Origin of the sequence: Rhizobium grahamii (assembly GCF_009498215.1) — a bacterium.
Lineage (GTDB): Bacteria > Pseudomonadota > Alphaproteobacteria > Rhizobiales > Rhizobiaceae > Rhizobium > Rhizobium grahamii_A.
The window spans coordinates 1190001-1247671 of the sequence record NZ_CP043499.1; the positions used below are offsets into that span (position 1 = coordinate 1190001).

At 60.5% G+C, this 57671-nt stretch carries 51 protein-coding genes and 1 riboswitch (2 of these 52 cut by a window edge); of the genes, 22 read left to right on the forward strand and 29 right to left on the reverse strand.

The genetic code is table 11. The annotated features are described in order from the left end of the window. Positions 1 to 28, forward strand: a riboswitch (Fluoride riboswitch); it begins 49 nt to the left of the window's first position. Between the two features lie 161 nt (positions 29 to 189). The 5 genes from FZ934_RS24350 (at position 190) to FZ934_RS24370 (ending at position 7730) form a co-directional block, all read left to right on the forward strand. Further along, the gene (locus FZ934_RS24350) at positions 190 to 1464 is read left to right on the forward strand and encodes a voltage-gated chloride channel family protein (RefSeq protein ID WP_153273388.1); all 1275 of its coding nucleotides are present in this window, start codon (positions 190 to 192) and stop codon (positions 1462 to 1464) included. 123 nt (positions 1465 to 1587) lie between these two features. Further along, positions 1588 to 1821, forward strand: a complete 234-nt coding sequence (locus FZ934_RS24355; protein WP_153273389.1) for a hypothetical protein — start codon at positions 1588 to 1590, stop codon at positions 1819 to 1821. A 189-nt stretch (positions 1822 to 2010) separates the two neighbouring features. After that, positions 2011 to 3147 carry a calcium:proton antiporter gene (locus tag FZ934_RS24360; protein ID WP_153273390.1) on the forward strand — a complete coding sequence of 379 codons (1137 nt, stop codon included), beginning with the start codon at positions 2011 to 2013 and terminating at the stop codon, positions 3145 to 3147. Positions 3148 to 3315: 168 nt separating this feature from the next. Next, complete coding sequence (locus FZ934_RS24365; protein WP_153273391.1) at positions 3316 to 4515, forward strand: efflux RND transporter periplasmic adaptor subunit; 1200 nt, start codon at positions 3316 to 3318, stop codon at positions 4513 to 4515. A gap of 41 nt (positions 4516 to 4556) precedes the next feature. Next, entirely contained in the window at positions 4557 to 7730 is a 3174-nt protein-coding gene (locus FZ934_RS24370) for an efflux RND transporter permease subunit (protein ID WP_153273392.1), read from the forward strand. 4 nt (positions 7731 to 7734) lie between these two features. Here FZ934_RS24370 and FZ934_RS24375 read toward each other — a convergent pair whose 3' ends face one another. From FZ934_RS24375 to FZ934_RS28325, 3 genes are all read right to left on the reverse strand, one after another. Then, the gene (locus FZ934_RS24375) at positions 7735 to 8064 is read right to left on the reverse strand and encodes a hypothetical protein (protein WP_153273393.1); all 330 of its coding nucleotides are present in this window, start codon (positions 8062 to 8064) and stop codon (positions 7735 to 7737) included. After that, a complete protein-coding gene (locus FZ934_RS24380; protein WP_153273394.1) occupies positions 8061 to 8843 on the reverse strand; it encodes a DUF2092 domain-containing protein in 783 nt (260 codons plus the stop codon). The genes FZ934_RS24375 and FZ934_RS24380 overlap by 4 nt, the downstream gene beginning before the upstream one ends. Positions 8844 to 8931: 88 nt before the next feature. After that, positions 8932 to 9720: a hypothetical protein gene (locus FZ934_RS28325; RefSeq protein ID WP_432443628.1), complete on the reverse strand. Its 789-nt coding sequence runs from the start codon at positions 9718 to 9720 to the stop codon at positions 8932 to 8934. Between the two features lie 265 nt (positions 9721 to 9985). Between FZ934_RS28325 and glgX the strand changes: the two genes are divergently transcribed. From glgX to treY, 6 genes are all read left to right on the forward strand, one after another. Then, positions 9986 to 12067: a glycogen debranching protein GlgX gene (gene glgX, locus FZ934_RS24390; protein WP_153273395.1), complete on the forward strand. Its 2082-nt coding sequence runs from the start codon at positions 9986 to 9988 to the stop codon at positions 12065 to 12067. A 104-nt stretch (positions 12068 to 12171) separates the two neighbouring features. Next, positions 12172 to 12384 carry a hypothetical protein gene (locus tag FZ934_RS24395; protein ID WP_153273396.1) on the forward strand — a complete coding sequence of 71 codons (213 nt, stop codon included), beginning with the start codon at positions 12172 to 12174 and terminating at the stop codon, positions 12382 to 12384. Positions 12385 to 12439: 55 nt separating this feature from the next. Continuing rightward, entirely contained in the window at positions 12440 to 12688 is a 249-nt protein-coding gene (locus FZ934_RS24400) for a DUF982 domain-containing protein (protein ID WP_153273397.1), read from the forward strand. 97 nt (positions 12689 to 12785) lie between these two features. After that, complete coding sequence (locus tag FZ934_RS24405; protein ID WP_056821590.1) at positions 12786 to 13049, forward strand: glycine zipper domain-containing protein; 264 nt, start codon at positions 12786 to 12788, stop codon at positions 13047 to 13049. Between the two features lie 62 nt (positions 13050 to 13111). Beyond that, on the forward strand, positions 13112 to 13438 hold the full coding sequence (locus FZ934_RS24410) for a hypothetical protein (RefSeq protein ID WP_153273398.1): 327 nt from the start codon (positions 13112 to 13114) through the stop codon (positions 13436 to 13438). Positions 13439 to 13554: 116 nt separating this feature from the next. After that, positions 13555 to 16053 (forward strand): malto-oligosyltrehalose synthase, encoded by a 2499-nt coding sequence (gene treY, locus FZ934_RS24415; protein ID WP_153273399.1) that lies wholly within the window; start codon positions 13555 to 13557, stop codon positions 16051 to 16053. A gap of 18 nt (positions 16054 to 16071) precedes the next feature. On the opposite strand, the gene treZ is transcribed toward treY, so the two are convergent. After that, on the reverse strand, positions 16072 to 17841 hold the full coding sequence (gene treZ, locus FZ934_RS24420) for a malto-oligosyltrehalose trehalohydrolase (RefSeq protein ID WP_153273400.1): 1770 nt from the start codon (positions 17839 to 17841) through the stop codon (positions 16072 to 16074). 178 nt (positions 17842 to 18019) lie between these two features. Between treZ and FZ934_RS24425 the strand changes: the two genes are divergently transcribed. Further along, complete coding sequence (locus FZ934_RS24425; protein ID WP_153274022.1) at positions 18020 to 19084, forward strand: DNA topoisomerase IB; 1065 nt, start codon at positions 18020 to 18022, stop codon at positions 19082 to 19084. 52 nt (positions 19085 to 19136) lie between these two features. Here the strand turns inward: FZ934_RS24425 and FZ934_RS28330 are convergent, their stop codons facing one another. Continuing rightward, positions 19137 to 19652, reverse strand: coding sequence for a DUF2934 domain-containing protein (locus FZ934_RS28330; RefSeq protein ID WP_246737932.1), 516 nt, complete (start codon positions 19650 to 19652; stop codon positions 19137 to 19139). On the opposite strand from FZ934_RS28330, the gene FZ934_RS24435 reads away from it, so the two are divergent. Beyond that, entirely contained in the window at positions 19620 to 21188 is a 1569-nt protein-coding gene (locus FZ934_RS24435; protein WP_153273401.1) for a phospholipase D-like domain-containing protein, read from the forward strand. The two genes, FZ934_RS28330 and FZ934_RS24435, sit on opposite strands and share 33 nt — an antisense overlap. On the opposite strand, the gene FZ934_RS24440 is transcribed toward FZ934_RS24435, so the two are convergent. Further along, positions 21090 to 22052: a lysylphosphatidylglycerol synthase domain-containing protein gene (locus tag FZ934_RS24440; RefSeq protein ID WP_153273402.1), complete on the reverse strand. Its 963-nt coding sequence runs from the start codon at positions 22050 to 22052 to the stop codon at positions 21090 to 21092. The two genes, FZ934_RS24435 and FZ934_RS24440, sit on opposite strands and share 99 nt — an antisense overlap. An 88-nt stretch (positions 22053 to 22140) precedes the next feature. On the opposite strand from FZ934_RS24440, the gene FZ934_RS24445 reads away from it, so the two are divergent. Then, complete coding sequence (locus FZ934_RS24445) at positions 22141 to 22869, forward strand: endonuclease/exonuclease/phosphatase family protein (protein ID WP_153273403.1); 729 nt, start codon at positions 22141 to 22143, stop codon at positions 22867 to 22869. 28 nt (positions 22870 to 22897) lie between these two features. On the opposite strand, the gene FZ934_RS24450 is transcribed toward FZ934_RS24445, so the two are convergent. The 11 genes from FZ934_RS24450 to FZ934_RS24500 form a co-directional block, all read right to left on the reverse strand. Beyond that, positions 22898 to 23923, reverse strand: a complete 1026-nt coding sequence (locus FZ934_RS24450; protein ID WP_153273404.1) for a hydroxyacid dehydrogenase — start codon at positions 23921 to 23923, stop codon at positions 22898 to 22900. 118 nt (positions 23924 to 24041) lie between these two features. Then, positions 24042 to 25022 carry an alpha/beta fold hydrolase gene (locus tag FZ934_RS24455; RefSeq protein WP_153273405.1) on the reverse strand — a complete coding sequence of 327 codons (981 nt, stop codon included), beginning with the start codon at positions 25020 to 25022 and terminating at the stop codon, positions 24042 to 24044. Between the two features lie 120 nt (positions 25023 to 25142). After that, the gene (locus FZ934_RS24460; protein ID WP_153273406.1) at positions 25143 to 26021 is read right to left on the reverse strand and encodes a glyoxalase; all 879 of its coding nucleotides are present in this window, start codon (positions 26019 to 26021) and stop codon (positions 25143 to 25145) included. Between the two features lie 193 nt (positions 26022 to 26214). Beyond that, complete coding sequence (locus FZ934_RS24465) at positions 26215 to 26733, reverse strand: Dps family protein (RefSeq protein WP_153273407.1); 519 nt, start codon at positions 26731 to 26733, stop codon at positions 26215 to 26217. Between the two features lie 141 nt (positions 26734 to 26874). Continuing rightward, the gene (cysG, locus tag FZ934_RS24470) at positions 26875 to 28356 is read right to left on the reverse strand and encodes a siroheme synthase CysG (protein ID WP_153273408.1); all 1482 of its coding nucleotides are present in this window, start codon (positions 28354 to 28356) and stop codon (positions 26875 to 26877) included. Next, positions 28328 to 30985, reverse strand: coding sequence for a nitrate reductase (locus FZ934_RS24475; protein WP_153274024.1), 2658 nt, complete (start codon positions 30983 to 30985; stop codon positions 28328 to 28330). The genes cysG and FZ934_RS24475 overlap by 29 nt, the downstream gene beginning before the upstream one ends. Further along, entirely contained in the window at positions 30985 to 31320 is a 336-nt protein-coding gene (gene nirD, locus FZ934_RS24480; RefSeq protein WP_153273409.1) for a nitrite reductase small subunit NirD, read from the reverse strand. The genes FZ934_RS24475 and nirD overlap by 1 nt, the downstream gene beginning before the upstream one ends. A 4-nt stretch (positions 31321 to 31324) precedes the next feature. Beyond that, entirely contained in the window at positions 31325 to 33775 is a 2451-nt protein-coding gene (gene nirB, locus FZ934_RS24485; RefSeq protein WP_153273410.1) for a nitrite reductase large subunit NirB, read from the reverse strand. Positions 33776 to 33793: 18 nt separating this feature from the next. Then, on the reverse strand, positions 33794 to 35056 hold the full coding sequence (locus FZ934_RS24490) for an MFS transporter (RefSeq protein WP_153273411.1): 1263 nt from the start codon (positions 35054 to 35056) through the stop codon (positions 33794 to 33796). A 316-nt stretch (positions 35057 to 35372) separates the two neighbouring features. Next, positions 35373 to 36584 carry a CmpA/NrtA family ABC transporter substrate-binding protein gene (locus FZ934_RS24495; RefSeq protein ID WP_153273412.1) on the reverse strand — a complete coding sequence of 404 codons (1212 nt, stop codon included), beginning with the start codon at positions 36582 to 36584 and terminating at the stop codon, positions 35373 to 35375. After that, entirely contained in the window at positions 36581 to 37183 is a 603-nt protein-coding gene (locus FZ934_RS24500) for an ANTAR domain-containing response regulator (protein ID WP_153273413.1), read from the reverse strand. The genes FZ934_RS24495 and FZ934_RS24500 overlap by 4 nt, the downstream gene beginning before the upstream one ends. Before the next feature lie 270 nt (positions 37184 to 37453). Between FZ934_RS24500 and FZ934_RS24505 the strand changes: the two genes are divergently transcribed. Continuing rightward, positions 37454 to 38347 carry a helix-turn-helix domain-containing protein gene (locus FZ934_RS24505; RefSeq protein ID WP_246737933.1) on the forward strand — a complete coding sequence of 298 codons (894 nt, stop codon included), beginning with the start codon at positions 37454 to 37456 and terminating at the stop codon, positions 38345 to 38347. A gap of 2 nt (positions 38348 to 38349) precedes the next feature. Here the strand turns inward: FZ934_RS24505 and FZ934_RS24510 are convergent, their stop codons facing one another. From FZ934_RS24510 to FZ934_RS24565, 12 genes are all read right to left on the reverse strand, one after another. Next, complete coding sequence (locus FZ934_RS24510) at positions 38350 to 39030, reverse strand: YoaK family protein (protein ID WP_153273415.1); 681 nt, start codon at positions 39028 to 39030, stop codon at positions 38350 to 38352. Positions 39031 to 39099: 69 nt separating this feature from the next. After that, entirely contained in the window at positions 39100 to 39534 is a 435-nt protein-coding gene (locus FZ934_RS24515; RefSeq protein WP_153273416.1) for a DoxX family protein, read from the reverse strand. A gap of 151 nt (positions 39535 to 39685) precedes the next feature. Beyond that, complete coding sequence (locus FZ934_RS24520) at positions 39686 to 40585, reverse strand: helix-turn-helix domain-containing protein (protein ID WP_153273417.1); 900 nt, start codon at positions 40583 to 40585, stop codon at positions 39686 to 39688. A gap of 94 nt (positions 40586 to 40679) precedes the next feature. Further along, entirely contained in the window at positions 40680 to 41486 is an 807-nt protein-coding gene (locus FZ934_RS24525; protein ID WP_246737934.1) for a helix-turn-helix domain-containing protein, read from the reverse strand. Between the two features lie 328 nt (positions 41487 to 41814). After that, positions 41815 to 42243, reverse strand: coding sequence for a sulfocyanin-like copper-binding protein (locus FZ934_RS24530; RefSeq protein ID WP_153273419.1), 429 nt, complete (start codon positions 42241 to 42243; stop codon positions 41815 to 41817). A gap of 135 nt (positions 42244 to 42378) precedes the next feature. After that, the gene (locus FZ934_RS24535) at positions 42379 to 43149 is read right to left on the reverse strand and encodes a FadR/GntR family transcriptional regulator (RefSeq protein WP_056821624.1); all 771 of its coding nucleotides are present in this window, start codon (positions 43147 to 43149) and stop codon (positions 42379 to 42381) included. 18 nt (positions 43150 to 43167) lie between these two features. Beyond that, positions 43168 to 44229: a four-carbon acid sugar kinase family protein gene (locus FZ934_RS24540; protein WP_153273420.1), complete on the reverse strand. Its 1062-nt coding sequence runs from the start codon at positions 44227 to 44229 to the stop codon at positions 43168 to 43170. After that, complete coding sequence (locus FZ934_RS24545) at positions 44226 to 45218, reverse strand: ABC transporter ATP-binding protein (RefSeq protein ID WP_153273421.1); 993 nt, start codon at positions 45216 to 45218, stop codon at positions 44226 to 44228. Before FZ934_RS24545 ends, FZ934_RS24540 begins: the two co-directional genes overlap by 4 nt. Beyond that, positions 45218 to 46225 (reverse strand): ABC transporter ATP-binding protein, encoded by a 1008-nt coding sequence (locus FZ934_RS24550; RefSeq protein ID WP_153273422.1) that lies wholly within the window; start codon positions 46223 to 46225, stop codon positions 45218 to 45220. The genes FZ934_RS24545 and FZ934_RS24550 overlap by 1 nt, the downstream gene beginning before the upstream one ends. Beyond that, complete coding sequence (locus tag FZ934_RS24555; protein WP_153273423.1) at positions 46225 to 47187, reverse strand: ABC transporter permease; 963 nt, start codon at positions 47185 to 47187, stop codon at positions 46225 to 46227. Before FZ934_RS24555 ends, FZ934_RS24550 begins: the two co-directional genes overlap by 1 nt. Positions 47188 to 47189: 2 nt before the next feature. Further along, positions 47190 to 48146 (reverse strand): ABC transporter permease, encoded by a 957-nt coding sequence (locus FZ934_RS24560; RefSeq protein ID WP_153273424.1) that lies wholly within the window; start codon positions 48144 to 48146, stop codon positions 47190 to 47192. Positions 48147 to 48286: 140 nt separating this feature from the next. Next, a complete protein-coding gene (locus FZ934_RS24565; RefSeq protein WP_153273425.1) occupies positions 48287 to 49936 on the reverse strand; it encodes an ABC transporter substrate-binding protein in 1650 nt (549 codons plus the stop codon). A 306-nt stretch (positions 49937 to 50242) separates the two neighbouring features. On the opposite strand from FZ934_RS24565, the gene FZ934_RS24570 reads away from it, so the two are divergent. The 7 genes from FZ934_RS24570 to FZ934_RS24600 all read left to right on the forward strand — a co-directional run. Beyond that, positions 50243 to 51148: a dihydrodipicolinate synthase family protein gene (locus FZ934_RS24570; RefSeq protein WP_153273426.1), complete on the forward strand. Its 906-nt coding sequence runs from the start codon at positions 50243 to 50245 to the stop codon at positions 51146 to 51148. 11 nt (positions 51149 to 51159) lie between these two features. Further along, a complete protein-coding gene (locus tag FZ934_RS24575) occupies positions 51160 to 52347 on the forward strand; it encodes a sialidase family protein (protein ID WP_153273427.1) in 1188 nt (395 codons plus the stop codon). Between the two features lie 332 nt (positions 52348 to 52679). Continuing rightward, the gene (locus FZ934_RS24580; protein WP_153273428.1) at positions 52680 to 53813 is read left to right on the forward strand and encodes an iron-containing alcohol dehydrogenase; all 1134 of its coding nucleotides are present in this window, start codon (positions 52680 to 52682) and stop codon (positions 53811 to 53813) included. A 33-nt stretch (positions 53814 to 53846) separates the two neighbouring features. Next, positions 53847 to 54836 (forward strand): 4-hydroxythreonine-4-phosphate dehydrogenase PdxA, encoded by a 990-nt coding sequence (gene pdxA / locus FZ934_RS24585; protein WP_153274025.1) that lies wholly within the window; start codon positions 53847 to 53849, stop codon positions 54834 to 54836. 77 nt (positions 54837 to 54913) lie between these two features. Beyond that, a complete protein-coding gene (locus tag FZ934_RS24590; protein ID WP_153273429.1) occupies positions 54914 to 55879 on the forward strand; it encodes a hydroxyacid dehydrogenase in 966 nt (321 codons plus the stop codon). A 34-nt stretch (positions 55880 to 55913) separates the two neighbouring features. Further along, on the forward strand, positions 55914 to 56972 hold the full coding sequence (locus tag FZ934_RS24595) for an Ldh family oxidoreductase (RefSeq protein ID WP_153273430.1): 1059 nt from the start codon (positions 55914 to 55916) through the stop codon (positions 56970 to 56972). An 88-nt stretch (positions 56973 to 57060) separates the two neighbouring features. Then, positions 57061 to 57671, forward strand: partial view of an ROK family transcriptional regulator gene (locus FZ934_RS24600; protein WP_153273431.1) — the 5' portion only. The gene runs 586 nt beyond the window's last position; the window shows 611 of its 1197 coding nt (coding positions 1-611); its start codon is at positions 57061 to 57063; its stop codon lies off the right edge, out of view.

The following is a 57671-nucleotide window of genomic DNA, read 5'->3' on the forward strand; positions in this document are numbered from 1 at the left end:
CTTGCAGGCTGATGACTCCTACTCGACAAAGCGCCTGGCAAGGCGTCAAGGAGTAGGACTGTGCGTAAATTTCATCTCGTTTCCAGAATATCGTGGTTCCGCCTGGGATCTATCCTTTCGGCGGTTCTCAACCGTCCCGAGGTCAGACAAGTTCTCCGCCTTACAAGGTGGGTTGGCTTGACCGTGCCGATGGCTGTAGTCATCGGATCTCTCGTCGCCCTCTTCCTGTGGTCGCTCGATGAAGCGACGGCGTTGCGCTTTGCATTTCCCTGGTCGATCTATCTGATGCCGGCGGCGGGCTTTGCGATGGTCTATTTGTACCAGCGCTTCGGTGGAGCGGCCGACGGGGGAAACAATCTGATCGTCGACCAGATCCACGAGCCTGGCGGTGGTGTTCCGCTTCGCATGGCGCCCTTCATCCTCGTCGCAACCGTTTTGACACATCTGGTCGGCGGATCCGCCGGCCGGGAAGGAACAGCCGTACAGATCGGTGGCAGTCTGGCGGGCGCTTTCGCGCGCTTCTTCGGTCTCAGGGCGGGTGACGTGCGGATACTGCTGATGACGGGAATTGCCGCCGGTTTCGGCGCAGTGTTCGGTACCCCGATCGCCGGAGCGATCTTCGCCCTCGAGGTGCTGACGATCGGCCGCATCCAGTATGAGGCGCTCGTGCCCGCGTTAATGGCTGCGATTACCGCCGACTGGGTTTGTCAGGCCTGGGGGATCACCCATACCTCATATGTGATCAGCTATGCCGGTGCCGTGATGGAAGGGGCTTCCGCTCATCTCCAGCCCCTGCTGCTGCTCAAGGTCGCGATCGCCGGCGCGATCTTCGGCCTCACCGCCTATATGTTTGCCGAGACATCGCATCGCCTGTCCTCGTTCTGGAAGGCTATCCTGCCCTATCCGCCATTGCGACCCGTTGTCGCCGCGATGATCCTGCTGGCGCTCACCGCTTTTGTCGGCACCCAGTATCTCGGCCTTGGCGTCTGGTCTGCGAACCCCGGCGACGCGACGATTGCAGGCTTCTTTCGTCCCGATCACGCCGATTACACCAGCTGGTTCTGGAAAGCACTGTTCACCATCCTGACGCTGAGTGCGGGATTCAAGGGTGGCGAGGTCACGCCGCTGTTCTTCATCGGGGCGGCACTCGGCAATGCTCTCGCGAATATCCTCGGGGCACCGGTGGACCTTTTCGCCGGCCTTGGCTTCGTGGCCGTCTTCGCGGGCGCCACCAACACTCCGCTTGCCTGCATGTTCATGGGTATAGAACTCTTCGGCGCGACGAACGCGCTCTACATCGCTGCAGCGTGTTTCGTCGCATATCTCTGCAGCGGCCACTCCGGCATCTATCTCTCCCAACGCGTCGGCGTGCCGAAATCCGCCGCCTCTCGGATCCCCTCCGGCACGGCATTGCGCCATGTTCGCGAGTTGCAGAAAGAACCGGTCGCCGATCACTCGCAGTAGCGGTCCCTTCCGCGTTTCGGGTCAAACTATTGCGCCCACGGATCGTTGGGGACAAACCGCGCGGCGCTATTGATCGCCGCGCGGAGGTCGAACACACTCTGCTAAAATGAGGAGCACTCAGATATGCAGCAGGGCTTGGCGACGATCACCATATCGGACGAGGGACTGAGCGAGCATGTGGCATTTGAAATCAAGGATCGGACAGGGCTCCTGTTTGCCCGGCAAGAGCTCCTACTCCGCGCCAAGAATGCGAAGAACGTGCGTTTGTCGCTTCTGACTGCCCGTTGCGAGCATTTGATACGCATCGGCAATATCGATTTCAGCTGCGCGAATTTCTCGATTATCCGCGATCTCTGACGGCGGGGTGTGTTGACGCCCGTTTGACGCGTTCGTCGAAGCTAGAGCGTCCTATCGATATGGCTTGCGAGCCGCGCGGACTGCGGGCAATCTGAAGCGAACAACGCCGGGGAGGCCTGCGGGACGGGGCATGAACAGGATGTCTTTTGCGATCGCGTTGTCGCCATTCACCAACGAGCGACTTTCAGGATGAGCGGCGACTCCATCCTGTCGGAAGAGACGGGGTTTGCGGCTCTCCTGCGCCGCGAATGGCTGCTGCCGGTGTCCGTAGCCACGGCGGCGATCTTTTTCCTGTTCGGCGATACGCTGTTCGAGCATCTCTCCAGTCCGGTCGGGTTCGCTGCGATCTTCATCGGCCTCTTCAGCGTCGTTCTGGCGTCGGCGCTTTCGGTCGTCCGCCACGCCGATCGCCTCGCCGAACGGCTGAAGGAACCCTACGGCACGCTGATCCTGACCCTGACGATCACATCAATCGAGGTCATGGCGATCTCCGCGGTCATGACGCATGGTGAGAACAACCCGACGCTCGCACGCGACACACTCTTTGCCGTCGTGATGATCATTCTGAACGGTATGGTCGGGCTCTCGCTTCTGCTGGGCGCCTGGAGACGTCCCGAGCAACAGCACAATCTGCAGGGCGCGAATGCCTATCTCGGGCTGATCGTTCCGATGGCGACCTTGAGCCTTGTCATGCCAACCTTTCTTGCAGGGCCGGACGGGCAGCACCCGGCAGCGCCCCGTCAACTGATCCTCGGCATCATATCCGTCGGGCTCTACGTCACCTTCCTGCTGCTTCAGGCCGGCCGCCACCGTCATTTCTTCGCCGAAGAAGGCGAGGCTGCCGCACAGCACTCGATCGAGCCTCGGCCGCGCGGAGAAGTCTTCCCGCACACCATCCTGCTCTTTGCCTACATGGCACCGGTCGTCTTTCTCGTGGAGCAGCTCGCCCACCCGATCGACTACGTCATCGAGACGCTGAACGCGCCGACCGCGTTCGGCGGTGTCGTGATGGCTGTGCTGGTGGCGACGCCCGAAGCCATCAGTGCGGTGCGCGCCTCGGTGGCCAATCACCTTCAGCGGGCAATCAACATCTTTCTCGGCTCGGTGCTGTCGACCATTGGGCTGACCGTTCCGGCGATGCTGGCGATCAGCCATATTATCGGCAACCCTGTGACGCTCGGGCTCGAGCATGAAAACCTGGTCATGCTGCTGCTAACCTTGGCGGTCAGCATCATCACCTTTTCGAGCGGCCGGACCCATTTGCTGCAGGGTGCCGTGCACCTCGTGCTGTTTCTCGCGTACGTGCTCCTGCTTTTCCAACAATGATCCCCGCGAACGCTTCCGTTTGCGGGCAGCTTAATTGCTTACTCACGAGCTATTGCATTTTCTGGCGAGGGCGCGGCATAGTAGCACATGCCTTGAGCTATCGCGGACCGGGGTCAGTGCCGGGGCGCGCATGAAGACTGGTACTCGTGAACCGCCGAGGTAGCAGCAATGCGTGTGAGTCTACATCAAGGTCCGCTGCTTTTTCTGGCGCTCCTTCTTACGGCCGGGCTCCTCGGCTGCGACGGAAATAACAACACTTATGTCCCTCCACCGCCACAGGCCGTGCGCATCGCACAGCCCGTCGTAGAGCCGATAACGTTGTATTTCGAACTCACCGGGAATACCGCACCGCTGAACGCGGTCGACATCGAGGCGCGCGTCCAAGGCTATATCCAAAGCATCAGCTACCAAGACGGAACGCCGGTCACCAAAGGCACCAAGCTCTTTGGTATCGAGCCCGATACCTATCAGGCCCAGGTCGATCAGGCGAAGGCGTCACTGGCTTCGCAAAAGGCCTCCCAGGTCGGCGCGCAGCAGGAATATGACCGACAGCTCAATCTGATGAAACAGCAGGTTACGACGCAGACCGCCGTCGACAGCGCCCGGGCAACGCTGGATGAAGCGAACGCGGCGATCCTGAATGCGCAGGCAAACCTCGAGCTCGCGACCATCAATCTCGGCTACACCGAGGTCACCGCGCCGTTCGACGGCGTAGTCACCAACCATCTGGTGGATATCGGCGCTCTTGTCGGCGTGTCCGGCCCGACCAAGCTTGCAAGCATCGTCCAGTCCGATCCGCTATACGCCTACTTCAACGTCAGCGAGACGCAGGTACTGATGATCAAGCAGGCCCTGGCGAAACAGGGTCGGACATTCAAGCAGACCGATCTGCCGACCATTCCCGCCGAACTCGGCTTGCAAACCGAGCAGGGCTATCCGCACAAGGGCCACCTCGACTATGTTTCCCCGCAGCTCGACGCATCGACCGGTACGCTGCAGGTCCGTGCTCTTTTCGAGAACAAGGATCGGATGATGCTTCCCGGTCTGTTTGTCCGCATCCGCGTTCCCGTCGGCCGCAATGACAAGGCGCTGCTCGTGAAAGACGATGCGATCGGGACGAACCAGCAGGGAAGCTATGTCCTCGTCGTCGGGAACGACAACGTCGTTGCGCAAAAGCAGGTCAAGACAGGCCAGCAGGAAGGTCCGCTTCGCGTCATCGAAACAGGTTTGGAAGCGACCGATTGGGTTATCACGGAAGGTATTCAGCAGGCGGTTCCGGGCGCGAAGGTTGCCCCGGAAAAATCGCAGATGAGTGCCACGCCGGCAGGCACGGGTGGTGATGCCAAGCCCACGGTTACCACGCAATGAACTCACCGGAACGCGCTATCTGAACCACTAAGGACAATAGCATGATCTCGCGCTTTTTTATCGAGAGACCCGTCCTTGCCAACGTGCTGGCGCTGGTTTTCGTTCTGGTGGGCGCTGTTGCTCTGTTCAATCTTCCTGTCGCCCAATATCCGAACGTCGTTCCCCCGACAGTACAGGTCACGACGCGGTTCCCGGGTGCCAGCGCGAAGACCCTTGTCGATACCGTCGCCCTGCCCATCGAACAGCAGGTCAATGGCGTCCAGGACATGATCTACATGCAGTCCACCAGTGCCAGTGACGGGACCTATTCCCTCACGGTGACTTTCGCGATCGGAACCGACCCCGATCAGGCGCAGGTGCTGGTGCAGAATCGCGTGGCGATTGCTCTTTCCTCGTTGCCGGAGGCCGTGCAGCTCCAGGGCGTGACCACGCAAAAGAAGTCGACGGCGATCCTGGGCTTTGTCAGCCTGACATCCGAAGATGGCCGCTACGACAGCCTGTTCCTGTCGAACTACGCTGTCATCAATCTTCAGAATGAGCTGTCGCGGTTGCCGGGGGTCGGTAACGTCAACGTCTTCGGCGCCGGTCAGTACGCGATGCGTATCTGGATGGATTCCAATCTCATGCAGGCGAGAGGGCTGACACCGCAGGACATCGTCAGTGCCGTACAGCAGCAGAGCCAGGAAGTTACAGCCGGACAACTTGGCATTCCGCCAGTCCCGAAGGGACAGACGTTTCAATATACGCTGAATGTCAACGGCAGGCTCAACGAGGCCATCGACTACGAGAACATCATCGTCAAGGTCGACGGTGCAAACGGCGGTCGCGTAACGCGTATCCGTGATATCGGTCGGGTCGAACTCGGTGCCCAGACCTATAGCCAGACCTTCATGCAGAACGGCCAGCCTGCGGCTGGGATCGGGATCTATCAGTTGCCCGAGGCCAATGCGATTGCCGTTGCGCAATCCGTCAAGGCCAAGATGGCGGAACTGGCGAAAAGCTTCCCGCAGGGCCTCCAATATCATATCCCGTTCGACACGACCAAGTTCGTGAATGCATCGATCGATGAGGTCTATGTCACGCTGATCGAGGCCGGCGTCCTCGTTCTCATTGTCATTCTCGTCTTCCTGCAGGATTGGCGAGCGATGCTCGTGCCCGCAACCACGGTTCCGGTGACGATCATCGGCGCCTTCGCCGCGATGGCGGCGCTCGGCTTTACCGTCAACCTCTCGACCTTGTTTGCGATCGTCCTTGCAATCGGCATCGTCGTCGACGACGCGATTGTCATTGTCGAAGGTGTCGCCCGCCACATTGAAGCCGGCATGTCCGGCAGGCAGGCGGCCGAGAAGGCCATGGAAGAGCTGCTCGGCCCGGTGATCGGGATCACGCTTGTTCTGATGGCCGTGTTCATCCCTGCGGCCTTCCTGCCAGGATTGACAGGGCAGCTTTATCGCCAGTTCGCGCTTGTGATCGCCGCAACCGCCCTGATCAGCGCGATCAACGCCGTCACCCTGAAGCCGACGCAGTGCGCCCTGTGGCTCCGCCCGCCCGTTCCGCCGGAAAAGCGCAACTTCCTCTATCGGGGCTTCAACGCCGTCTACGATCGCGCCGAGCATGGCTACACGCGCCTTATCTCTGCAATGACGCATCACAGCGGCCTGATGGTGGTGATCGCTTGCATTCTGATGGGAACCGCAGCCTGGGGACTTGCCCGTCTGCCGACCGCATTTCTGCCGATCGAGGATCAGGGCTACGTCCTGATCGGCGCGCAATTGCCTGATGGCGCCTCGAAGGAACGGACTGATGCGGTCATGCAGGAAGTAGGCAAGATCGCCCAGGCGACTCCAGGCGTGGAAGACGTGCTGACGATCAGCGGTATTTCCGTGCTTGATAATAACGCCAGCCTTCAGAACGCCGGTGTCGCCTATGTCGTCTTGAAGGATTGGGACGAGCGCGGGAAGATCAATGGCCAGGATCTGTTGTCGATCTACGAGCATCTTCACACGCAACTGCAGGGCATCCTGAGCGCCAAGACGCTTGTCATCGTTCCACCGCCGATACAGGGCGTCGGCAATGCCAGCGGCTTCACGATGCAGATAGAACTCCGAAACGGCATCGCGGATTATCCGCTGCTACAGTCGCTCGCCGATTCCATCGTGAATAACGGCAATGCCCAATCGTCACTACAGCGGCTCAGCACGTCGTTTCGATCGAACGTTCCCCAATTGGAAATCGTGGTCGATCGCATCAAGGCGGAGACGCTGGGCGTTACGGTGGGGCAAGTGTTCTCGGCTCTGTCAGGCTATGTCGGATCCACCTATGTCACGCAGTTCAACAAGTTCGGTCGTACCTTCCAGGTCTACGCACAAGCCGCGTCAGACTTTCGAATCCGCCCGGACGACATCCGCAATTTGAAGGTCAGAGCAGGCGACGGAACCATGGTTCCGCTTGGCACGGTGGTTTCCGTCACGGCAATGCAGGGACCGTCCCTGATCAGCCTCTACAATCTCTACCCGACGGCCACGATCGTCGGCGGCCCGGCCGCAGGCTTCAGCTCCGGTCAGGCACTCAATGTCATGGAGCAGATCGCTAACAAGACGTTGCCTTCGGGCACAGGGTTCGATTGGACGGCGCTGTCGTTCCAGGAGAAAGCCGTCGGCACGCAAATCTATTTCATCTTCGCGCTTGCCATGCTTCTCGTCTACTTCGTGCTCGCCGGTCAGTATGAAAGCTGGATCCTGCCGCTGGCCGTGATCCTCGCCGTTCCGTTGGCGCTTCTCGGCACCGTCGGCGCCCTTATGGCGGCGGGCGTCGCGAACAATCTCTATACGCAGATCGGGCTCATCCTTCTGATTGCCCTCTCCGCGAAGAACGCGATCCTCATCGTGGAATATGCGCGCGAGAAGCGCGAAGAAGGCATGCCGATCCTGGACGCCGCCGTCGAAGCCGCACGGCTTCGATTCCGGCCGATCCTCATGACCTCCTTCGCCTTCATCCTGGGTGTCCTGCCGCTGGTTCTGGCAAGCGGGGCAGGCGCATCGGCGCGCAAATCGATCGGCATCTCCGTCTTCAGCGGAATGATCGCCTCGACCTGCCTCGCGGTGTTGTTCGTGCCGTCATTCTACGTCGTGCTGCAGCGGCTCGAAGAATACAGAAGGCGCCGCGGAACATCCGCGACACCGATCGATGACCAGATGCCAAAGGCGCAGCCTTAAGCCGCTACTGCACGATAACCTGCACGTACACGCCTCCGCTCTTCGCGTAGTAGAGCGATCCGCAGCGATAGTAATAGCCACCATAATAAGGGCCGTAGAGGCAGCCAGGCGGCAAGACGGCAATCGTCGTTGCCGTTCTCCTGACCACCCGGCGGGTCGTCCTGCGGGCAACGCCTGCGTAGGAGAGCGGCGTCAGCGGTCGCCCGATGACGGCGCCGGCCGGCGACGCGAAACCGATCGACAGCGGAAAGATGCCCTGCCTTTCAATATCGACGTCCGAAAACGTCAGAATCCCGGCCAAGCCGACTGCGAAGATGATCTTCCTGGAGTTCATTGCACCCCTCCCGTGCCGGTCGGCGCCGGCAACTCGTCGATGGATTCCATTTCGCTGAGATCGACCTTCTTGGCGCTCGTCGGAATCTCGATGTTATAGGATACGCTGGCGACATCGGCGCCACTTTTGAAATCGTTGATCTCAAGCGTGTACTCGGGCGCCTGCACCACGTGTTTGCTGGTGATCACATAACGGCGCGGGATCGGTTTCGGCCCCGCCTCGATCCAGATCTGCCAATCGACCTCGGGAGTGCGGAATGCCAGGTAGTCGCATTCGACGCCGTTCACGAAAGCGCTGGATATGTGCTTGGCTTCGGTGACGTCGGTGATCAGCTGATCGTACACATCAGACGACAGGAGATCGGCGCCCGGTGCTTCGATGCCGGCATTCATCATCCGGTCGATCAGGTCGTCGAGCGTGCCCTTTCCGTCTATTTTGGCATAGGCGTCGAGGTTCTTGCCATGAACCGTCAGCGCCGAACCATCGAAGCTGACGTCCAGATCTGCATATCCGCCCGTCCGGGAAAGCCTCAATTTATCGGGCCGCGTCAGGGTCGCCTTGCCGGAGCTGACAAACTGCAGCTTTTCGAAATCCGGCGTGACGGCTTCGAGCGAGGACTGATAGTCGAAGGACATCGTCTTCTGTTGCGCAAGAAAGTCGGACATCTTCTTGAGCAGGGCCTTGGCATCATCCGCCCACGCCGAGGTCGGTATGACAAGGCTTGATATAATCGAGGTAAAGATCAGTACTCGCCTCAGTCGCAAAGGTGTCGATGACATGACGATGCCTTTCCTTGATCCGTCATATATTTTGATGGAGGGCGCGGTCGTCACCACCTACTCTCGACAATCGCGCCGCCAGTCGACGCTATAGGCCCGAAGTCAGAACCCTGTGACATCCTGGGGAGACGCGCTGGAGGTTATCGCGCAGGCACGCGATCCCCCGCCCGCCGCCGAGCGGCACCATTCGGCAAAGTGCGCGAAAGTCCGGTCCGCAGGCTCGTCGAAGGATAATCGCCTCCTCGCGTGGCGAGAATGTTGGCATCGCCTTATTCGGTGTCATCGCCGGAGCCGTGGCTGTATTCGCGCCTGGCGTTCCGGTCGAACCTGTTGTCGTCGAGATCGCACTGACCGCCTGCTGACATGGAGCCGAAAGATTGGCGCTTTGCTGCTGCAGGCAGGACAGGGCTTCCTTTCCTCCGGGCTGGACACCTGGGCATTGGGCCATGAAGTCACGCTGGCAAGCCGACTTGATGGCATTGCGCTGGGCCTGCGTGGGTTGGGCGGAGCTGGTTTGGGGCGCGGCAGGCGCAGGGGGCGTAGCGGCCGTATCGCCCGTTTGCGTTGGCTGAGCGGAGGTGGATTTCGGCTTGGTGCTTATTGCCGAGACCGCCTTCTTGCATGCCGGCGCCAATGTCGCATCATGCTGTTGCAAGCAGGTCAGCGCCTCAATCCCTCCCGGCTGAACCCCGGAACATTTGGCGATGAAATCATTACGGCAGGCTGAGCGGATCGCATTGCGCTGCTCGTCCGTCGGGGCCTGCGCGGCAGCGCCGAAAGCGAGGAGACATGCGGCCCCAATGCCGTAAAGCAAACTGAGCCGAAGCAAAGCGAAGCGCTGGCGGGTGCTTCCCGCAAATGGAATTCGGTTTTGCATGATCCCCCCAAGGAATTCGTCTGAACAAGCGGTGTGAGAACTGGTTCTCTACTTTGTCGAGAAAACTGCGTCGCTGCGCGAAATGCGGTGCCGAATGAAACGCCGGGATACACAAGCTATATTAGCATTAAATAATTTATGGCGCTAGAAACAACTGCAGCTAGCACGGATTAAAGCCACCGACCGGCCTTACTATGCCGACAAGTGGAGGAACAAATTATCGGGAAGGGTGTTGTTGTCGCGCCAAACGCACGAGGGGGCCTTCATGACGCGACAACAATCATACGAAATCGAAGCCGGCGACTTTACGACTCTCGGCGCGACGCCGACAGAAGACGGCGTCAACTTCGCGCTCTTCAGCGCGCATGCGGAACGCGTCGAACTCTGCCTTTTCGATGAGGAGGGCAGGCAGGAAGAGCGGATTATCCTGCCGGAATACACCAACGAAATCTGGCATGGCCACGTCCGCGGTCTCAAACCCGGCGCGCTTTATGGCTACCGCGTTTATGGACCTTACGACCCTGAACAAGGACACCGTTTCAACCCCAACAAGCTGCTTATCGACCCTTATGCCCGGGAGATCGTCGGCGAGGTCAAATGGGGACAGGCAACGTTCGGGTATGACCTTGAAAGCGACGAGAAGGACCTCTCCTTCGACGAGAGCGACAGCGCTTCCTCCATGCTGAAATGCAGGGTGATCGATCCCTCGCGCCTGATCGACAAGCCGGAGACCAAGCCTGGAACACCGTGGCACCGGACCATATTCTACGAAGCGCACGTGAAAGGGATGACGCAGTTGCACCCGGCAATTCCGGAACAACTGCGCGGAACGTTCGAGGGTCTTGGGCATCGCAAGATCGTTGACTATGTGAAAGCGCTCGGAGTGAGTTCGATCGAACTGCTCCCGGTCCATTACTTCCCCGACGACCCCCATCTGCTCGACAAGAGGCTCAAGAATTACTGGGGCTATAACACGATCGGCTTCTTCGCCCCGGCGACGCGCTACTACGGACCCAATGGGCTTGCGGGCTTCCGCGACATGGTCCGAGCCTTCCACGATGCGGGCATCGAAGTCATCCTCGACGTCGTCTACAACCATACGGCTGAGGGAAACGAGCTCGGGCCAACGCTATCCTTCAAGGGGATCGACAACTTCTCCTACTATCGGACGCTACCGGACCAATCACGGTACTATGTCAATGACACCGGCACCGGCAATACCGTGAATACCTCGCATCCCCGCGTCCTGCAGATGATCACGGACTCCCTGCGCTATTGGGCAGAGGTGATGAACATCGACGGCTTTCGCTTCGATCTCGGCACCATCCTCGGCCGGGAGCCGGAAGGCTTCGATCAACGCGGAGGCTTCTTCGACGCCGTTGGTCAGGATCCGGTACTGTCCCGGCTGAAACTCATCGGCGAACCCTGGGACATCGGCCCCGGCGGATACCAGGTTGGTGGCTTCCCGCCCGGATGGTCGGAATGGAACGACAAGTACCGCGATACGATGCGCGACTACTGGAAGGACGAGGACGGCACGGCCGGCGACTTCGCCGCCAGAGTGCTCGGGTCAGGCGACATATACGATCTTCGAGGGCGCAGACCGTGGGCGAGCGTGAACTTCGTCACGGCTCATGACGGCTTTACCCTGAACGATCTTGTCTCCTACGACGAGAAACACAACGAGGCCAATGGCGAGGAAAACAAGGACGGCCACGACCATAACCGAAGCTTCAATTATGGCGCCGAGGGGCCGACCGATGACAACGCGATCAATGAGATCAGGGAGCGCCAGAAGCGCAATTTGCTGGCAACGCTTCTGTTCTCGCACGGCGTACCGATGCTTCTCGCAGGAGACGAATTGGGCCGCAGCCAGATGGGCAACAACAATGGCTATTGCCAGGACAGCGAACTGAGCTGGCTGCACTGGCGGGACTTGCCGGACAGCGCAAAGAAGCTCTCGGATTTCACGCGCAGGCTCATTGACCTTCGTCAAGCCCAGCCGCTCCTTCGGCGGGAGAACTGGCGCGACGGGATGGTAATCCGCTGGCTCAACCCGACCGGTGGCGAACAGACGGAAGATCATTGGCAAGACGAGGGGAGCACGACGCTCGGGCTTCATCTGCTATATGAGCAACCGCAGCAAGACGCCGAACACTGGAGCGAAGCCTTGCTCCTGTTCAATCCCCATGATGGCGAAGTCACTTTTCACCTGCCGGAGCGCGAGGACGGATCCTGGGCGATCGAACTTACGACCGCCGATCCCGATGCAAGCCCAGGCGTGGTCCATGAGGTTGCGGATTATATGCTGCAACCGCGAAGCCTCGTGCTGTTGCGGCCGGCGTAGCCGTTGATCCGAGCGCGCCCCGACGCCATCAGCAGCAGAAAAACCAGGAATTGTGGAACAATGACCCCGCCCTTCGGTTTTCCATGCGAAAGGGAGGTCTGGAGATGAGCAAGACGCCTTCGTTAGAACTTGCCGAGGAGTACATTCGGCTTGGCGGTCGGCGTCGATCCAAGATCGACGACAATATCGTGAGTTCTCGGCTTTGGGAAAAGGAGACGCCTGAGGCTGAAGCCTTCTGGCATCAGCATATCGAGTCGCTCGACGAAAAGCACCGGCAGCAAGTCGAGGTTCATCTGCCATCGATCTCGGACGTTTAGCACCACTGACGCCACCATCGAAGCCGCAGGTGCAATACGCCGGCAAGAGGTTCCCATGGACAAGAAATGGACAAAGCCACTTTCCTATGCACTACCGCAGACCGGCGATTTCAAGACGATCGGCAGTGTCGGTGAGGCGATGGTGGCCTTGCGGAGCAACTGGCCCGTGGTCGCCGGTCGACAGCTGCGCGAAGCGCGCAAGATTTGCATCGAAGCCCTTGAGGGAAAGCGGCCGCCAGCTGAGGCCCGCCGCGCATTTATTGCCGCCGCCGTCGAAGCGCATGTGTTCGTTAAAGAGAAGTAGGGCCAGTCTTGTCGGCGGAAGGTCAAAGGTTGCCTTCGCTGACATCGGCCTATGTTTGATCCAGTAAACCTTTGAAGAGAGTGGAAAGGAAGATGAAATGAGACCGATCGCGATCTTGCTTGTCGTCACTGGTATAGCTGCCGCCAGCGGCTGCACCCCCACGGAGAAGGGCGCCGGCATTGGAGCAGCTACTGGGGCCGTCGTCGGCGGCGTTGCGACCGGCAACGTCCGTGGGGCAGCAGTGGGCGCAGCCGTCGGTGGCGTTGCAGGCGCTGTGATTGGCAATGTCGCCGATCAGCCTGGGCAGTGCTACTACCGGGATCAATATGGACGCCAATACGTAGCAGCCTGCCCGCGATAGGGCCGCATTTCGGCAGATGGCATTCGTGTCATCTGCCACCCCCACCAAAATGGAAAACAGAGATGCCGATCGGCGAACAGATTGTGGCCGCAAGGGCCTTGCTGCGATGGGACCGCGACGAGCTGGCAGACGCATCCGGCGTGCCGGCCTCCGTGATTGAAGCGTTGGAAGCGTCCAACAAGGAGATTGGCACCTTAAGCCAAGGACGCATCCTTCTCGAGGCGATCGAGGCGGCTGGAGTCATGGTTTTTGACGAAGGCCCGGTCGATGGCGGCCCGGGCGTAAGAATGCTGCGTCGTCCTACCTCGGCCATCGACACCGATACCACCCAAACCGTCCAGTACAGCGAATATCTTGAGAACGACGCGCCTCCGGGGGCTGGCGGCTGAATGCCTCAGTCACGCGCCCGCGCCGTTCTTGCGCCGGAACCAACTCGGCTCGCGGCAGTTTCGGTAGCGCCGCCCGATAACCCCTGCGGCAGCGCAGCCAGCCGAGGGAATGTTCCATGCCTATTCCGACCGCGACTTATCGGCTGCAATTTCGCAACGGGATGACTTTTTCGGACGCGGTCGGCTCTGTCCCCTATCTGAAATCGCTTGGCATCAGCCATCTCTATGCCTCGCCTATTTTCACCGCCACGAGCGGATCGACCCACGGCTATGACATTGTCGATCCCAACAATGTGGATCCCGCCATAGGAGGCCGGGAAGGCTTCGATCAGCTCGTCGCTGCCCTGAAGTCATCAGGTTTGCAGCTCATCCTCGACATCGTCCCGAACCACATGGCCGCGTCGTTAGAGAACCGGTGGTGGGACAGTGTCCTGCAATTCGGAAAATCCAGCCCCTACGCCTCCTTCTTCGATATCGACTGGACGAGGCGCATCACCCTTCCCGTGCTCGACAGACCCTTCGAGGAAGCGGTGGCCAGTGGCCTGATCGGGCTTGCGCGCCATCAGGCCACTGGAGAACCTCGTCTCACCTACTACGATCAGTTCTACCCTCTCGATCCACAAAGCGTTGCCGAAATAGAACGTCTGGCCGGAGACGAGCAGAGTCCAGGAAAGCTCTCGACCGACGCCTCCCTGCTGAACGCGCTTCACCAGCGCCAGCATTGGCAGTTGATCGACTGGAAGGGCGCCGCAGAGAAGTTGAGCTATCGACGCTTCTTCGAAGTCACCGGGCTTGTCGGAGTGCGCGTCGAGGATCAGGAGGTCTTCGACCGCACCCATCGTCTGGTTATCGATCTGGTGCGGTCCGGCAGCGTGCAGGGACTTCGGATAGACCACGTAGACGGGCTGGCCGATCCGGCAGATTATCTTGCCAAGTTGCGCGCGGCAGTCGGCGAAGAGACCTACATCCTGGTCGAAAAGATCGTTGCACGTGATGAGAACCTGCCCGCCAACTGGCCTGTCGCAGGTACGACCGGCTATGAGGTCATCGCAAGCCTCGGCCCGCTGTTTATCGACAGAGATGGGCTGGAGACTCTCGATACCGCGTATCGGGCGATTGCGCCGGCCCAGGCAGCTTTCGCAGCGGTCTTGAACAAAGCCAAACAGATGATGGTGCGGCAGAATTTTACCGGCGAGCGCGCGAGGCTGTGTGAATTGGCAAGCGCTGTGCTCCCGGACGTTCCGCGCGAAACACTGGACCGTGCCATCACCGACATCCTCGTGGCGTTTCAGGTTTACCGCACCTACGGCACAACGGGGAGCCTTGAGGGAAACGACCGCGATCTCTTGGAAACGGTACTCGGTAGAGCCAGCGCGGCTTCTGATGTATCTGACGTCATCAACAGCATTGGGCGCATCCTGCTCGCCCCCCGTGTCGGGGCCGCGACCGAACTGCGTCGTCGCATGCAACAGCTTACGGGACCGGTGATCGCCAAGGCGATGGAAGACACTGCCTTCTACCGCTACAACAGGCTGCTTGCCCTCAACGAGGTGGGCTGCGATCCCGACATCACAGGCGACTCACGACATGACTTCCACGAAGCGATGCGAAACCGTGCTCGGACACAGCCGCAGGGCCTCACAACGACCGCGACGCACGACACCAAACGCGGCGAGGATGCCCGTGCGCGCCTATACGGACTGACCGAGCATGCCGAACAATGGGTGGCGGGCTTCGAACGGTGGCAGCGAATAAACAGGCAGTTTGTCTCGGGCTCAGCGGATCAACCCTGGCCTGACACAAACACCCAATGGATGCTCTACCAGGCGTTGGCAGGAGCGTGGCCCGAATTTCCGGACACGATCGACGAGGGCTTTCGCGACCGGTTCAAAGCCTATGCCGAAAAGGCAGTCCGCGAGGCCAAGACTCACACCGACTGGGGCCAACCAAACAAGCACTATGAAGCCGCCGTCCTGAATTTGGCCGAGGGCCTCTTGAGCGACGAGAATACGACGTTCCGGGCGGACTTTCAGAATCTGATGACGCTCCTAATCACCGCGGGGCACCTGAATAGCCTCTCCCAGACGTTGATCAAACTGACAATTCCCGGTGTTCCAGACATCTATCAAGGCGCCGAGCAGGCTGATCTCAGTCTCGTCGATCCTGACAACCGCCGACCGGTCGATTTTCAGCGACTTCGGACAGATCTCCAGACACAGCCATCAGGGAATCGCTCCCCGTGGCAGCGCAAGCAGGCGATGATCGCAACGATATCAGCACTCCGTCAGGATCGCGCCGAACTGTTTTCGCGCGGGAGCTACCAGCCGCTCGCTGTTAGCGGCCCCCGACGCGACAATCTTATCGCTTTTGCTCGCCAAGACGGCACGCAGTTCAGCATCACTCTCGCGCCAAGGCTGCTTTCTCGCCACGTCGATCCGAAGACGCTGAAAACCACATCTGATTTCTGGGCTGACACAAGTCTCGAACTGCCTCTCACGATCGCGGGACGGCGACGTGATCTATTCGGCGATGCCGGTATCGTCGACGGGCCCACCATCGATCTAGATGCTCTGTTCCGGAACCAGCCCTACGCACTGCTGATCTCGGTCGATTGACCGCACGCTAGCAACTTTCTAGCTCCTGAATGCCCAGCACACATACCATGGCGGCATGGTGTCATTAGGCTGGTGAGTCCGCCAGATCACCCTGTCGAATTGCGGTGGTTTTACGGGGATGGTCTTTGCGGAAAGATTGGCAACGAGGCACAACCGCGTCCCATCGTCGAGCTCCCAATCGATGTCGATGAACTCGGTCGAGCGGGCGAAACTTCCGCCTGATGAGACTCCGGAAAGCCGGGGGATAATATGATCCCGACGCAACGCTATCAGATGACGGTATAGTTCGAGATGCTCGCGGTGAAGTCCACGACTGGCTGCTTGCCAATCGAGCTTCGCCTTGAGAAAAGTCGAGAGAGCCGTCGGATCCGGAAGCTTGTCGGCATTCTCCTCGTCAAAGCCCGGAAGCCGGTGCAGTTCCTCCCGCCTTCCCTTGCGCACGGCCGCGTTCAGCTCCTCGTCGAAGTCGCAGAAATAAGGGAAATCGGATTTGCTCTTCCACTCCTCGCCCATGAAGATCATAGGGATCTGTGGCGAAAGAAGGTAGATACCGGCGATGGCCAGCAGGGCAGACTGCGGAGCGATCTTGTGAATGCGGTCGCCAAAGGCGCGGTTGCCAACCTGATCGTGGTTCTGAATGAAGGCAATGAACGACGTTGGCGGCAAGTTGCCGCTCGGCTCGCCGCGCGGCTCTCCTCTGTAGGGCATCTCCTCACCCTGGAAGACGAACCCTTGCGCGACGGCGCGCGCGACCGCGCTCGGAGCGCACGAATAATCGGCGTAGTAGCCAAACGCCTCGCCTGTCGCCGCTTTGTGCAACACGTGGTGAATGTCGTCATTCCACTGAGCGGTATAGAGACGCGGGTGGCCCTCCGCATCTCTTTCGAGGAGCGCGGCGCTGTTGTCCTCGTTCTCGACGATCAGATGGCAATGACGGCCAAGCGTTGCCTGCTTGACCGCCCGCGCGATCGTCGCGAGCAGATGCTCATCGCTGTCGTCCTTGATGGCGTGCACCGCATCCAGCCGGAGCCCGTCGGCGCGAAATTCCTGCAACCAGTAAAGCGCGTTCTCGACGACGAACCTGCGGACCATCTCGGAGTTTACGCCATCATAGTTGATGGCAGCGCCCCATGGCGTCTTGTGATCACGATTGAAGAGCGGCGCATAGGAAGGCAGATAATTTCCTTGCGGACCAAAATGATTGTAGACGACATCGAGGAACACCGACATTCGCCGGCTGTGGGCAGCATCGATGAAACCCTTGAGGTCCTCCGGGCGCCCATAGCTGCTGTCGGGCGCGTAAGGCAGGACACCGTCATACCCCCACCCGCGCCGGCCCGGAAAATCATTGATCGGCATGAGCTGAATCGCGGTGATCCCCAGATCTTTCAGGTAATCGAGACGGTCAACCGCGGCTACCAGCGTGCCTTCTTCGGTAAAGGCGCCGACATGCAGTTCATAGATGACCGTTTCATTCCACGGGCGTCCGCGCCATTCATGCTGCGTGAAAACATAGCGGCTGCCATCGACGACTTCGCTCGGGCCATGGACATCGTCGGGTTGATAGCGTGATGCAGGATCCGGGACCTGCTGACCATCCTCCAAGACGAAACGATAGCGAGTGCCATGCCGGGCGCGCTCCGCGAGATGCGTAAACCAACCGCCGTCTTCACTGGCCATCATCGTTGCGGGGCTATCATCGATCGTGATGGCCACCTTCCTTTGCAGCGGCGCCCACAAGCGAAAGCGAACACCGTGATCCGTGAACTGAGGACCGAAACTGAACATATGGAAGAACCCCAATCGGCATTCTTGTCAGAACTTCGCTCGGAGGCGGGAGGTTCCGTTCACCTATGCCGATTTGTGGATTCGTTCGGCATACAACCCGCTGAAACCATCGCACAACAGGAAAACGCACGTGGCGGAACCAAGTCTCTGCCGTGGAGTTTCTCGCGTCATGGATCAGATGTCGACGGACCGTTACCAGTTCAGAGAAACCCAGCCCGAAAACGGATTAACCGAGGTCGTCTACAGCCCCCAGATCGAAGAAGGAATTAGCCGAAAGGCCGGAAAGCGGGGTTTTCTCTACTACGGACCCGACGGAAAGCGGATCCGCGACCGATCAGAAATCGAGCGCCTGAATGCGCTTGCGATCCCTCCCGCCTATACCGACGTCTGCATCAACGCCAATCCTCTGGCGCATCTGCAGGCGACCGGCATCGATGCGCGCGGGCGTAAACAGTACCGATATCATCCCGACTGGCTCGCCGAACGCGAGCGCGCCAAGTTCGAGCGCCTTGTCGAGTTCGGGGATCGGCTACCGGCAATCCGGGAACGCGTCGATACCGACCTGACGGCGAAAGGTTTGTCGATGAACAAGGCCGTTGCAACGGTCGTCTGGATGCTCGACAAACTCTACATTCGCGTGGGAAATCTGCACTACGCTGAAGCCAATGGCTCGTTTGGCCTGACCACTCTGCGACGCCGGCACATCAGGATTGACGGTTTCACTGTCCTCTTCCGCTTCAAGGGAAAGTCCGGAAAGGAGTGGAATCTCGCCCACGCCGATCGCCGCATCGCCGGCGTCATCCGAAGGCTGCAGGACCTGCCGGGGCAGCATCTGTTCAAGTATCTTGGGCCCGATGGGGAATACCGGCAAATCCTGTCGCAGGACGTCAACGCCTATATCCGTGAAGCTGCTGGAGAAGACTTCAGCTCGAAGCAGTTCAGAACTTGGGGAGCAACTTGCATGGCGGCGGCGGCTCTCGCTCCTGTGGCTGTTGGAAACTCCAAGCGGCAGATAACCTCGCAGATCAACGCGGCAATCGATGCCGTCGCAGCCAAGCTCGTCAATACTCGAGCTGTCTGCCGATCCTCCTACATTCACCCGGCGGTATTCGACGATTTCCGTGCCGGTCGGCTGGCAGAACTCGTCAGCATGCGGCCGTCCAGAAGCAAGAGGCTCACCACCTGGATGAATGATGAGGAAATCCGGACTTTGCGATGGTTGAAGACCAGGCTCCCTGCCTGAATAGGTGCACGCAGTAGAGACCGCGTCCCGAAGAACGCGGCCAATAGGGAATTCAGTGTACGATCGGCTTTGCGGTCGAAGCACGGCGTGACTTGGTCGATTTATCGGAGGCAATGGCTGCCTTTGCCGTCTTCTTATCCTTGTCGTCACGCGGCTTGGCAGCTGCAGGCTTCGCTGTCTTGGCTTCCGTAGCGCCTTGGCTACGCCGGGATTTCTTGGGCGGCGCGCCTTCGGCTGCGATTTCTTCGAAGGCCTTCAGCCAGTGTTTCATGTCTTCGCCGTTGGGACGGCCTTCCCGCTCCCATATTTCATAAGCCCGCTGACGAATTTTCTCTTCGTGTTCGCTCATGGTTCTCGTGCCGTTGTTGGTGTGGAGACGAACAGTAAGTGTGGTCGATTTTTCAGGAAACAAGAGGCGGCGGCGCGGGCGATGACATCGGCTTTGCCCTTCTATTTCAGGAAGTGAAGGGAACGAGAGGCTTCTTCGCGCGTTAGGGGTAACGCATTGATGGCTCGCGGGAAGACGAGATAGATAATGAAAGAATTTTCCGGCGATCGCCGCATTCACGAAGCACCCAATGACCACGGGTTTCAGGAAAGAGCGATCGAGTACGAAATCGATCCTCCTTCGATCATCCGACCAGGCTATAACAGCTGGAAGACCGGAACGGTTTCCAAGGCATCATTTCTGATAGACGGCGCGCCCTATTTCAGAGCGCTGGATCATGCTTTGCGGCTCGCCCGGCAAACGATCTGGATCGTCGGATGGGATTTCAACCCTGATATCAGGCTCAGACCACGCGAAAGCTCCGAAACGCTCGGTGAGTTGCTGCTGACTTTGACGGAAGACAACCCTGATCTCCGCGTCCGGATTTTGGTTTGGGGCATGGGACCGGTTTACTCCGGCAAGTCACTGAGGCTCTTCAACCACCCGCAGTTTTCCGATCACCGGCAGATCAGCATGCATTTTGATCTTCGCCATCCGCTCCGCGGCTGCCATCATCAAAAGCTGGTGGCGATCGACGACAACTTGGCATTCCTTGGCGGCATCGACCTGACCGCGCGACGCTGGGACGAGCCGGACCACGCCCCGCGCAACACCTTTAGGCGATCCCCCGACGGCACCCCTTATGGTCCGGTACACGACATTCAGCTGCTCGTTTCAGGCGAGGCCGCCGCGTTTGTTGCCGATGTCGCGAGACGTCGGTGGAAAAGGGCAACCGGCCAACAAGTGCCGGCGACCGAAAACACAGATACGTCTTGGCCGGCGATGGTGCCGCCCCATATATCCGACGCTCGAGTGGGTATCGCGCTTACGGAGCCGGGTCTGATCGGACGCCGTGGCCGCCATGAAGGCATCCGCCTGACGCGCGCAGCCATCCAGTCTGCAAAACGCAGCATATATATCGAAACACAGTATCTGGCATCGTTCGGTGTTGCGCGCTCGATCGCGCAGCGCTTGCTGGAACCCGATGGCCCGGAAATCGTCGTTCTGGTGACGAAAAGCTCGCACGGTTTTATCGAGAAGCTCACGATGGGAAGCAACCGCGACCGCGTGATCCGGCGATTGAAACGCCTCGATCGTCACGACCGTCTGCGTGTCATGTATGCGGTGGCTCCAGACGGCAACGGCGGATCCCGGGAAATCGTCGTCCATTCGAAGCTTGTCATCATCGACGACCAGTTCATCAGAATAGGCTCCTCCAATCTGAACAATCGTTCCGAGGGGCTCGATACCGAGTGTGATCTGGCAATCGAGGCGTCCTGCACGGCCCATCGCGACGCGATTGCAGCTGTTCGCTATCAGCTTATGGCGGAACACCTCGACACCACGCCGCAAGCCGTGCAGCAGGCGCAGGCTTCAGCAGGCTCGATGATCAAGGCGATTGACAGCCTCAACCGTTCGCTGCGTGGGCTGCGCCCCTTCTCGGTCGATCTCGCCAATGGAGAGACAACCCCTGTGATCGGAACGACCATCGTCGACCCGCATCGCCCCTACCATCCCCTAAAGCGATTGCGGTTGCGCCTCGCGTCGCTCATGCGCGGTTTGGTCGGCGGTGGAGTTTTGCCGCGCACGCAGGAAAATCTCGCCAAGAGCGAATGAGACCAGGCCGAACAGCAGGGGGATCAAGAAGTAGATTACGCGGAAGGCAACGAGTGCGCCAATGGACGCGCTTGGGATCAGGGCCGTCACCGTCGCCTCGAGAACGCCAAGCCCTCCGGGAACATGGGTCAGCAGGACCGCGACATTCGCCAGCACGAATGCTGTCGCGGTCTCCATGAAATGCGCATCAGGGCCAAGGAGTTGCTGCAGGCAGGCTGCGACTGCCATGAAATTGAGCGTGCCGACGACAATCTGGCCGACCGCAAGCCGGAACGACGGCATCTTGAAGCGCCAGCGCCATACCGAAAGGGGCGCGCGGATAACAAGCGTCAACAGCAGATAGCCTCCGATCGCTGCCAGACAACCAACGCCAAGCGCAACCACGCCGGCCGCTGGCAACCCGATGAGCGCCGCGGCGGCATGTGAATTGGAGACGAAGACAATTCCGCAGAGTGACGCGAGACCGATCCCGACTGTTGCGCCGCAGAAGACGATAACGCGTGCAACCTCTTCACCGCTGAGCCCCCAGCGCGAATAGTAGCGATAGCGCACGGCGCCGCTGCTCAGTGCAGCAAAACCGAGACTGTGGCCGATCGAAAGGCCGGTAAAGGAGGCAAGCGCGGCTTTCGGATAACTCAAGGGCCGGCCGGCATAGCGCAGTCCCATCCAGTCAAAAACCGTCAGACAGAGATAGGACATTGCCGCGAAGGCAAAACCGGCAGACAGGCGCGATGCGGGCAATCCTTCGACTGAAGCCGTGATCTCGGCAAAGGAGTATCGGCTGAAAACGCGGTAGAGAAGGTAAGCGGCCAAAGCCAGACCCAACAATAGCACCGCGTTTATAAGCAACTTCTTCGCCGACATGAATGATCCCGTTTCGCAGATATGATGTGGCTGGAACGAAGAAGCGCGTTTGCGGGTTCCCTCAGCGCATCGATGGCGAGGGAAATGCATGGAAAACGAGCTCCGCGTTCTGACCTACAATGTGCACAGCTGCGTGGGGACTGACCGCAGACTGGACCTGTCTCGCATCGCGGAGGTCATCGCCAACACAGGTGCGCACATCGTGGCGCTTCAGGAACTGGATGTCGGTCGTCTCCGCACGGGCGGTGTCGATCAGGCCCGCCAGATCGCCAGCGAACTGCGAATGGACGCCCATTTTCACCCCGCATTGACGGTAGCGGAGGAGCGGTATGGCGACGCCATTCTCTCGGCTTTGCCGATGCGCCTTCTGAAGGCTGGCCCCCTGCCCTCGGTCGGAGAAACCCGGGGCGCGCTGCTGGTCGAAATAGAGGTCTCGGGACAGAAAATGATCGTCCTCAACACCCATCTTGGGCTGCGCGCCGGCGAGCGTGTTACGCAGGTCGCGACACTCCTTGGCGATGATTGGCTCGGCAACACCGATCTCGCAGAGAGCCCCGTCATTGTCTGCGGCGATTTCAACGCCGTGCCGTCGTCAACGGCATACAAGATGCTGGCGCGACGTTTCATCGACGCCAGATCCGTCCCCGGCACAAGACAACGCGCCACCTATCCATCGCGGATGCCGTTTTTGCGCATCGACCACGTCTTTGTGTCTGAAGGCATCAAGGTGCGAACCGTGAACGTCGCGAACGGTGCCAGGGAGCGGCGCGCATCGGACCATCTGCCGCTTCTGGTCACTTTGGAAGCAGTAGGATGATGCCGCGCCGCAAACTCCCCCTTGTTTGCTAGGACACCGACACCGGCTTCGATCTCAACCGGCTTGCGGTGGCCGGATCCGCACGCCTGCAAAGCTGCGGCGGCAGTCCGCGCATGATCAGTTCAGCATCGGCAACCGCCATCGATCCGAGAGCAAAGAAGGCATCGCGCGTGCCCCCCGTGCGGTGCGCCGACAGGAGGACATCAGGCATCGCCCGGACGGGGTCGTCGGCCGTTACCGGCTCGACCGGAAAGACATCGGTCGCTACGCGGATATGTCCCGTTTCGGCCGCCTTGAGCATCGCGGGGAAATCGACGACCGCAGCGCGGCTCATGAGCAGAAAGGCAGATCCGGGCTTCATCAGCTGGAACTCGCGAGCCCCCAGGAAACCTTCGTTCTCCGTGGTCACGCTCGCAAAAACGAAGACCACCTGGCTCTCCGACAGAAGCTCGTCAAGCGTCGCCGGAATGCAATCGGCCGATCTGATGATCTCTGTCGGAAGCCACGGATCGAAGACGCGAACTGTGTTGCGGAACGGGCGAATGAGTTCACGCAGCTGCCGACCGAGATCACCAAAGCCGATGATCCCGACGCTCGCACCCGCAAACCGAAACGTGTCCCGGTTGCCAGCCAGACCATATTCTTCGACGCCGGTGCGGAATTCCCTGTCTGCCTTGGTGATACCGCGGGCGAGATCCAGTGCCATGCCGAGAGCCGCCTCGGCGACCGGCGATGCGAAGGCGGCGGCCGGCGTGATAACCCAGATCCCGCGCTCGACGCAGGTTTGATAATCGATATTGGGGAGGAAGTTGGACTCGACGTTGATGATCGCCTTGAGATTTGCCGCCTTGGCAAGACGCTCCTTCGGCATGTCCGTCTGTCCGAAAATCAGAACCGTCTCGGGCAGGAGTTCTTCGACCTGCTCGGCCGGCATATGGCGTTCCTCGCTGATCACGACGTCTCCCAGCCGTTCCAACCTTTCGCGGACGTCGGGCGCCATGATCAGGTCGAGTGTGCGTGGCAGCGGGTCGACCAGAATAATACCGCGGCTCATGCTTCCTCCCTCGCGAGCTGACAGTTGCCGCGATTGTATCGACTGCGCTTCCGATTGAAAGCGTCTATCGCGAGGAAGCGATGTGGCCCGGCGCCTGGAGCGCCGGGCCACAGGATAATCAGGCCTTCACGAATGCCAGAAGATCGGGATTGATGACGTCAGCATGCGTCGTCAGCATGCCGTGCGGGTAACCCTTGTAGATCTTCAGCGTGCCGTTCTTCAGCAGCTTGATGGAGAGCTCGGCGGAATCGGCGATCGGCACGATCTGGTCATCGTCGCCGTGCATGACAAGCGTCGGCACCGTGATCGCCTTCAGATCGTCCGTCTGATCGGTTTCAGAGAACGCCTTGATACCGTCGTAGTGAGCCTTGGCGGAACCGATCATACCCTGGCGCCACCAGTTTTGGATGACACCCGGATAGACCTTTGCATCAGGCCGGTTGAAGCCGTAGAAGGGACCGGTCGGGACGTCGAGGAAGAACTGTGCGCGGTTGTCGGCGAGCGCCTTGCGGAAGCCGTCGAACACCTCGATCGGCAAGCCGCCCGGGTTGGATGCGGTCTTGAGCATCAGCGGCGGAACGGCGCTGACGAGCACAGCCTTGGCGACGCGGCCCTGGGGCTGGCCAAATTTCGCAACGTAGCGGGCAACTTCGCCGCCACCCGTGGAATGGCCAATGTGGACAGCGTTCTTGAGGTTCAGATGTTCGACGACGGCAGCGGCATCGGCTGCATAATGGTCCATATCGTGACCATCGGACACCTGCGACGAACGACCATGACCGCGGCGGTCATGAGCGACGACGCGGTAGCCGTTCTGAACGAAGAACAGCATCTGGGCATCCCAGTCGTCGGAAGAGAGCGGCCAGCCGTGGTGGAACATGATGGGCTGGGCATCCTTCGGACCCCAATCCTTGTAGTAGATCTGTACGCCGTCTTTGGTCTGAACGAAATTCTGGGTCATTGGCGGTAGTCCTTCTTTCTTTGCGGAAGACGTTTTGGAAAGAGCAAGCGATGGCACTGCCATGGCTGCCGAAATCGTCGCTCCGGCCAGCAGTGTCTGCCTGCGGGAGAACATGATTTCGATGGGGTTCTGAGACATCCGGTTCCTCTTCATTTGGACCTCCACTTCATAGTCGGCAGCGAGAGGCGGCTCTTGTCGGATGTTCTCGCCGTTTGGACGAAGCGGAGGAGAATTTCTCTTTGACGCGAGGACGAACTTTCAGGGCTCGGCGCGCGCATGGATTTCGGCGACATAGCCGCCGGGAAATTCAACGATCGCGGCACGGCGACCATCGGAAACATAGGTGGGCACCAAAACGGTCGCGCCAGTCTGAACCGCCTTGTCGAGAGCCATCGGAAGGTCCTTCACCTCGTAGCCGGTCGTTTCATGACCATAAGGGAAAGGGAGGTGACCATCGGTGACAAGCACGGTCATCTTGCCGAAAACGGATTCGATCCTGACGCGGCGGTAGCTATCGGCGGGACGACCGATCTCGACGCCGGCCGCCCTTTTCTCGTCAGACACGACCTTGCCACCCGAGAAGCGAAGAAAATCACGTACAAAAGTCGATACGGCATCCGGCGAAACGTAAACCCGGTTCTCCGGCACGCTTTCGAAGACTGGATAGTTCGGCTTGGCGGTATGCCAGTAGAGCTGCATGTTGACGCCGCCTGGCCACTGAATAACGGCATCGCGTCCGATCGGATCAGGGAACGGCGAAACGACGACATTCGCTCCCGCCTTCTTCGCCGCCGCAACGGCCAGATCGAGATCGTTGACCAGATAACCGGTCCGCTCCGCGCCAAAGGGTGCGGGGACCGGCGTCTTGAACCCGAAAAGCGAGACGGTACCAACCGGCGTCTGAAGCAGCTGCGAACTCGTGCTGCTCGGCGTCGGCGTTACGGTTGCGACCACCTGTTTCGTGCTGGCGCCGCCGAAGGTCGCGAGAAAGCTGCGGGCGAAAGCATCGACCTTGTCGGGCGCGACATAGACGTGCGTCGTGTCGTATTGCGGGGCCACACCGATTTGCGCCGCGGCGGACGCGTGCCCGGCCGAAAAGGCAAGCACGGCGGCGAGGATGATAGCTCTACGTTGCATGAGATGGTCCCTTTGCATGGCAGCGGGAAAAAATCCCCTGGCGTCGATTTCGATCGATGACGCCAGGATCGCTCTGTTCGCCCGGCGCATGAACGCGGCGATCATGTCGAGGGTGACGACCGCGTTCTTGCTGCTTAGTCTTGTGCCTTGAACATTGGGATTGTTTTGGCACCATAGATCGCGCGATGCCCGATCAAAGATCTCGCCGTGTGGTTTCGAAAAGGAACCAGAGGCGTCGTTCGGTTTCGTCGATCCAGGTCTCGAGCACGCTGGTGGTGGCATGATCGCCATAGGACGATGTCAATTCGTGCAGCTGGCGCAGAATGGAAACAAGCTGCTTGTTGTCGTCCCGCAGTTCGGCCAGCATGTCATCCGGCGTGACGAAATCGGCGTCGTTGTCGAGGATGCGCTGCTGGCGGGCGATGTGGCCGATCGAGCGCAGCGTCGTGCCGCCGATCTTGCGGGCTCGCTCTGCGATGTCGTCGGTCATAGCAAAGATCTGCGCGCCCTGTTCGTCGAGCAGCAGATGGTAATCGCGAAAATGCCGACCGGAAGCATGCCAGTGAAAGTTCTTGGTCTTGAGATAAAGTGCAAACACGTCCGCCAGCAATGCGGTCAGGGCCGCGGCAATATCGCGGGTCGCGTCCGCGCCAAGATCCGTCGGGGTTGCGAATGCAGCTTTGCGCGGTTTGATTGCCGGGCGAGTATCCATTCTGGCTTCTCCTGGGTGCTGGCCAACGTTCTGGCCGGTTGATACCAAGGAGAATAGAAGCGCTTCGCAGACGCCGAAATCAGCCGCGGGTTCAGGATAGGCCATACTTAGGTTCAGGTTGGCCATCGAAGCAGCGGATCGTCAGGCAGCACCGAGAAGATCCGATTGCATAGACCGATCCCCAGCGAGCGCGGCGCCGAGCGCACGCCCGACAGCGATCAGAACCGGCGCATCGTACCCGATCTCGCCTATGCCGGTTGCAAGATCGCTGAGTTCACCGGCCCATCGCCGTTCGCTGGACCTACTGACTTTGCTGACGATGACAGCCGGCGTCTCCGGAGCAAGCCCGGCCTCGATCAGCCTGTCGGCAATGAGATGCGCCGTGCGTCCTGCCATATAGAAAACGTTGGTGGCACGATTGTCTGCCACCGACCGCCAATCGATGTCGGCGGGCAGGCCGCCATGCCGCGAGTGGCCGGTGATGAAGCGGACGGATTGCGCGTGATCGCGATGCGTCAACGATATCCCGAGACGCGACGCCATGGCGCTGGCGGCGGTGATACCAGGGATGACGTCGACCGGAATGTTCTCCCGATCAAGATGAGCGATCTCCTCGCCGGCACGACCGAAGATCATCGGATCGCCGGACTTCAGGCGCACGACGCGCTTGCCAGCCTTGGCAAGCTTGACCATCATGTCGTTGATGTCTTCCTGCCGGCAGCTTTTGCGGCCACCGCGCTTGCCAACTAGCATGCGCTTGGCCTCGCGGCGCGCGAGTTCCAGCACCTCTGACGAAACGAGATCGTCGAAGAGGATAACGTCCGCTGCCTGCAGGGCGCGGACGGCCTTCAACGTTAGAAGCTCCGCATCGCCGGGGCCTGCGCCGACCAGCGTCACCCGGCCTCCGGAAGTGTGGGCGGGCGCTTCCCGAAGCCTTTCGGCTTCCTTGAGAAGCAGCCCGCCGACGCCCTCCTCCGGCGTATCGGAACTTGAAAAGGCGCGATCGACGAATGTCTCCCAGAAGGCGCGGCGCAAGGGACCAGGCGCCAGCCGTTCGTTGATCCGGTCGCGCAGCGACTGTGCCAGTCCCGCCCAACCTTTCAGCGCCTGCGGCAGCAAGGTTTCGATCCGCCGGCGGATTGCCTGCGCGAGGATCGGTGCGGCACCATCCGTGGAGATCGAGACAACGACGGGTGAGCGGTTGACGATCGAGCCAAACTGGAACTGGCAGAAGGCAGGCTTGTCGATGACGTTGACCGGCACGCCGGCGACGCGGGCGGCGTCGAAAAAGGCTTTCGCCTCGTCGTCTTCCTCACAGTCGGCGATGGCGATGGCCGCGTCGGCGAAGATGGTTTCATTCCAACCTTGGCAGTGATGGACGAAACTGCCCTGAGGATGCTCGGGTCCGCGCAGGATGAGCTTCTCGAAGGTGTCGGAAAGCGCGTCGGCATAGATATGCACTTGCGCTCCGCAAGCCGCGAGAAGCTCGGCCTTCCAGGCGGCGGCGTCGGAGCCGCCAGCGACAACCGCGCGCTTGCCTTCGAGTGCCCAGAACACCGGCAGCTTGGCAAGCGGTTCCATGCGGGCGGGTGCTTCATTCCGCGGCTGCTGCAAGACATCCATCGATGATCCCCCTGATCTCGGCGCGGCAGGAGCCGCAGTTGGTTCCGGCATTGAGTTCCTTGCCCACAGCTTCGACGCTGTGGCAGCCGCCGCGCACGGCGGCGACGATCTGGTTGACGCCGACACCGAAGCAGGAGCAGACGGTGGCGCCTGGGTCCGGCTTGTCGGCGCCGGGGCGACCGGCGACGAGCGCAAAGCGTTTGCGCAGATTGGTGTGTTCGGCGGTGAGCTGGGAGATCGCCCAGTTGCGGGCAACCGCCACAGGTTCGCGGGCCAGGAACAGCGCTGCGAGCAATCGCTTGCCGTCGAAGAAGGCGAGCCTCAGATCACCGGATTGCTGGTCGGCATAGCCGAGGGGCTCGACATTCTCGGGGATAGCGAAGGTGCTGCGGCACCACGTGCACCAGTCCTCGACCGGCTGGTCAAAAGCAAGCTCCACCCGCCAGCCGCCTTCGGCCTTCGCCAGCGCCCAATAGGCGGCATCGAGATTGTCCGGCTTGGCGGCGGAAACAGCAAAGCCATAGCGCGCCGCCTTGAAGCGACGCGCGGCGACAGCGATGTTCTTTGAAGCGGGTTGGCCGGAGATCGCATCGGTCAACGGCGCAACAACGGCGTCGATGCGGGCCTTGGCGGCAAACTGATCGTTCCAGTGCATCGGCACAAAGATGCTGCCGCGGGCCTGGCGCTCGGTGATCAGGGCGCGGACTACGGCTTTGCCGTGCGGGCTTTCGATTTCGACGAGGCCGGCATTGCCGACGCCGATCTCGATCGCATCGCGCGGATGAAGTTCCGCGAAAGGCTCGGCAATATGGGACGAGAGCCGCGCGCTTTTGCCCGTGCGGGTCATCGTGTGCCATTGGTCGCGGATGCGGCCGGTGTTAAGGCTGAAGGGATAGTCGGCGCTGGTGCGATCCGAGGCGACCGGTTTGACCGCAATGAAGCGTGCCTTGCCGTCGGCGTGGTAAAAGCCGCCCTTGGCGAAGAAGCGGGTCACATCAGTCTCACGGCCCGCAGGTTGCGGCCATTGGAACGGCGAGAGCTCGTCATAGGCCTGATGGTTCATGCCGGCGTATGCGCCGATATCGAAGTCGCGATTGCCGCTATTCTCGAAAGCTGAGAGGGCGGCGTGTTCGTCAAAGATCTCGGCATTGGCGGCGAAGTTGAAGGCCTGTTTAAAGCCCATCCGTTGCGCCACTTGCGTGAGCTGCCACCAGTCGGCCCGAGCTTCGCCGGGGGCATCGAGGAAGGAGCGCTGGCGGGAGATACGGCGCTCGGAGTTGGTGACAGTGCCGCTCTTTTCGCCCCAGCCGAGCGAGGGCAGAAGGACATGGGCGTGACGGGCGGTGTCGGTGCTTTTCAGGACGTCGGAGACGACGACGAACGGGCAGGCCTTGATGGCGGCTTCGACAGCGTCGGCGTCAGGCATGGAAACGACAGGGTTGGTCGCCATGATCCACAGCGCCTTGATACGGCCGTCGGCAACGGCCCTGAACATGTCGACCGCCTTCAGGCCGGGCTTCTCCGCAATGGTGGGCGCATTCCAGAAGCGCTGGACACGGTCGCGATCCTCGACACTTTCGATAGCCATGTGGGCGGCAAGCATGTTGGCAAGCCCGCCGACTTCACGCCCGCCCATCGCATTCGGCTGCCCGGTGAGCGAGAAAGGTCCCATGCCCGGCCGACCGATGCGGCCGGTGGCGAGGTGACAGTTGATGATGGCGTTGACCTTGTCGGTACCAGACGAGGATTGATTAACGCCCTGGCTATAGCAGGTGACGACCTTCTCCGTCGTTGCGAACAACCGGTAGAATTCGCGGAGCTGCATGGCCGGAAGGCCGGTCATATCAAGCACCTCGTTGAAGGAGACGCCTGTCGCAGCCGTAAAGGCCTTTGCAAAGCCGTTGGTATGTTCGGCGATGTAATTCTGATCGATGGAGTTGCTTGCGATCAGGTGTTCGAAAAGGCCGACGAAAAGCGCGACGTCGCTGTCCGGACGGATCGCCAGGTGCAGGTCGGCGATATCTGATGTCATCGTCCGGCGCGGGTCGATGACGACGACCTTCATGCCAGGGCGGGCTGCCTTGGCGGCCGCCAGCCGCTGATAGATGACCGGGTGGCACCAGGCGAGGTTCGAGCCGGTGAGGATCACCAGATCGGCAAGCTCGATGTCCTCATAGGTGCCCGGCACGGTGTCCGAGCCGAAGGCGCGGCGATGGCCGGCGACGGAGGACGACATGCACAGCCGCGAATTCGTGTCGATGTTGGCCGAGCCGATGAAGCCCTTCATCAGCTTGTTGGCGATATAGTAGTCCTCGGTCAGCAACTGGCCGGAGACGTAAAAGGCAACGGAATCGGGGCCGTGCTCATTGATGGCGTCCGAAAACCGTTGTGCGACGAGGTCAAGCGCCTGTCCCCATTCCGCCCGCTCCCCGGAAACTTCCGGGTAGAGAAGGCGCCCGTCAAGGTCGACCGTTTCACCGAGCGCCGAGCCCTTCGAGCATAGCCGCCCGAAATTCGAGGGGTGATCCGGGTCACCCTTGACGGACACCTTGCCGTCATCCGCGACCTTGGCGATGACGCCGCAGCCAACACCGCAATAGGGACAGGTTGTCTTGACCTCTTTCTCCATCATTCGGCTGCCATCATCAGGTTTTCGAGCGCGATGTAGAGGCCACCGTCCTCGTTGCGGACGGGAATGGTCCGCACTTCGCCCTCATCGGCGCCGAGTGCCTTGCCGGTTTCGAGCGAGATCACCCAGTTGTGCAATGGGCAGGTAACGGCCTTGGCATGGACGATGCCCTGGGAGAGGGGCCCACCCTTGTGCGGGCAATGGTCCTCGATGGCAAAAACCTCGTTTTCGGCGGTGCGGAAGACGGCGATCTTGCCCTGGGGTGTCTTCACGCAGCGAGCGCCGCGGAGCGGAATGTCGGAGATGTCGCCGATTGAAATCCAGTTCATATCCATCTCCTTACTCAGCGGCCTGCGGGTAACCGACGGTCGCCATCGGCTTGAACTCATGCTTGTCCTTGCCGGAGACGCGCTCCGACCAGGGATCGACCTGAGCGAATTTCTGCGAGAAGACGAAGCGGTCGTAATAGGCCTTGCGCTTGTCGGCATCGCCGATGATCTGGCGGCGGATTTCCTCGAGGCCGACGCGCTTTGCCCACTTGTAGATGCGCTCGAGATAGCGGGCCTGCTCGCGGTACATCTGCGTCAGCGCCACGATGTGCTCCAGCGCCTCGTCTTCGGTCTTCACGAGGCCGAGAACCTCCGTGCCCTTGATGTCGAGACCGGCAGCGCCAGCAAAGTGGATCTCGAAGCCGGAATCCACGCAGATGACGCCGATATCCTTGCAGGTCGCTTCCGCGCAGTTGCGCGGGCAGCCGGAAACCGCCAACTTCAGTTTTGCCGGTGTCCAGGAGCCCCACATGAACTTCTCGATGCGGATGCCGAGGCCGGTGGAGTCCTGCGTGCCGAAGCGGCACCAGTCGGAACCGACGCAGGTCTTCACCGTGCGCAGGCCCTTGGCGTAAGCCTGTCCCGAAACGAAACCTGCCTTGCCGAGATCGGCCCAGACTGCCGGCAGGTCTTCCTTCTCGATGCCGAGCAGGTCGATGCGCTGGCCGCCCGTCACCTTCACCATCGGGATTTCGAACTTGTCGACGACATCGGCGATGGCGCGCAGTTCGTTGGAGTTCGTCACGCCGCCCCACATGCGCGGAACGACGGAATAGGTGCCGTCCTTCTGGATGTTGGCGTGGACACGCTCGTTGATGAAGCGCGACTGATAGTCGTCGGCATATTCATCCGGCCAGTCGCAGACGAGGTAGTAGTTGAGAGCCGGGCGACACTTGGCGCAACCGCACGACGTCTTCCATTCGAGCTCCTGCATGACGGCAGGGATGCTCTTCAGGCCCTTGGCCTTGATGAGGCGGCGGACGTCGTCATGGCCGAGTTCGGTGCAGGTGCACATCGGCATGACGGCGGCCGGATTGTAGCTGTCGCCAAGGGTCAGCGTCATCAGCTTCTCGACGAGGCCGGTGCAGGAGCCGCAGGACGCGGATGCCTTGGTGTGGGCACGAACGTCGTCCAGCGACGTCAGGCCCTTGGACGTGATCGTCGAGGTGATCTTGCCCTTGCATACGCCGTTGCAGCCACAGATTTCCGCATCATCCGGCAAGGCTGCAACGGCCGCCATAGGGTCCAGCGGCGACCCTCCCTGGTAGGCCTGACCGAAGATCAGCGTTTCGCGCATCTCCTTGATATCGGTCTGTTTCTTCTTCAGATCGTTGAACCAGGCGCCATCGGCGGTTTCGCCGTAGAGCACGGTACCAATGATCTTGTTGTCCTTCAGCACGAGGCGTTTGTAGACGCCGGCCGAGGCGTCGCGCAGCACGATTTCCTCGCGGTCGTCGCCATCGGCGAAGTCACCGAGCGAGAAGAGCTCGATACCTGTCACCTTGAGCTTGGTCGGCGTGTCGGAGTGCACGAAGGCAGCAGAGCGGTCGCCGGATAGATGCGAGGCGGCGACGCGGGCCATCTCGTAGAGCGGAGCAACAAGGCCGTAGACCATGCCGTGGACTTCAGCGCACTCGCCGAGCGCCATGATGCTGCCGTCCGAGGTCAGCATGCCGTCATCGACGACGATGCCGCGATTGACGGCAATGCCGGCGTCCTTGGCGAGCCCGACGCTCGGGCGGATGCCGACCGCCATGACGACCAGGGTTGCTGGAATGATGCGGCCGTCGTCGAGCTCGATGCCCTCCACCTTGCCGTTGCCGACAATGGCCTTGGTGTTGGCCTTGGTGATGATCTTGATGCCGCGGCTCTCAAGTTCCTTCTGCAGGAGATAGCCTGCGGCAGGATCGAGCTGGCGGTCCATCAGCGTCGGCATGACGTGAAGAACGGTGACATCCATGCCACGCCCAGCAAGGCCAGCCGCCGCTTCGAGGCCGAGCAGGCCGCCGCCGATGACGATCGCCTTCTCGCGCGACTGGGCGGCAAGCAGCATCGCCTGCACGTCGTCAAGATCTCGATAGGTGATGACGCCGGGCAGATCCTTGCCGGGCACGGGAATGATGAAGGGCACGGAGCCGGTGGCGATCACCAGCTTGTCGTAGCTTTCCGTGACGCCGTGATCTGACGTGACCGTCTTGGCGACACGGTCGATCTTGATGATCTTGTGGCCCTTGTAGAGGGTGATGCCGTGCTTGATGTACCATCCGTCGCCGTGGATGATGATCTCTTCGTAGTCCTTCTCGCCGGAGAGAACCGGCGAGAGCATGATGCGGTCGTAGTTGACGCGCGGCTCGGCGTTGAAGATCGTGACCTGATATTGGCCCGGCGCCTTTTCGAACAGGTGCTCGAGCATGCGCCCGGGCGCCATGCCGTTGCCGATGATAACAAGCTTCTCAGTCATGGTTTTCAAATCCTCGGATCAGGTGGCGGCGACGGCTTGTGCGGAGAGGCCCTGGCGGTCGAGGCGCTTGACCGAAAGGTGCATCCAGACGAGCGAGATGACGACGATCGCAAAGAGCAGCATGAAGCAACTCGACCAGAGGCCGGTCATATCCTTGAGGAAGCCGAAGGCGATCGGCAGGATGAAGCCGCCAAGGCCGCCCATCATGCCGACGATGCCGCCGACAGCGCCGACGCTTTCAGGGTAGTAGGCGGGGATGTGCTTGTAGACCGCAGCCTTGCCAAGGCTCATGACAAAGCCGAGGGCGAAGATGACAATGATGAAGACGACAGGCGTGATGCCGACCGTTGCGCTCGCTCCGGCAGCAGGAAGTGACAGGATGAGCGTCGCGACTGCCGCGACCGCGAACATCACATACATCACGCTGCGGGCGCCCTTCTTGTCGGAGACGACGCCGCCGAAGGCGCGGAAGATGCTGCCCGGGATGGAATAAGCGGCCGCGACCATGCCTGCAGTTGCCAGGTTGAAGCCGTAAACACCGACCAGATAGCGCGGCAGCCACAGCGACAGAGCGACGAAGCCGCCGAAGGCGAAGAAGTAGTAGAGGGAGAAACGCCAGACCTGGATGTTCTTCAGCGGCGCGAATTCCTGTGCGAGGCTCTTGGAGGCAACTTTACCCTCGCGGCGGAGGCGGAATGCCGGGTCATCCGTGGTTGTGAACCAGAAGACGATGGCCATCAGCGCGAGGCCGACAGCCCAGATCTGGGCGACAGCCTGCCAGCCCCAGGCGATCAGGACGAAGGGTGCTGCGAACTTGGTGACTGCCGCACCGACGTTGCCGGCACCGAAGATGCCAAGCGCCGTTCCCTGCTTCTGCGCCGGGAAGAAGGGCGAGACATAGGCAACGCCGACCGCGAACGAGCCGCCGGCAAGGCCGACACCGAGGCCGGCGATCAGCATCTGCGTGTAGGTCTGGGCATAGGAGAGGAGGAAGGTCGCCAAGGCAGCGGCCAGCATGGTGAGCGTGTAGACGAGGCGACCGCCATAACGGCCGGTCCAGATGCCAAGGACGATACGGACGAGCGAACCCGTCAGAATGGGCGTGCCGACCAGCAATCCGAACTCAGCCTCGTTCAGGCCGAGATCCTGTTTGATGCGGATGCCGATGATCGCGAAGATCGTCCAGACGGCAAAACAGAGGGTGAAGGCAATCGTGGACATCCACAATGCTTTGGCTGGTTCGCCGGCGGACATGGACTGCGTGTTCCTGATAACAGACATGGCTTCTCCGGGGCCCGACAAGGTCGTGCCGATCCATCACTGGGGTTAAAAACAAAAAGCCGCTGGTCAGGCCACGCATGCACGAAAGTGCGCGGGTTACCTGATCAGCGGCTTTGCTGGAGGCGCCCGTCGTTGGACGCCGAATTCGTGGCCTCGTGGCCTCCTATTTACAAAGCAAGGGCCGTGCCAGTTTTATTAAATAACTGTTTTTTTGATGTTATTCAAAACTATGCGGCAACGCCGCGACAGCGACCACTCGATGAGGTGCAGAATCTCATCTAAAATTTGTGCAATGCGCAAGAAATGAGCAGACGCACTAACCCCGCTTTTGAGAAGCGATGTAGGCATCCACCTGATCAGGATCGAAGAGACTGCCGTCGAAGAAGCCGTCTGGTCCGAGGGTCAACGCACCCGTCGAACCAACCGGCGTCTCGCTGCGCAGAGCCCCTTCCACTTTCGAGTTGGCGGATGGAAGCGCGACGTTCAGTGACTTCAGGGCCTCGCGATAGAGATCGGGACGATAGGTGCTGCCAGCGATCTGCTGGTGGTCCCGCGTGTGCTCGATATGTCCCCACCGAACCATTTGCGTATAGAACCAGAGAGCGTGGCTCCGCCATGGAAAGGTCGCGGCCTTTGCGTTCGGGACAAAGAAGTCCTTGATCTCCGCCGTTACCCCCTCGCCGATATGAAGCACACCGCTGAGCGCCGGCCGCAGCCAGTCGGTCGGACGATTTATGTATGTCGAGCGGGACAGGAGTTCGACAAGCTCGTCATGGTTGGAGCGATCGCCGCACCACAGTGACGCTAGATAGAGAGCGCGCAGCAGAGCGGAAAGCGCTTCGGGATTGCTCTCGCTCCACTTTCTGTTCACCCCGAGGACCTTTTCAGGACTCGATCGCCAGATCGAAGCCTTTACCGTCGCCAGATGCGCATCGCGTTCGAGGACACCGAACGTGTTCCAGGGCTCGCCGGCGCAGTAGCCATCGATCAGCCCTGCGCGAAGAGCGTCGCCCATATCGGGCGGCGGCAGAACGAGTATCTCGATATCATGATCCGGATCGATGCCGCTGGCCGAAAGCCAGTATCGCAGTTCGTAGTTATGCCCGGAGTAAGGGTGGACGACGCCGAAGCGAAGCTTTGGACCTTTGCCGACGATGACCTGCCGCAGCGCGGCGCCGTTCGTCCGCGCGTCGAGGTCATCTTTGGCGCCGCATGCCACCATCATTTGCCAGAGAGCCTGCGAAACAGTAACCGCGTTGCCTCCGAGGCCGAGCGCCATCGGCACGACCATCTCCTGTGCCGGCGCGGTAAGACCGAGATTGCAGGCGATCGGCATCGGCGCCAGAATATGTGCGACTTCAAAATGGCCGACCGCCAACCTGTCGCGGATCGATGCCCAGGAACGCTCGCGCGCCAGCGTCAGGTTGATGTCCTGGCTTTCGGCAAAACCCTTTTCCTTCGCCACGACCAGAAGCGCGCTGTCAAGCAGCGGCACGAAGCCCGCGGTGATCTCGTGGCTCTTCGTCATGCATCGCCCCCTGGATCGAGCAGGCTCGCCGCAGTGATCAGGCTTTGAGCGATCTCAACAATCTTTCTGTTCTGGTTCATGGCCGTGCGCCTGAGGAGCGCGTAAGCTTCCGCCTCCGAAATGCCGCGCGTCCGCATCAGCATGCCTTTGGCGCGATCGATGAGCTTTCTGTTCTCCAGCTCGCCGCGCGTCTCTTCCAGTTCCCGCGTCAGTCGCGAAAAGGCGTTGAACCGGCTTATCGCCATTTTGAGGATCGGCCGAACCCGCTCCTGCTTCAGTCCGTCGACGATATAAGCCGACACGCCGGCATCCACTGCCGCCTCGATCGAGGCTTCGTCGGACTTGTCGACAAACATGGCGATCGGGCGCCGCACGGCTCGAGACAACTGAAAGAAGCTCTCGAGCATGTCGCGGTTTGGATTTTCAAGGTCGATGACGATGACATCAGGATTGATGTCGGCAATGCGCCTGGCGAGGCCGAACATATCCTCAACGATTGTCACTTTGTCGTAGCCCGATTCACGCAGCCCTTCCTCGATGATCGACGCACGAATGCGGTTCTCGTCGATGACCAGGACATTGAGACTGCTTGGTTTCATGAGAGCAGCGCCAGTGGTTGCGAACGACGTGAGCCCTGTCGACAGCGGCTCGGCTCGATTTCGCACATGCGTGATGGCAGCACCGAAATCAAGCGATATCTTGCGGAGGCCATGCAAAACGCTCGCCTGGCAGTCGGAAAGGCACGTATTGGGCGGCGGTCACAATCCGGTGAGGACTTTGACAATCGCCTGCGCATATGAGCAATTGTTGCAATGCAAAATCCTCTCCCAGCATCGACAAAAACGGAATCCGCGACAGGCAGCACTGCCGTGCCCGTACAGACAAAGGTGGACGGATTCGGCTGCCAATTGGCGAAGCTCGATGACGATACGCGATTCGTCAGCGGCGATATTTCATTCCACCGCAAGAGGTCGGCGGATCCGTACTTCGGTCAGGTGGCCACGGAAGCCAGCGATCGAGGCTTTCTGATCGGCCTGTCGCTCAAGGGACGTCACAGGCGGCGAATCTTTCACTCCTCGAATCGATCGAGCCTCCACGACTTCGAGGAAAACTCGATCTACGTTCGCAACTTCGCTGACGACTACAAGGCCGATCTCGACGGCCAGTTCGGGTTCGCGCTTATGGAGATTTCGGGAGCTGGACTCGAGGAAATGGCTGGCGGAGCCGATCTGCCCGCGATTTCAGAGCTCTGTGGCGAGACCGCCCACCGCGATGCGATGCTCGGGGGCATGCTGAATGCCATCTTCTCGGTTGCCGATAGCAACAATGCGTCCAACTCGCTTGTGGTCGACCAGCTGGCCGCTGCGATCGGAGTGCACGTGATGCACGCCTACGGCAAAGCATCGGGCGCGCATGAGACGACGAAGCGCCGACGATTGTCGACGCTCGAAGAGAACCGATCGAAGGAGCTGCTCGCAAGCCGCGTGAGCGGCGTTATTGCGCTCGACGAACTCGCCGAAGCCTGCGGCCTTTCCCGCGTCGCCTTTATCCGGGCCTTTCGCGAGACGACCGGCTTTACGCCGCACGAATGGCTGACCCGCCAGAGAATCGATCTCGCCTGCTCGTTGCTGCGAGCCTCGAAGCTGCCCCTTGCAGCGATCGCCGCGACCTCGGGCCTCGGCGATCTCTCACATTTTACGCGCGCATTCATGAAGGCAACGGGCGCGGCTCCCGGCGCCTGGCGACGTTCCAGGCAGAGCTGATCTCAGTCGCCTTCCGGAGTTGCGACGTGCGCGACAAAGGCGAAGGCTGCAAGCACTGGAGGAAGGACGAAGCACCAGCTCGGCGAGACGATGTAAGCCGCGGCGGCAAGACCGCATCCGAGCGCAAAGGCACCCACGCTGACGCTCATCCGCAGCATACGAGCGCGGGCTGCGGCAGTATTCTCGCCACTCACGCCGGCAATCATTTCGCCAAGATCGATCATGATCTGCGTCGTCGTTCCGGTCATCAGCGTCGACGGTGGCGACTTGGTGAGGTGGACGCGATGCAGCGCGTTCTGCGTCGCCATCGCGGCAATCAGCATCAATCCCATCAGCAGCGTGGCAACACCGTTCGGATCGGTGAACGGTCCGTGATGAACGGCAAAGGCGCCGGCGGCAATGAGCAACACGAGTTTGATCGCCAGGAGCGGCCTCAGGACCGGCAGCTGACGCCGGTGAAGGCACACGCCGACAATACGGATCAGCAAGACGATCAGGCAGAAGAACGGCAACGCGAGCAGCTTCGGCAGGGCGCCGGCATTGCCTGTCGCAACGGTCGCCCCGAGGGTCACGAAGTTGCCCGTCACATGCGCTGTGAACAGCCCCTGCAACGCGAGAAAGCCGGCCGTGTCAACGTAGCCGCCATTGAGGCTGAGGAGGATCGGTAGCGGGATATTCTTCATTGTTTATTACTCCAGGCAGGTGCCGGATAGACGAGTGGCGAGCGTCGCCAGCGATTGCCACACCAACGCTTACGAGCGGGCGGGCTTTTTGAGAAGATCTTGCCACGCGACGAGCAGGAACGCGCCCACAAGCCCAAGATGCTCGAAGAAGCCGTTCATTGCCATCGCACGCTCCATCCCGACAGGCAGCTCCCAGAATCGGAGAGCGATGAATGTCGCTAGTAACGTGAAGAGTGCCAGGGCGCCTGCGGCGGCCCAGCGAAGAAAACCGGATATGACAAGCGCTGAGGCAACAAGTTCGAAGAGGATCACGCCAACCGCCATCAACGGCGCCGGCGACAGGCCGAAATGATTCATTTCGGCTATAGCGGCGGGAAAGTCGGTAATCTTCACGATCGGCCCCTGGATGTAGGCGGAGCACAAGAGCAGCAAGCCAAGGAACGGGATGAGCTTCAGGCGGCGCGAAGAAGAACGCTCGGAAGCGCCGTATGAAACGCCTTGCATATTGACCTCATGGAAAGGGCTCAGTCTCGGTACGATCCCGAATGAATCGACGCTCGCCATTATGGGAAAACTGCTGCTCCGGCTCTTGTCGGTTAGGAGCGTGGATTTAACGTTTCTATCGTCTTGATACGCCGCTGCGTTTCGCGGGAAATTATGGTTGAGCGGTGCCGGAACGCGTATCGATGCGGTTATAGCGGCGCCAGTTGCCCGGCGGCTCGCCGGCAACCTCGGAGAAAACCCGCGTCAGGTGGCTCTGATCCGAAAAGCCGCAGATATTCGCGACCTCCGCGATCGACGCCCCCGAAATCAGCAGGTCCTTTGCCTGAGCGACGCGATATTCGGTCAGCCATCGATAAGGCGTCTTGCCGAATGTCTCCTTGAACGCCTTGATGAAATAACTTCTCGACAGGTTGCATGCCTGCGCAAGTTCCGTAACGGAAAGCTGCGCGCCAAGATGTGCCGAGAGGAATTCCGTCGCGCGCTTTTCCTGCCAGGGGGCAAGCGCGCCTTTCCTGCGGATCGGAATATGCACACCGCCGTAGGTCTGGCCGAGATGGGTCAGAATGGCGAGGCTGATCTGTTCGAGAAAAAGCGGGCTTGAAAGCCGGGGCTGTTCGAGCGCCGGGATGAGCGCTTGCGCCAAGCCCAAAATAACCTCGTCGCGCGTCTTCAGTTTGCATTGGAGGTCGGTGAATTGCGGGCGGCCGACACCGGCCGCAAAATCCCGAATCGCCGACATCTGGATGGAAAACTGCAGGCAATCGAAAGCCGACAAATGTTCCAGCCGCCACTGCTCCCTGCGATCGGCGATTATCAGCTCGCCCCGCGCCCAACCGCCATCGTGCACGAGGCTCTCGCCATGCCACAACCGAAGGCTTTTGACGTCCTTGAGATGCATGATGACATCGAAGACTTCGGCGCGCTTCGCGACCGGCAATGCGGGAGGTTCGCCCCCTCCGCCATTGAACCGGGTGATCGTCATCGCCGCAACGGTCAACGTTGCGCATTGGGCGACGTTTTTCCGGGCAGCCTTTGTGGTCTCTTTAAACACGCACGCTTCCGAACGATCCCCAATGAGTCACGCCACTATAACGGTCCCTTGGTAAAAAGACACCCGCTTTTTAAAGATAGTACGCCGTGGTGGGTCAGTTTAGCCAGGCCGAACGCCACGTCGCAGGCGTCACGCCGGTTTGGCGCGAGAAAACCTTGGTAAAATGGCTCTGGTCGCTAAACCCGCAATCGTCGGAAATCGCCTTCAAGGGCATGGCGCGCTGTTGCAGCAATTCCTTGGCGCGATCGACCCGCATGCGTGTCAGCCACTGGTGCGGCGTAAAGCCGGTCGCCCTTCGAAATTCCTGCGAGAAATGATTGACCGACAGACCAACCGCCGCGGCGATCGCGGGGACCGAAAGCTCCTTGCCGAGATTATCCAGCATGAATTCCTTGGCCGCCTTCTCCTGCCCCACGGAGAGGGAACTGTCGGCAACGCCATTTCTCAAAGTCTCATCGCTGTAGTCGTGGAGCAGATGCGCGCAGACGGCCGCCGCCAGATGCTGCAGCAGCGCCGGTGGCGACATGTTCGCATTTTCGAACAGCGGCAACAGGGCCACGGCAAGATTGCCGAGAACCGAATCCGGCTCCCCTCGCCTGCAGCGCAGCCGATGCAGCTTTGTCGATGTCGAGATGTCAGCGACTTCGTCGAAGAGCGAGCGCGGCAGGACGAAAGCCAGAGCGTGCAGATTGCTGTGCAGGGTGATGGCCGTTGGGTTGCGAAGATCGACCAGACAGATCGATCCCTTTTCGTAGAGCCGCACGGGCGCGCGCGAACCATCCGGCCGTATATCGGAATGCCAGGCGTCATCCAGATACAGCATCAGGAAGTAGGCATTGGATGCGGGCAGCTCGACGTCAGCCGTTTCCCGGCCGCCAAGCTCTCTCCTGATTTTCGTCACGGAGAACGATGCGGACCTTATGGGAATTGTGGTCAGGCATGGCGCTTCGGGTGTTCCGAAGTAGAGCCCAACACAATCAAAATCCTCATCAAGTAAACTCAAGGCACCCTTCCCAATAGCGCCCGAACCCATGTCGAGGACAATGCCATACAGGGCCTAAAATAGTACAACCGGCAAGATCAGGCAACGGACGTCACCATTGAAGTTTGCCACGGGCAGCATGCCGACGCGCCAAAGCGAAAGCGGTCTGCGGCCGGCCGTTTGAATGCAATCCGGCGCAAGGCGCCGGATTGCAGGTCTGCGGATCAAAAACGCAGCCGCATTATCGTCACGGCGTAACGGTCAGGCGAGCCTGCATGCCTGCTTCGTAATGGCCCTTGATATTGCAAAGGAGGAGATAGGCCCCGGGAGCAAGCTTTGCCTTCAACTGGCCATCCGCACCGGGTTTCAGATCGGATACTTCACCGATGCTCTTCAGTTTCTTCTCATCTATCCGATGCTTGGACTTGATGACGGGTACGACCTGATCTGCGGAATTGAGCTTCACGAGGACCATTTCGTGTTCTTCGGTCATTGCACTGTTGTGAACCGTAAACACCGTCTCCCCTGCCGGGACACTCGCTTTATCGATCTTGAGCGACATTGCGCTACCGCCCTCACCATCTTCCATGACCTTCACCGTCTGTTCGGCGAAGGCGGGAAGCGCAAAGAATGCGGAAGCAACGACAAAGGCGGCACAAGCTACGAACTTAGACATTGAAACAGACCTTTCGGCGATTGATGACGCCGGAGTGTCTAGCCTGAGCCCCTGACATAAAACTGAACGACAGGAATATCGCCCGCCGTTCGAATACCTTGGCACTCGCCGAACTTTGACGACGGACATGCCATCCTAGAACGACAGGTCGAGGGCCCTACCCTCGAAAAGACGACCCTGCGACCCCTCAAGGTGTGCCTTCATCAAGGCCCGCGCCTCGTCGGCATGTCCCTCGGCGATCGCGCGATAGATCTTGTTGTGCTCTTCGTAGACCTCTTCGAGGCCCTGGCGCGGGCCGAGCAACGACAGTCCGTGCAGATGCATGCCGACCGCTATGTGAGCCTTCAACGCATCGATCGAGGCTGTATAATAATGGTTGTTGGCGGCCTCGGTGACGGCGCGATGGAACATGAAGTCGGCATCGGTGCGGTGGAGTTGATGACTGGTCGCCTCGCGAAGATCTGCGAGTGCGGCGGCAATCTTCTGGATTGCGGCCTCGTCGCGACGCTTGGCGGCAAAGTAGGCGGCCGCTGGCTCGATCGTCAGGCGAAACTCGTAGCAGCGCTGGATATCCGCGATCGTCTTGACCGGGGAATAGGAGAGCTGCGTCGTCGGGGAACCGTGAGCGCTGACAAAGGTACCTGCTCCCTGACGGGCATAGACGATACCCTGATCGCGCAAACGCGCCAGCGCGTCGCGCACGATCGGACGCGAAACGCCGAGCATCGACGCGAGTTCGTGTTCCCCGGGAAGGCGCGAGTCCGGCGGATAGTTTCCGGAGCGAATGCGCTCCTGCAACTGGTCAAATACGCGATCGACCAGTTTCACGGCCTTGCCCCGCTCCGGCTTGGCTGCCGGGGCCGACTGGGCTTTCGCCGATACACCGCTTGCTTCGTCCACCTTCATTCTCCCCGCCGGCATTACCTATGCCGTCTGATTCTGCGCAACCAGTTTTAGCAAACTATCAGAATTCCCGAAGCCCCCGGACTTTACTGCGCAACGAAGACCAAGGCCATCGGCCGTCGTGACATCGAACCACGGAATCCCCGCCTCGACCTCGCCCTTCGGCCTCAGGACACGGATCCCCAATTCGCGAAACACCGCAAGGGCCGTATCACCGCCGCCAACCATCAGCACCTCGGGGCGCGCGGCAACCACCGCTGATTTTACGCCTCTCGCGAACCGTTGGGCAACATCAGTCGCCTCAACCGTCATTTCCCCCGTGCAACGGAGAAGAGCCGGCAAGTCGGGCCGGATGTCCAACGGCAGCCTACCCATGGGTGCATCGAACGACGCGGCCAAAGCACCCGACGCCTCCAATTGGGCCATCTGCGCCGCCGTGATGGGATCGCGAGAGCCGAAGGCAAAGACAGTACGGGAAGACGTGGCAAGGGCTTTTTCCACCCGATCAGGCCCGCCAATCTTGCGAGCAAGCGCAAGGCCGATGCCGCGGGCGCCGACCGCAAGGTTTCTCGTCCAGTCAAACGCGCCAACCACTCCATCAAGATCGCGATCGGTTTCAGCGTCACGCACCAGTATAGACCAGTCATGACCGTCGAAGAGATCAGCAATCGGCAAGGCCACATCGACGCCGCGACCGACCACCGAGCCGTTCCGTGTCAGGCGCTGCTGATCTGGAATGGCCGGCGCCACCACGATAGCCTCATGGCCGAAAACGGAAGCCAGGGCCGCGCTTTCCGCCGCAACATTGCCCTTGAGGCGAGAGTCTATCTTCTTCAGAACGATCCGAGGCGAGGCGGCAAGAAGGGCCTCAGCCGCAGCTTTAACCCTTCTTGCCGCATCCTTCTCCGGGAGAGCCCTGGAGGCCGTGTTGACCACGACCACATCACAACCGCTCGCAAGCGCGTCCGCAATTGCATCGACTTCGATCGCGACAGCGACGGACAGTCCGGCGTCGACGAACGGCGTTCCCGTGTCGAGCGCACCGGTCAAATCATCGGCGATGACCGCGACCTGAAGCGTCATGCATTCGTTCCCGTATTGACTGCATGGCAGGCGACGAGGTGACCTGGCTTGGCCTCTTTCCATTCCGGGATGACCTTGGCGCAGACGTCCATCGCGACAGGACAACGCGTATGAAAGCGACAGCCGGTCGGTGGATTGAGCGGGCTCGGCACGTCCCCCTGCAAGATCTGACGCTTGCGGCTGCGCTCCAGTTCCGGATCGGTTTCCGGAACGGCCGACAGCAGCGCCTTGGTGTAGGGATGCAGCGGATTGTCGAACAGTTCCTCGCGGGTCGCAAGCTCAGCGAGGCGGCCGAGATACATGACGCCGACGCGGGTGCTGATATGGCGCACGACGGCAAGGTCGTGGGCGATGAACAGATAGGTCAGCCCGTATTTTTCCTGCAGGTCGAGCAGCAGGTTGATGATCTGCGCCTGGATCGATACGTCGAGAGCAGAGATCGCCTCATCGCAAACGATGAACTTCGGCTGACATGCCAGCGCTCGGGCGATGACCACGCGCTGGCGCTGGCCGCCGGAAAGCTCGTGCGGATAGCGTTGCGCGAAGCGCGTAGGCAGACCGACATCGGTGAGCAGTGTCGCGATCCTGTCCTTCAACTCGGCCTTGGTGCAAAGCTTGTGGAACAGGATCGGCTCACCGATCGCTTCACCGATCGTCATGCGCGGATTGAGCGTCGAATAAGGATCCTGGAACACGATCTGCAGATCGCGACGGAACGGTCGCATCTGCCTTTCATCCAGCGTCGCCAGATCCTGGCCCTTGTAGACGACCTTGCCCGAGGTCGCCTTGTAGAGGTTGAGGATGGTGAAACCTGTCGTCGACTTGCCGCAACCGGATTCGCCGACGAGCGAGAGCGTCTCGCCTTCCATGATATCGAGATTGACGTTGTCGAGCGCATAGACCGTCGCTGAACGCTCGCCGAAGGCGCCGAGCTTGACGTGGAAATGCTTGACCAGGTTTTCCACCTTGAGAAGCGGTTGTGCACCCATCACGCAGCCTCCTGCATTTTCTGGACAACGAAACAAGCAGCCCGATGATTGCCGGCGCCAGCGATCGGCTCGAGCTTCGGCACGCGCTCGTGGCACACCGGCTCGGCCAACGGACAACGCGGCGCAAACGGGCAGCCCTTTGGTCGGCGACCGGGTTCCGGTGGCGTGCCGCCGATGGAGGAAAGCCGGCTTGCCGGTGCATCGGAAAGCTTAGGAATGGAGGCCAGAAGGCCGCGCGTGTAAGGATGGCTCGGGCGAGCGTAGAGCTCGTCGACCGGCGCATCCTCGACCACGGTTCCGGCATAAAGCACGGCGACACGATCGACGAGACCCGCGATCAGCGCCAGATCGTGCGTAATCCAGACAACGGACATGCCGAGCTTGGCCCGCAAATCCTTCACCAGGTCTACAATCTGCGCCTGGATCGTCACATCGAGCGCGGTCGTCGGCTCGTCCGCGATCAAGAGCTTGGGATTGCAGGCAAGACCTATCGCGATCATGACGCGCTGGCGCATGCCGCCCGAAAGCTCATGTGGATAGGCCTGCAGGCGCTCCTCCGGTCCCGGGATGCCGACGAGTCTGAGCAACTCGACAGCACGCACGCGGGCTTGCGCCTTGTTCATCTTGCGATGATAGATCAGCGGTTCGCAGATCTGGTCGCCGATACGCATCACGGGATTGAGCGATGTCATCGGATCCTGGAAGACGAAGCCGATATCGCCGCCGCGCACCTTGCGCAGTTCCTTGTTCGACATCTTCTGCAGATCGTTGCCATTGAAGCTCGCGGAGCCCTTGGTGACCTTGATCTTGTTCGGCAGCAGCCGCATCAGGCTCAACATCGTCAGGCTCTTGCCGCAGCCGGATTCACCGACGACGCCAAGTGTCTCGCCCTTGTTGACGTGGAGATCGATACCGTCGACGACAACGGCAGGTCCGTTGCGCCCGTCGATTTCGACCGTCAGGCCGCGAACGTCGAGCAGTCTTTCATTGGATTTGGTCGTGTTCATCACTTGCTGCCCCGCGGATTGAGTGCGTCGTTGAGGCCGTCGCCGAGGAAGCTGAAAGCAACCGAGGCAAGGCCGAGAACGGCTGCCGGTGCGGCGAGGAGATGCGGATAATGCTGCCAGACGCGCAGGCCGTCCGAGATCATGTTACCCCAGCTCGGGGTCGGCGGATTGACGCCGACGCCGAGGAAACTGAAGGCGCTTTCCAGGACCATGGCGGTACCGAGACCAGCACTGACCGAGACGATAAGCGGGCCGAGCGCATTCGGCACGACGTAGCGCTTCATGATCACCCAGTTCGAGAGGCCGAGCGCCTGCGCCGCGGTGATATAGGGACGGCTGCGGATCGACAGGACCTGCGCACGGACGAGACGGGCATAAGGCGGCCAGGAGATCAGCGCCATCGAGCCGAAGACGAGGAAGAAATCCACCCAGATCGTCTGGCGATAGAACGGATTGAGGGTCGCCATGTATTGCGCCTCCATCCACTTCGCGATCGGCGTTTTCAGCGATGCGTTGATGACGACGACCAGCAGCAGGTTTGGCACCGACATCGTCACGTCAGTCAGCCACATGATGGCGCTGTCGAACGGGTTGCCGAAAAAGCCGGCGACGGCGCCGAGAACAAGACCGATCGTAACGGCGATGACGGTGACAACGATCGCCACCAGGAAAGCGGTGCGGGTTCCGAACACGACGCGGCTGAAGACGTCGCGGCCAAGGTCATCCGTTCCGAACAGATGGTGCAGCGACGGAACGGCGTTTCGCGCCTGCAGATCCTGGGTCAGGTAGTCGTAAGGTGTCAGATAGGGACCGAAGATCGCGGTGAAGGCGAGGATCAGCACGACAACCAGACCGAAAAGGGCAAGCTTGTTGCGCTTCAGGCGGTACCAGGCATCGCGCCACAGGTTGACTTGCGGCTCTTCCTGGGTGGCTTCGATCGTGGAGAGAGGGATGGCGGACATGGTCAGCGGCTCCTTCTTGCATCGTTGGCGCGCGGATCAAGCAGCGGATAAAGCACGTCGACCAGAAGGTTCGAGGCCATGACCAGGAAGGAACCGATCAGCGTGATTGCGAGGATGACGGGATAGTCGGAATTGGTCAGCGCCTGAACCGTCAGGCGTCCGAGGCCGGGCAGACCGAAAACGAGCTCAACGAAGATCGCACCATTGACGATGGTGATCATGATCAGGCCGAGCTGGGTGACGACAGGCGTCAGCACAGGGCGCAGGATGTGCCGGAGCGCCACGATGATCTCGGGCACGCCTTTGGCGCGCGCCGTCCGGACGAAATCCTCCGACAGGACTTCGATGACTGCAGCGCGTGTTTGGCGAACGATCAGCGCGATCGGCTGGAAAGACAGAACGATCAGCGGCAGCAGGATGCGCACGTCCAGGACACCGCCCCAGCCATAGGGAACCTTGATCATCGGCAGCAGCACGATCAGAGCGACCATCAACAGCGGACCGGCAACATAGGCCGGGATCGCCCAGAGGAACAGCGCACTGCCGAGGATCGTGTAGTCGAGCCGCGTGTTCTGGTTCAGCGCCGCGATCATGCCGAGCGGGATGGCGACGACGGCAGTGAGAACGATGGAACAGAGCGCCAGCTGAAAGGAAACGGGAGCGGCAGCCGAAACCATGGCCCATACCGAACGGCCCGAGGTCAGCGAGTTGCCGAACTGGCCATGCAGCAGGTTCCAGATGTAAAAGCCGAACTGCTCGATAAAGGGCTTGTTCAAGCCAGCGCTCTCGCGGATGGCTTCGATGCGCTGCGGGTTATAGGCAACATCGCCGGGCGCGCGCAGAAAGATCAACTTGATAGGATCGCCGGCGCCGTAGAAGGCCAGCGCATAAACGGCCAGCATCACTATCAGGACGGACGGAATCCAGATGGCAAACCGGGTTAGCACGTAGCGTAACAAGGTCATCTCCCACCGGTTGGCAGACACCTTTCCGCATCAACGCGGACATGCGATGTCTTCTTGAAACTTGCGCGAAGGCCTTGCGGTCTTCGCGCGGTTGCTAATTTGCCAGAGGCTATCTATTCGGGACGTGCGACGGCTCAGCCGACGGAAATGTCCCAAGGCGCAACGACCTGCCAGTCGAGGTTCTTTTCCATGCCCTTGACCTCCTTGGTAGCCCAGCGCGACATCGCCTGAGAATACCACGGAATGAACGCCCAATCGTCACGGAATGCCTTCTGGGCATCCTGGGCGAGCTTGATGCGCTGCGGATCGTCGGAAGCCTTGGTGGCAGCTTCGGCAAGAGCAGCGTCGACCTTCTCGTTCTTGTATCCGCCAAGCTTGTTCTGCGCGTTCGACGAGGTCGAGGCGATGCAGCCTGCGAGATAGGAGACAGCGTCCGGCACGCGCGTACCGACGTCGTCACGGAAGATCTGTACCGCATTCTGGTCCGGACCGGCGTAGGAGTCCTGCTGCGGCTTCATGTCGACGGCCGTGATGCCGAGATTCTGGCGCCACTGTTCGGCAATGAACTGGGCCGCGGCTTCGATCGCCGGCGCCGAGATGCCGACGAAGAGGATCTTCGGCAGACGTTCGGGGCCACCATAGCTCGACTCGGCGAGCAGCTTCTTGGCGGCAGCCGGATCGTACGGGTAGGGCTCGAAGCCGGAATTGTCGGCGCCGGGCACGGAATTGAGGATCTGATCCGCCTTCTTGTGCGGCCCATCCGGATAGGAAGCCTTGAAGAGACCGTCGCGGTCGATCGCCATGATCAGCGCCTGGCGAACCTTCGGGTCGTCCATCGGGGCACGCGTGACGTTGAACCAGAAGTGCTGGCTGGTCGGGATCAACGGACCGGAGGAGAATTCCGGACCGAGATCCTGGATGATGGTGGAGGTCACGAGTTCGGTGTGAGCGTTGAACTCGCCCGAATTGATCAGCGAGGTCGCGGTGACGTTGTCTTCCACCGAGGTGATTTCAATGCGCGCGAGCTTCGGCTTCGGCCCGAAGAAGTTCTCATTCGGTTCGAAGACCAGCTTGCCGGCATCGATGTCGAGGCTGGTCAGCTTGAACGGACCGGAGAAAACCGGCTTGCTGTCAGGCTTGTACCAATCGGCAACTTCCTCGCCGTCACTGCCGCGCGACTGTGCCGCCTTGGTGATGGGGGCAATGTGGTTGGCAAGGCGCATGAAGAAGATCGGATCGACTTCCGTCAACGTGACGACAACAGTGCCTTCATCAGGCGTTGCAACGCCGGTCAGTTCGTTGCCGGAGCCGCCGCTGATTTCCTTGTAGCCCTGAACCTTGCTCAGCACCTGGTCGGCGCGCTGGCTCTTCGTATTGGGCATGGAAGCAACTTCCCAGGAGCCCTTGACATCAGCCGAGGTGATCTTGCTGCCGTCCGAGAAGACCGCCTTGGGGTCAATCTTGAAGGTCCAGACCTTGTTGTCGGGCGAATCCCAGCTGGTGAAGACGTAGGGCTTGATCTTGCCTTCGCTGTCGAAATACATCGGCGAAGCCCACCAGATCGAGTTCCAGCGGAACGGGCGACCACCGCCGCGCAGCGGCGACCAGTCCTGGTCGAACGCCGGATGCGCGACCTTCAAAACCTGCCCCTCATCAGCGAAGACGATGCGGGCATTCATCCCGAATACCGTCAGCCCAACGCCGGCAGCTAGGCCGAGTTTCAAAGCCTCGCGGCGCGACATCTGCGTTCCCTGCGCAGATTTCCCTTCATTGCGATCAGTCATGTTGTCCTCCCATGGCAAAATCGATGACGTCTCCACTTTCCACTCTATCCCGAAAGTGCGTCACGACATGCCGCAGACACTCGCTCGATAATGTAAATATGTCAACATAAATTAATCAACGATCCCCCATCCGGAAAAGCCAAAATATTTTATTTATATTTTTCAATGCATTAAAAAATCAATCAAGAACCTGCGCGTATTGTCATATTGACAACATGCTCTGCGGGGATGAAGAAACCCACATCTTGCGGGGCTCTGGCTCCCGCCTTTGCCGCTGTCTATGCGGCCTTCGTCGAGGAGGACGATATGAACGATCACAAGATTACAGGCGTTTTCAGTGCGGCGGCAACGCCACTCAACGAAGATGGCAGCCCGGATCTCGGCTTGTTCACCGAACATTGCCAGCGCCTGCTTGAAGAAGGCTGCCATGGGGTGGCGCTTCTCGGCACGACGGGCGAAGCGAACTCCTTCTCCTCCAGCGAGCGCCGGAAGATCCTTGAAGCCGCGCTGAAGGCGGGCGTACCGGCCGGCAAGCTGCTTCCCGGAACCGGCGTGGTCGCCATTCCGGAGACCGTGGAATTGACCAGGCACGCCCTGGAACTCGGCGTCACGAAGGTCGTGATGCTGCCCCCCTTCTATTACAAGGGCGTTTCGGACGACGGACTTTTTGCCGCCTATTCTCAGGTCCTTGAAAAGGTCGCTGACACCAGATTGCAGGTCATCCTCTACCATATCCCGCAGGTTTCGGGCGTTCCGCTTTCCGTCCCGCTGATCGGCAGGCTGATCGAAGCCTTCCCGGACACCGTGGTCGGCATCAAGGAATCTGCAGGCGATTTCAACAACATGCAGGCGATCATCGCTGCCTACCCCGGCTTCTCGGTACTGGCTGGCGCTGATCCGCTGCTGCTACCCCTTCTGAAAGCAGGTGGCGCAGGCTGCATCACCGCGACATCCAATCTCGTCGCGGACTCCCTGCGTACAGTCTACGACAAGGTCCACGACGAGGCGCACGCCGGCGAAGTCGAAGCCGCGCAGGCCCGGATCAACGCCTACCGAACTCTCTCCAATTCCTACGTGCAGATCCCGACGATCAAGGCAATGGTGGGCCTGAAGACCGGCAATGCAGCCTGGCGGCGCACTCGCGCACCGCTGATGCCGGTCAGCGATGCCGACTATGCCGCCCTTTCCGAAGCCTATGCCAAGCTGCCGTAAGGAGCGAAACCATGAGCTTTACAGGTCTACCGCCCGAGGTCGTGCCGGCACTGATGACCGGCGACGTCACCCCTCATACGACCGAGAGAGGGCGTTTCGACGCCTACCTCCCCTCCCCCTGCATTCAAAACCATGCAGCAAACCTTGCTTTCCTGCCCGATGGAACGCTGACCTGCGTCTGGTTCGGCGGCACGATGGAGGGAATGGGCGACATCTCGATTTACATGTCGCGCCTTGCTCCGGGAGCGACCCGCTGGTCTCAGCCTGAGAAAATGTCTGACGACCCGGCGAAATCGGAACAGAACCCGTTGATTTTCAACGCACCCGATGGCAAGGTCTGGCTTCTCTACACATCTCAGACGGCAGGCAACCAGGACGGCTCGGTTGTCAAATGTCGGATCTCGTCGGATGGTGGCGCAACCTTCGGCGAAGCATATGTTCTCTGCGAGGCGCCGGGCACTTTTGTGCGGCAACCGATCATCGTCAACAAGGCCGGCACCTGGCTTCTGCCAATCTTTCGCTGTGTTGGCCTGCCTGGCGAACGCTGGACGGGCGATGTCGACACCGCCGGCGTCCTGATCTCCCGCGATCAGGGCAAGAACTGGCTCATGACGGAAGTTCCGGACAGCATCGGCGCGGTTCACATGAACATCGTGTCCCTCGACGGCGACGATCTCGTGGCCTTCTATCGGAACCGTTTCTCCGAATCGGTTCTGTCGAGCCGGTCGAGCGATGGCGGCGAACATTGGAGCGCCCCCAAACCCATCGACCTGCCGAACAACAACTCGTCGATCCAGGCCGCAGGCTTGAAAAACGGCGCAATCGCAATGGTTTACAACCATTCGAACGCATCGATGTCGGATGCCCGCCGTCAATCTCTGTATGACGAGATCGAAGGCGAAGAGGAACCGGAAGCAGCGCCGACGCAGGCGATCGATCGTCGCAAGGCCGTGTGGGGCGTGCCACGCGCCCCGCTCAGCCTTGCCTTCTCGACAGACGGTGGATGGACATTCCCGCAACGGCGGGACCTCGATACCGGCGATGGATACTGCCTCAGCAACAACTCGAAAGACTCGGTGAATCGCGAGTTTTCGTATCCGTCGGTCATCCAGGGCGCCGATGGCACCCTGCATGTCGCCTACACCTATTATCGGCGGGCCATAAAGTACGTCAGGCTTTCCCCTGAAGCGATTGACTGACGCGAAAACGGGTTACCACTTGTGAACGGACATTGATCCGGCGCAGCGTTAAGCACGCACTTGCGCCGGATCCGCACGTCAAATTAACAAGTTACGGAATTTCAACGCATCACGGCCAGCAACAATACGCTCCTACGCGAAATAACGCACAAATAGTAATTTAGTTACTAAAATCAAATAGATAAGCTAACAAGCACGTCGCAATTCAAAGCAAGCTTGGCAATTTTCTCGAGCAAGACAACGTCGCCGCTTGCCAAACGCCGAAGCATTGTATAACAAATTTACATCTTGGCGACGCGATTGTCGCGACACTTGCAGGGAGGAGTGGTCCAGTGCCCAGCTTGGATTCACCTATCACAATCATCCGTCCTCATGCCATTGAGTTCGGCGTCGGTACCGCGGAGCGCCTCGGCAAGTGGGCGAGCGACAAGGGGTATAGCCGGATCCTTGTAATTTCGGACGCCTTCAACGCGACCCGCGTCGACACACTTGCTCTCAAGGGTGATGTCACGGTCTTCGCCGATGTGACGCCGGAGCCCGATATCACCAATCTCGACAAGGTGCTGGCGGCGGCGAACGCAGCCGATGCCCAGCTCGTCGTCGGCTTCGGTGGCGGTAGCGCCATGGATCTTGCGAAGCTCGCTGCGGTGCTCGCCGGCTCGTCGCAGACGCTCCATGAGGTTGTCGGTCCGAACAAGGTCCAGGGGCCGCGCCGCGTTGCCCTCGCTCAAGTGCCGACCACCTCGGGCACCGGAAGCGAGGCCGGTATCCGGGCGCTTGTTACCGATCCCAAGACGATGGCAAAGCTTGCCGTCGAGAGCATGCACATGCTGGCCGACATCGCGGTTGTCGATCCGGCGCTGACCTTCAGCGTACCTGCCCGCACGACTGCGGCAACCGGCGTCGATGCGATGGCGCATTGCGTCGAGGCTTTCACCAACAGGAAGTCTCACCCGATGATCGATCTCTACGCGATCGAGGGTACGCGGCTCGTCGGGAAGTATCTTGCCCGCGCCGTCAAGGACGGGTCGGACGCGGAGGCCCGGGCCGGCCTTTCGCTGGCATCGCTCTATGGCGGTTTCTGTCTCGGTCCGGTCAATACAGCCGGCGGCCATGCACTCGCCTATCCGCTCGGCACGCGCTGGCATGTCGCGCACGGTGCTGCAAACGCCCTGATCTTCCCCCACGTGCTCGCGTTCAACACGCCCACGGTGCCGGAGAAAACCCGTGCCGTCATGGAGGCGCTGGACCGCAGGACCTCCGACGAAATCGGATCCGTTTTCGATGCCGCCTATTCCTTCTGCGCCGACCTCGGCATCGAGATGAAACTGTCAGGCCTTGGCGTGCCGGAAAGCGATCTTGACGCCATGGCCGACGACGCCTTTGCCATTCGTCGACTGCTCGACAATAATCCGCGCGACCTGTCGCGCGCCGATATCCGCTCGATTTACGAAGCAGCCTTCTGAGGCGTGCGTTTTATCTAAAGAGGACCTTGAGTGATGGACAGGAATGCGAAAGTCGCCGTGACGCTTGGCGATCCGGCGGGTGTCGGTCCGGAGGTGATCGTCAAGGCGCTCGCCGCCATGCCGGAGCATGAACGGCGAGATTTTGTCATCGTCGGCAATACCGAAGCGCTTGAGCGGGCGAACCGCACGGCGGCGACCGGGCTCTCCTTCGCGCTCGCAAGCGAGGCAGGCGCCGACAAGATCGCGGTCGACGAAGTGGACCTCGGTGCTGCACTGCCGGAGATCGGCAAGGTCAGCCCGGTCGCAGGCGACGCCTCCGTGCGCTACATCAGCCGCGCAGTCGATCTTGCCATGTCGGGAAATGCCGATGTTATCGTCACGGCGCCGATCAACAAGGAGGCGATGAACCTTGCAGGCCACCACTATGACGGCCACACGGGCCTGCTGGCGCACCTGACCGGTTCGAAGAGTTCCTTCATGCTGCTCGCCTCTGAGCGTCTGAACACCATTCACGTCTCGACTCATATCTCGCTGAAGGGCGCCATCGAGCGCGCGAAAACCGAGCGCGTTCTCGCGACGATCGAAGCAGGACACAATCACTTCATGCGTCTGGGCAAGAAGGCGCGGATCGCGGTGGCGGGTCTCAATCCCCATTGCGGCGAGAACGGCCTGTTTGGCACCGAAGATAGCGAATTCCTCGCGCCGGCGGTCGAACTGGCACAGGGAAAAGGCATCGACGTTGTCGGCCCGATTTCCGCCGACACGGTCTTTGCCCGCGCCTACAATGGCGCCTTCGATCTGGTGATCGCTCAGTATCATGATCAGGGCCACATCCCGATCAAGCTCATTGCTTTCGATACAGCCGTCAACGTCTCCCTCGGCCTGCCGATCGATCGCGTGTCGGTGGACCATGGTACGGCCTTCGATATTGCCGGCACCGGAAAGGCAAACCACGTCAACATGCTCTCCGCCATCGCCTACGCGCGACTGATGGCACGGTCTCCCCGCCGCCAGGCGGCCTGACCACCGAAAGGCTTTTGACCTCATCGACGGCGCGATACCGCGCCGTCTACCGCTTTGCTCGTTGGAGGAGATGAGCGATGGAAAGAACTGTTGTCATTCTGGGTGGAGAACTGGCGCCTGAAGGCCGCGCAGTTCTGGAGGACGCCGGCGTGAATGTCGTCGCCACACCGCCCTATATCGACAGGCAGGCCGTCATCGAGGTTATGGACCTCCATCGCCCCGATGCCGTTATCGTGCGTTTGCTCACTGACTTGCTTGGACCCGAAGAAATGCAGGCAGGCGGTCGCCTCCGGCATATCGCCAAGCACGGCGTCGGGACCAACGATATCGACGTCAAGGCTGCAACGGCGCTCGGCATTCCGGTGTCGATGACCACGGGCAGCAACGGTCACTCCGTCGCCGAGCATGCGCTGGCGCTGATCATGGCGCTGGTCAAGGATCTGCCGCGTCAGGACGCGCTGATCCGGGACGGTATCTGGGACAAGAACCAGTACGGGGGGCGTGAACTGCGCGGCCAGCGCCTTGGCCTTGTCGGTTTCGGCTTCATCGGGCAGACGCTTGCCAAAATGGCGGGCGCCATCGGCATGATCGTTTCTGCCTTCGATCCTCATACCCCGGATAGTGCCTTCGGCGACGACATCAGGCGCGAAACCGATCTCGACACGCTGCTTGTGAATTCGGACATCGTCAGCCTTCACTGTCCGCTGACATCAGAGACACAGAACCTGATCGACGCGCGTCGCATCGGCTTGATGAAACGGGGAGCGTTTCTGATCAACACGGCGCGCGGCGAAGTCGTCGATGAGAAGGTATTGATCGCCGCTCTCGAAGACGGCCATCTCGCGGGAGCCGGCCTCGACAGCTTTGCGGTCGAACCGCCCGGCATCGACAATCCGCTCTTCCAATTGCCGAACACGCTGGTGACACCACATGTGGCCGGGGTCACGCTCGATGCGAAACGTGCCGTTTCCGTCATGTCCGCGGAGAACGTGCTCGCCGTACTTGGCGGCGAAACGCTGCACCCGCGCTTTCTGGCACGCTGATCCGGCAGACCGCCGTCAATGAATGGAGAAGATCATGGCCGAGATATCAGAGCATCGCTTCGCACCGGATACCCTTCGCCAATTTGCGCAGGCCCTCTTTGCGTCCGCCGGGCTCGAAGAGGAAAAGACGGCCGCCGTAGCGCATTATCTCGTCGAAGCCGACCTCATGGGACACACGACGCATGGCCTGGCACTGGCCGGCTGGTATCTTCAAGGCATTGCCGATGGCGTGATGACGCGCGAAGGCATGCCCGAGGTTGTGTCCGATCGCGGACCGGCGATCGCATGGCGTGGACGCCGCCTTCCGGGTGCATGGCTAACCTCGGAGGCCGTGAAGCTGGCCTGCGAGCGCGCGGCGACCTACGGTACGGCGACGATCGCGATCGCCGACAGCCACCATATCGGCTGCTTGGCCGCCTATCTTTCCATCGCCACCGATCGTGGCTTTATGGTCAGTATCGCCAGCTCGAGCCCATCAGGCGCGCAGGTGGCGCCGTTTGGTGGCCGAAAAGGTGTTTACACGCCAAATCCGGTCGCCCATGGCATTCCGACGCCCGGTGATCCGATCCTCATCGATATCAGCGCCTCGATCACGACGGTCAACATGGCGCAGCGCCTGGTTCGCGACGACCGGCAGTACGACCATGAATGGCTGATGGACGAGAATGGAGAACCCAGTCGCGATCCCCGCGTTATCGAACGCGGCGGCACGCTGATGCCGGTTGGCGGGCTTGATCATGGCCAGAAGGGTTATGGCATGGCGCTCCATGTCGAGGCATTCACGCAGGGGCTTGCAGGGCTTGGCCGGGTCGACGAGCTCAAGGGCACGAACGCAGCGGTTACCGTGCAGGTCTTCGATCCCGAAGCCTTTGGCGGCCGCGATGCCTTTCTGCGGCAGACCGGATGGCTGGCCGAGACCTGCCGCAGCAATCCGCCTCGCCCCGGCGTGTCTCATGTGCGCCTGCCCGGCGAGAACGGCCTGAAGCGCAAGCGCGAAGCGGCGGTTGACGGCGTCCGGCTTTTCGCCGGAATTCTCGATCAACTCGTTCCTCATGCCTCCCGGCTGAACGTGCAAATGCCAAACCCTTTGTAATTGGCTGGATATCCGCGCGCCGAACCCCTATGCGATAAGGATCGCGTTGCCTGCAGGCGGCGCACAATCTGTCGCACAAGGCGGAACCATGAAGGCAATTGCAGGCACCAACCTCGAGCAGGCGAAATCCCATAACCGTCGCGTCGTGATCGAGGCGATACGGACGAACGGGCCCCTGTCGCGCGCCGCACTTGCGAGGATGACAGCCCTCAGCATCCAGACCGTATCGAACATCGTCGAAGAGCTGGTGAGCTCCAAACTTCTCAAGGCGGAAGCACCACAGAAGATCGCCCGTGGGCAGCCTATCACACCGTATTCCATCAACCCCGATGGCGCCTATTCCATTGGCCTGGAGCTTGAGAGGGATCATGCCGTTGGCGTCCTGACAGATCTCTCGGGACGCGTGCGCGACAGAATTGAAAGGCCGGTGGATCGACCGACACCCGAGCAAGCGATGCCGATCCTCGCTGGCATCGTCGAAGCTCTGCAAGCGAGCGTCCGCTTCGATCGCGATCGCCTGCTGGGCGTCGGTATTGCGATGCCCGGGCGCTACGCCGCCGAAGGCGTTACGGCGCTCAGCCCGGCCACCCTGCCGGGGTGGCAAGAGTTCCCCGTTGCTTCCGAGCTTGCGCGCCTGGTCGGCGTTCCGGTGCGGGTCGAAAACGATGCGACAGCAGCGGCAATCGGCGAGCGGCTACA

Coding starts and splice junctions, on each gene's coding strand:
- FZ934_RS24355 (WP_153273389.1), top strand. CDS start 1,588: ATGCAGCAGGGCTTGGCGACGATCACCATATCGGACGAGGGACTGAGC.
- FZ934_RS24375 (WP_153273393.1), bottom strand. CDS start 8,064: ATGAACTCCAGGAAGATCATCTTCGCAGTCGGCTTGGCCGGGATTCTG.
- nirB (WP_153273410.1), bottom strand. CDS start 33,775: ATGACTGAGAAGCTTGTTATCATCGGCAACGGCATGGCGCCCGGGCGC.
- FZ934_RS24590 (WP_153273429.1), top strand. CDS start 54,914: ATGGAAAGAACTGTTGTCATTCTGGGTGGAGAACTGGCGCCTGAAGGC.
- FZ934_RS24445 (WP_153273403.1), top strand. CDS start 22,141: ATGGAAAACGAGCTCCGCGTTCTGACCTACAATGTGCACAGCTGCGTG.
- FZ934_RS24500 (WP_153273413.1), bottom strand. CDS start 37,183: ATGAAACCAAGCAGTCTCAATGTCCTGGTCATCGACGAGAACCGCATT.
- pdxA (WP_153274025.1), top strand. CDS start 53,847: ATGGACAGGAATGCGAAAGTCGCCGTGACGCTTGGCGATCCGGCGGGT.
- FZ934_RS24405 (WP_056821590.1), top strand. CDS start 12,786: ATGAGACCGATCGCGATCTTGCTTGTCGTCACTGGTATAGCTGCCGCC.
- treY (WP_153273399.1), top strand. CDS start 13,555: ATGCCTATTCCGACCGCGACTTATCGGCTGCAATTTCGCAACGGGATG.
- FZ934_RS24530 (WP_153273419.1), bottom strand. CDS start 42,243: ATGTCTAAGTTCGTAGCTTGTGCCGCCTTTGTCGTTGCTTCCGCATTC.
- FZ934_RS24425 (WP_153274022.1), top strand. CDS start 18,020: ATGTCGACGGACCGTTACCAGTTCAGAGAAACCCAGCCCGAAAACGGA.
- FZ934_RS24350 (WP_153273388.1), top strand. CDS start 190: ATGGCTGTAGTCATCGGATCTCTCGTCGCCCTCTTCCTGTGGTCGCTC.
- FZ934_RS24475 (WP_153274024.1), bottom strand. CDS start 30,985: ATGGAGAAAGAGGTCAAGACAACCTGTCCCTATTGCGGTGTTGGCTGC.
- FZ934_RS24495 (WP_153273412.1), bottom strand. CDS start 36,584: ATGACGAAGAGCCACGAGATCACCGCGGGCTTCGTGCCGCTGCTTGAC.
- FZ934_RS24440 (WP_153273402.1), bottom strand. CDS start 22,052: ATGTCGGCGAAGAAGTTGCTTATAAACGCGGTGCTATTGTTGGGTCTG.
- cysG (WP_153273408.1), bottom strand. CDS start 28,356: ATGGATGTCTTGCAGCAGCCGCGGAATGAAGCACCCGCCCGCATGGAA.
- FZ934_RS24570 (WP_153273426.1), top strand. CDS start 50,243: ATGAACGATCACAAGATTACAGGCGTTTTCAGTGCGGCGGCAACGCCA.
- FZ934_RS24395 (WP_153273396.1), top strand. CDS start 12,172: ATGAGCAAGACGCCTTCGTTAGAACTTGCCGAGGAGTACATTCGGCTT.
- FZ934_RS24550 (WP_153273422.1), bottom strand. CDS start 46,225: ATGAACACGACCAAATCCAATGAAAGACTGCTCGACGTTCGCGGCCTG.
- FZ934_RS24490 (WP_153273411.1), bottom strand. CDS start 35,056: ATGTCTGTTATCAGGAACACGCAGTCCATGTCCGCCGGCGAACCAGCC.
- FZ934_RS24535 (WP_056821624.1), bottom strand. CDS start 43,149: ATGAAGGTGGACGAAGCAAGCGGTGTATCGGCGAAAGCCCAGTCGGCC.
- FZ934_RS24410 (WP_153273398.1), top strand. CDS start 13,112: ATGCCGATCGGCGAACAGATTGTGGCCGCAAGGGCCTTGCTGCGATGG.
- FZ934_RS24465 (WP_153273407.1), bottom strand. CDS start 26,733: ATGGATACTCGCCCGGCAATCAAACCGCGCAAAGCTGCATTCGCAACC.
- FZ934_RS24450 (WP_153273404.1), bottom strand. CDS start 23,923: ATGAGCCGCGGTATTATTCTGGTCGACCCGCTGCCACGCACACTCGAC.
- FZ934_RS28325 (WP_432443628.1), bottom strand. CDS start 9,720: ATGCAAAACCGAATTCCATTTGCGGGAAGCACCCGCCAGCGCTTCGCT.
- FZ934_RS24540 (WP_153273420.1), bottom strand. CDS start 44,229: ATGACGCTTCAGGTCGCGGTCATCGCCGATGATTTGACCGGTGCGCTC.
- FZ934_RS24575 (WP_153273427.1), top strand. CDS start 51,160: ATGAGCTTTACAGGTCTACCGCCCGAGGTCGTGCCGGCACTGATGACC.
- treZ (WP_153273400.1), bottom strand. CDS start 17,841: ATGTTCAGTTTCGGTCCTCAGTTCACGGATCACGGTGTTCGCTTTCGC.
- FZ934_RS24565 (WP_153273425.1), bottom strand. CDS start 49,936: ATGACTGATCGCAATGAAGGGAAATCTGCGCAGGGAACGCAGATGTCG.
- FZ934_RS24360 (WP_153273390.1), top strand. CDS start 2,011: ATGAGCGGCGACTCCATCCTGTCGGAAGAGACGGGGTTTGCGGCTCTC.
- FZ934_RS24435 (WP_153273401.1), top strand. CDS start 19,620: ATGAAAGAATTTTCCGGCGATCGCCGCATTCACGAAGCACCCAATGAC.
- FZ934_RS24515 (WP_153273416.1), bottom strand. CDS start 39,534: ATGCAAGGCGTTTCATACGGCGCTTCCGAGCGTTCTTCTTCGCGCCGC.
- FZ934_RS24510 (WP_153273415.1), bottom strand. CDS start 39,030: ATGAAGAATATCCCGCTACCGATCCTCCTCAGCCTCAATGGCGGCTAC.
- FZ934_RS24455 (WP_153273405.1), bottom strand. CDS start 25,022: ATGTCTCAGAACCCCATCGAAATCATGTTCTCCCGCAGGCAGACACTG.
- glgX (WP_153273395.1), top strand. CDS start 9,986: ATGACGCGACAACAATCATACGAAATCGAAGCCGGCGACTTTACGACT.
- FZ934_RS24555 (WP_153273423.1), bottom strand. CDS start 47,187: ATGTCCGCCATCCCTCTCTCCACGATCGAAGCCACCCAGGAAGAGCCG.
- FZ934_RS24380 (WP_153273394.1), bottom strand. CDS start 8,843: ATGTCATCGACACCTTTGCGACTGAGGCGAGTACTGATCTTTACCTCG.
- FZ934_RS24365 (WP_153273391.1), top strand. CDS start 3,316: ATGCGTGTGAGTCTACATCAAGGTCCGCTGCTTTTTCTGGCGCTCCTT.
- FZ934_RS24460 (WP_153273406.1), bottom strand. CDS start 26,021: ATGCAACGTAGAGCTATCATCCTCGCCGCCGTGCTTGCCTTTTCGGCC.
- nirD (WP_153273409.1), bottom strand. CDS start 31,320: ATGGATATGAACTGGATTTCAATCGGCGACATCTCCGACATTCCGCTC.
- FZ934_RS24595 (WP_153273430.1), top strand. CDS start 55,914: ATGGCCGAGATATCAGAGCATCGCTTCGCACCGGATACCCTTCGCCAA.
- FZ934_RS24400 (WP_153273397.1), top strand. CDS start 12,440: ATGGACAAGAAATGGACAAAGCCACTTTCCTATGCACTACCGCAGACC.
- FZ934_RS24545 (WP_153273421.1), bottom strand. CDS start 45,218: ATGGGTGCACAACCGCTTCTCAAGGTGGAAAACCTGGTCAAGCATTTC.
- FZ934_RS24370 (WP_153273392.1), top strand. CDS start 4,557: ATGATCTCGCGCTTTTTTATCGAGAGACCCGTCCTTGCCAACGTGCTG.